This is a genomic window from Magnetospirillum sulfuroxidans (genome assembly GCF_018224925.1).
Classification (GTDB): domain Bacteria; phylum Pseudomonadota; class Alphaproteobacteria; order Rhodospirillales; family Magnetospirillaceae; genus Magnetospirillum; species Magnetospirillum sulfuroxidans.
On sequence record NZ_JAGTUF010000002.1, the window covers coordinates 169,882 to 227,552 of the forward strand.

Here is a 57,671-nt window from a genome sequence, read left to right on the forward strand (position 1 = left end):
CCAACTTCCCCTGGCGCAGCCAAGCCATGTGGTACCTGACCCAGATGCAGCGCTGGGGCCAATTGAGCCACAGCGTCGATCTTCGCCGCATCGCCGAGGAAGTCTATCGCCCCGACCTGTTCCGCCTCGCCGCCCTGGAACTGGGATTGCCGGTGCCGTTGATCGACCACAAAAGCGAAGGCGGCCATGCCCAACCCTGGATTTTGGACAAGGCCACCGCCCCGATCGCCATGGGACCGGACCTGATGTTGGGCGGTGTCCGCTTCGATCCCGCCCCAGGCTCTGAAACTCCGGCGCAGCCCGAGCATGCAGAAGGACTTTCGTGATGAATTCTGTCCCCCGCCAACGTCTGGTCGTCATCGGTAACGGCATGGCCGGCATGCGCACGGTCGAGGAATTGCTGGCCCGCGCCCCGGTCCGCTATGACATCACCGTTTTTGGCGCCGAACCGCACCCCAATTACAACCGCATCATGCTGTCCTCGGTACTGGCCGGGGAAAAGCAGATCGACGACATCATCATCAACCCACGCGCCTGGTACACGCAAAACGCCATCACCTTGCATGCGGGCGATGCCGTCATCGGCATTGACGCCAAGACCAAGACGGTCACCGCCGCCTCGGGCCTTCGCGTCGCCTATGACAAGCTGTTGCTGGCCACCGGCTCCAAGCCGTTGATGCCGCCGCTGCCCGGCCTGGACCTGCCCGGAATCGTCACCTTCCGCGATATCGCCGATATCGACAAGATGTTGGCGGCGGCCGAGGCCAAGCAGCGCGCCGTGGTCATCGGCGGCGGGCTGCTGGGCCTGGAAGCCGCCTGGGGCCTGAAACGGCGCGGCATGCCCGTTGCCCTGGTGCATCTGATGCCGACATTGATGGAACGGCAATTGGACACCGAGGCCGGCACCTTGCTGCAACGTGACCTTGATGAGCGCGGCCTGCATTTCTTCACCTCGGGCCAGACCGAACGGATCATCGGCAGCGAACGGGCCGAGGGCGTCGCCTTGGCCGATGGCCGCACCGTTCCCGGCGATCTGGTGGTCGTCGCCATCGGCATCCGCCCCAATGTCGACATGGGCAAGGCGGCGGATGTGGACATCAATCGCGGCATCTTGGTCGGCGACGACATGGCGACCAGCGATCCCGACATTTATGCGGTGGGCGAATGCGTCGAACATAACGGCCAAGTCTTCGGCCTGGTGGCGCCGATCTGGGAACAGGCCAAGGTCTGCGCCGCTCGATTGGCCGGGGACACCGTCGCCAGCTACGTCACCCCGGCTTTGTCCACCCGTCTCAAGATCACCGGTATCGACGTGTTTTCCGCCGGCAAGCTGGCGGCCGAAGACGATGGTGACGAGGAAGTGGTGTTCCGTGACGCCGCCAAGGGCGTCTACCGCAAGCTGGTGGTGCGCGGCAACCGGCTGGTGGGCGCCGTCCTGTATGGCGATGTCGCCGATGGCGGCTGGTATTTCGACCTGATCAAGGGCAACAAGGACGTCGCCGAGATGCGCGACCGCCTGATCTTCGGCCAAGGCTTCGCCGATCAGGATTGTTGCGGCGGAAGCAAGGCCGGTCTGAATGTCGCCGCCATGACCGATGACACCCAGGTGTGCGGCTGCAACGGCGTCTCCAAGGGGGCCATCGTCAAGGCCATCGGTGAAAAGGGTCTGACCACGCTGGACGAAGTGCGCGCCCACACCAAGGCTTCGGCCAGTTGCGGCATGTGCACGCCGACGGTTCAGGCCATCTTGTCCTTCGTCACCGGGTCCGACGCCGCCGCGCCGGAAGTGATGTGCAAATGCACCGATCACGGCCACGACCATGTTCGCCATGCCATCCTTGACCAGCGGCTCAAGACCATGGCGGATTTGCGCGAGGCCCTGGGCTGGAAAACCGCCGATGGTTGCGCCAAATGCCGGCCGGCGCTGAATTATTACCTGCTGTGCGCCTGGCCGGGCGAATACGTTGACGATTACCGCTCGCGCTTCATCAACGAACGGGTCCACGCCAACATCCAAAAAGACGGCACCTATTCGGTCATTCCGCGCATGTGGGGCGGCGTCACCACCCCGGCCGAATTACGTGCCATCGCCGATGTCGCCGACAAGTTCAACATTCCCACCGTCAAGGTCACCGGCGGTCAGCGCATCGACCTGCTGGGGGTGAAAAAGCAAGATCTGCCGGCCGTCTGGGGCGACCTCAACCAGGCGGGGCTGGTCTCCGGCCACGGCTACGCCAAGGGGCTGCGCACGGTCAAGACCTGCGTGGGGTCGGAATGGTGCCGCTTCGGCACCCAGGATTCCACCGCCCTGGGCATCAAACTGGAAAAGATGATGTGGGGATCGTGGACGCCGCACAAGGTCAAGCTGGCGGTGTCGGGGTGCCCGCGCAATTGCGCCGAGGCCACCATCAAGGATATCGGCATCATCTGCGTCGAGGCCGGCTATGACATGGTCATCGGCGGCAATGGCGGCATCGAGGTGCGGGTGACCGATCCGCTCACCCGGCTGACCACCGAGGCCGAGGTTCTGGAATATTCCGCCGCCTTCATGCAGCTCTACCGCGAGGAAGGTCATTACCTGGAGCGCACCGCCCCTTATCTGGAACGTGTCGGCCTCGCCCATATCAAGGCGCGCATCCTTGAAGACGATGCCGGCCGCAAGGCGCTCTACGCCCGCTTCTTGTTCGCCCAAAGCTTTGCCCAGGACGACCCGTGGGCGGAACGGGCCGGCGGCGGCGTCGATGCCCATGAATTCCAATCCTTAGCGGTGGTGAGCTGACATGACCAACTGGATCGATATCGGCACCATCGCCGACATTCCCCGCCTGGGCGCCCGCACGGTGGAAACCGCGCTCGGGCAAGTGGCGGTGTTCCGCACCGCCGAGGACGAAGTCTTCGCCCTGATCAACAAATGCCCGCACAAGAACGGCCCCTTGTCGGAAGGCATCGTCATGGGCCGCAAGGTCGCCTGTCCGCTGCATAATTGGGTCATCGACCTCAATAGCGGACATGCCGACGCCCCCGATGAAGGCTGCACCACCCCTTTGGCCCTCAAAGACGAAGGCGGCCGCCTGCTGCTGGGCCTGGACGCCGTCGCCGCGGTGGCCCATGGCTGAGCCCATCCGCACCACCTGTCCCTATTGCGGCACCGGCTGTGGAATCATCGCCGAAAAGTCCGCCGCTGGCTGGGCGGTGCGGGGCGACCCGGAACACCCGGCCAATTATGGCCGACTGTGTTCCAAGGGCACCACCCTGGCCGACACCTTGGGCCTGGAAACCCGGCTGTTGCAGCCCGTGGTCGATGGCCGCCCCAGCGATTGGGACACCGCCATCACCGAGACGGCGGGGCGTATCCGCGCCGTCACCGATCTGCACGGCCCCGACGCCTTTGCCTTTTACCTGTCCGGTCAGTTGCTGACCGAGGATTATTACGCCGCCAACAAGCTGGCCAAGGGCTTCATCGGCACCGCCAATGTCGATACCAATTCACGCTTGTGCATGGCGTCCACCGTCGCCGGCCACCGCCGCGCCTTTGGCTCTGACACCGTCCCCGGCTGCTATGAAGACCTTGAACGCGCCGATCTGGTGGTTTTGGTCGGCTCGAATCTGGCGTGGTGCCATCCGGTCTTGTTCCAACGCCTGAAAAAAGCCCGTGACCTGCGCGGCACCAAGGTGGTGGTCATCGACCCCCGCCGCACCGATAGCTGCGACATCGCCGATCTGCATCTGCCATTGGCCCCCGGTTCGGACGTCGCCTTGTTCAATGGGCTGCTGGCCCATTGCGAGGCGGCGGGCGCGTTGGATTTCGCCTTTATCGACGCCCACACCACCGGTTTCAGCGAAACCTTGGCGGCGGCGCGGGCCGGCGATGTCGCCGTCACCGGCCTGGATCGCGGCAACCTGACCCGTTTCTTCGACCTGTTCGCCACCACCCGCAAGGTGGTCACCGTGTTTTCCCAGGGGGTCAACCAATCCTCGGCCGGCACCGACAAGGTCAGCGCCATCCTTAACGTTCATCTCGCCACCGGCCGCATCGGCCATACCGGCATGGGACCGTTCTCGGTCACCGGCCAGCCCAACGCCATGGGGGGGCGCGAAGTCGGCGGACTGGCCAACCAACTGGCCGCCCATATGGGTTTTGACCCGGTCAGCATCGACCGCGTCGGCCGCTTCTGGAAGGCGGCGAAAATGGCGACCTCCGAAGGGTTGAAGGCGGTCGAACTGTTCCGCGCCATTGACGCCGGCAAGGTCAAGGCCGTGTGGATCATGGCCACCAATCCGGCGGTCAGCCTGCCCGAAAGCGATCTGGTCCGCCGCGCCCTGGCCAAATGCCCGGTGGTTATCGTCTCGGATGGCGTCGCCGATACCGACACCTTGCGCTTTGCCCATATCAAACTGCCCGCCCATGCCTGGGGCGAAAAAAGCGGCACGGTGACCAATTCCGACCGCACCATTTCCCGGCAGGCGCCCTTCCTGTCCCCGGCCGGCGAGGCCCGCGCCAATTGGTGGGCGGTTGCGCAAGTGGCCCGCGTTCTTGGCCACGGCCAGGCTTTCGCCTGGCCAGGCCCCCAACAGGTGTTCGACGAATATGCCCGTCTGACCGGCTTCGAAAACGGCGGCAGCCGCGACCTTGATCTGTCCGAGGCCCTGAGCCTTGATTACGACCGCTTCCGTCCATTCCAGTGGGGCGGCAAGCGCATGTTCGGCGACGGCCGCTTTTATACCGCCGACGGCCGTGCCGTCTTGGTCCCGGTCAGCCATCGCCCGCCCAAGGAAAATCTCAGCCTTCGCTATCCGCTGCGCCTGAATACCGGGCGGTATCGCGACCACTGGCACACATTGACCCGAACCGCCCTGGCTCCCCGATTGTCGGGGCACCGGCCCGAGGCGCTGCTTGATATCCATCCCGACGACGCCGCCAAGGCGGGCCTGACCGACGGCGCCCTGGCCGTGATCCGCAGCCGTCTGGGCCAGATGATCGCCCGCGCCCGGCTGACGCAGGAACAACAGCCCGGCCACGTCTTTTTACCCATGCATTGGAACGATTGCTTCGCTGCCCAAGGATTGGTCGGCAGGCTATTGCCCGGTCATACCGATCCGCTATCGGGACAGCCGGAATCCAAGCATGCGGCGGTGCGGGTGACCCCTTTCGCCGCCACCTGGGCTGGGGCGTTGATCTGCGCGGCCCCGCCGCCGCTGACGCCGCCATGGTGGAGCCGCCATCGCCAAGGCCCGGCGCAAGTGGTGGAGATGGCCGGAACCGCGCCCGCGCAGATCGCCGCCCAACTCGACGCCCTGGACCAGCATTTCGGCCCCCATCGGCTGGAAATCGTCGATGCCGCCCGCGGCATCGCCCGCTATGCCTGGATCACCGATGGCAAATTGGTCGCGGCCTTGTTCATTGCCCCCGACCGGCCGGACATGGCCCGCGCTTGGGTCGCCGGACTGATCGGCACCTCCTTGGAGGACGGAAGCGAACGCACCGCCATCCTCGCCGGCAAGGCCCCTGGTGGCCAAGCCGACCAAGGCCCCATTATTTGCGCCTGCTTTTCCGTCGGGCTGCACACCATCCAGCGCCTGATCGCCAGCGGCCAGGTTTCCAGCGTCGCCGCTATCGGCGCGGCGCTGAAAGCCGGGACCGGTTGCGGTTCCTGCGTGGGTGAACTGAAAGGATTATTGGCGCGAAAGGAAACGGCCCTCGCCTGAACCGAAACCGGTCTCATCCCGCCCGGACAATGAACGGATCATGGCAAAGGACGGCCGGTCTCCGTGACGGGTGAACCGGCACAGAAAGTCCCGTCCTGCCATTGGCTGATCCATTGGGCCGCCTGAGCGGTCAAATGATCGGCGAACGCCGCGTCCAAGGGGCAGGAATGACGGATCAGGCGGAAATAGATGGGGCCGTACAAAAGGTCGGCGAGAAAAACCACCTTGTCGCGCTCGCCGCCCAAAATCTCCATCAATTCGCGGCATCGGGATTCGGCATGATTGACCAAGAAGCGCCGGCCGATTTCCGGCTGATATTGGGCTTCGGCCATTAATTGCCCAACCATGCGGCCGGTGGGACCGCTATAGACCTTGATCAGCCGGCGCATCTGGTTGGTGATGATCTCCACCGCCGAATGACCGCTTCGGTCGAAGGTGGCGTCTTGGCGCAATTCCTCGATGCAGGCATCCATCACCAGCTCGGCCTTGTTGTTCCACCAGCGATAGATGGTGGCCTTGGACACGCCGGCTTGCTTGGCAATGGCATCAATGGTCAGGTCGCGCAGATTGGACGTTTCAAACATCCGCCTCGCGGCCGACAAAATGGCTAATCGTGTGGCTTCGCAACGGGGCCGGCCCTGATGGCGAATCGGATCGGGAGCGTTCACGGGCGCAATTCCTTTGGCAATGGCTGATCATACGATAGCCCCAGCCGCGCCGCTACCCCCCTGCCCGAAGGGACCGCCCATCGGGAGGATATGGGCAGCCCCTTCCTGGGGTCAGCGGATAATCACGTGCGGGCCACTGTTGCTTTCATCGTGCAGAACCACAACGGCCGCGGTCGCGGTCGCGGTCGCGGCCGAACCGGTGGTCACCGGCTTGGCGCTTTCCACCTGAACCAGATGCGGGCCGCTATTGCCCTCATCATGCAGAACCAAGACGGTTTCAGAGGCCAGGGCCGGAGCAACGGCAAGGCCAGCCACAAGCGAAAGAGCCAAAGCGGATTGGGAGATGATACGAGCGTTCATGATATTAAGTCCTTGTTGGTGAAGGGAAAGAACGTTTGATGACGCTATATATAAAACGAAACGTTTCGTTTTTAAATAGGTTCATATTCCCATACCCTCCATGGACGCGGCCGTCATCCCCTGGACAAGCGGCGGACAGCGCGTTCTACTGGCTTTGCCGCCATGCCCCTTTCATCCCAAGGATCCGTCATGCGTCTTGCCGATTCCGTTTTGCAGACCTGGCTGGCCGAAGACGCCCCCTTCGGCGATTTGACCACCACCTCTTTGGCCATCGGTTCCGTTGCCGGCCGCATGCGCTTTGCCGCCCGCTCCGCCATGGTATTGGCCCTGGGGGCCGAAGCCGCCCGCCTGCTGGAACTGGCCGGGGCCAAGGTCGAAGTGATCGCCGGCGACGGCTCGCATCTGGCGGCCGGCGACGATATCTTGCTGGCCAAGGGCGATGCCGGCGCCCTGTTGCTGGGCTGGAAGGTGGCGCAAACGTTATTGGAAATGGCCTCGGGCATCGCCAGCGCCGCCGCCGCCCTTGTCGCCGCCGCCCACGCGGTCAATCCCAACATCACCGTCGCCTGTACCCGCAAGTCGTTTCCCGGTACCCGAGCGGTGGCGGTCAAGGCGATCTTGGCCGGCGGCGCCGTGCCGCATCGGCTGGGATTATCGGAAACCGTGCTGGTCTTTGCCGAACATCTGGCCTTTACCGGCCATCGTCCGCTTTCCGGGGTGATCGCCGAACTCAAGCGGCGTTGCCCGGAAAAGAAAGTGGTGATGGAAGTGGCCGATCTGCAAGCGGCGCTGAAAGCGGCCGAAGCCGGAGCAGATGTGTTGCAGCTGGAAAAATTCAGCCCTGAACAGGTGGCCGAAACCGCCCATGCCTTGTCCGATTGGGGCGGGACCCTGGCCGCCGCCGGCGGGGTCAATGCGGGCAACGCCGCGGCTTACGCCCGTGCCGGCGCCGGCGTTCTGGTGACGTCGTCGCCCTATTGGGCAGCGCCCAAGGATGTGGCGGTAACCATCAGCGCCTGATCACGCCACCGGCGAAGCCCGGAAAAATACCCCCCGCCTTGGTTCCCCGCAGGTCGTCCAAGGACAGCTCCATCACCGGATCTCCACCGATTGGATCAGATCACCGGCCATCCGAAAGACGTATTCCAGTTGAAGCGGGCTTCCCGGAAAGTTGCCGCTGACCTTGGTCGCCACCGTCACCCGCTCGTCCTGGGACTGAACCGCCATCGGCGCGACATGGTATTGGTATTTGCGCCGCGCCTCTTGCAACCAGGCCTGGACGGCCTGACATCCTTCATGGCTACGCCCTTCATCATGCGCAACGGCGTCGGCGGCAAGGATGTGCCGCAGGCCGGAAGAATCGCCGCCATTGCTGACATCGAAGAAAATAGAAACAGCACCGGGAAGATGAATACTCATGATCGCAACCTTCGGGCAAGGATTGATGATCATGAAGTTTCAACATAAAATCATTACTCCGCAAGAACGCACAAAAAAGTAAGTTACGCACCCATGCGCAAGCTCTATACCCCCACCACAGCAGCTTCCGACGTCGAAGCCACGATTAGACTTCTTGATGGGCGCTGGAAATTGATCATTTTGTTCCATCTTTTCGATGGAAAGGTGCAACGCTTTTCTGATTTCGAACGGCTGATCCCCGGCATCTCGCAGAAAATGCTGACCCAGCAATTGCGTCAGCTCGAGGCCGACGGCATCGTCGTCCGCAAGCTCTATCCGCAGATCCCCCCCAAGGTGGAATACCGCCTGACCGATTGGGGGCAGGCCCTGTGCCCAGCCTTGGACGCGTTATTGCAGTGGGCGGAACAGCGACACCCTCCCGGCGGCACGCCGTAATGAAAACCACGGCGAAACGCCGTAATGAAAACCACGGCGGCACGCCGTAATGAAAACCACGGCGGCACGCCGTAATGAAAAAGGCCGGGCGACAGCCCGGCCTTCGATCATGCGAAAGACAATCCGTGGATCAGGCGACCTTGAAATCAGCCTCGGTCTTGCTGCGCAATTCCTCGACGGTGACGCCATCAGCCATTTCCAGCAAGGTCATGCCGCCCTGACCATGCTTGTCGATGGCAAACACCGCCAGATCGGTGATGACCATGTCGACGACGGCAGCACCGGTCAGCGGCAGGTTGCAGGCCTTGAGCAGCTTCTTTTCGCCGTCCTTGGCGGTGTGTTCCATCACCACCACCACCTTCTTGACACCGGCGACCAGATCCATGGCGCCGCCCATGCCCTTGACCATCTTCCCCGGAATCATCCAATTGGCCAGATCGCCGTTTTCAGCCACCTGCATGGCCCCCAGGATCGACAGGTCGATATGACCGCCACGGATCATGGCGAAGCTGTCGGCCGAGGAAAAGAACGACGAGATCGGCAATTCGGTAATGGTCTGCTTGCCGGCATTGATCAGATCGGCGTCTTCGTCGCCTTCGAACGGAAACGGTCCCATGCCCAGCATGCCGTTTTCCGATTGAAGCGTGACTTCCATACCATCGGGAATGAAATTGGCAACCAAAGTGGGGATGCCGATGCCCAGGTTGACGTAAAAGCCATCCTGAAGTTCGCGGGCGGCACGAGCCGCCATTTCGTCACGAGTCCAAGCCATCGTTTTTTCCCCTTCAGACCCGCTTGCGCGTGGTGCGCTGTTCAATGCGCTTTTCGTAATTCGTGCCCAAGATGATGCGCTTCACATAGATACCGGGCGTATGGATGTGGTCGGGGTCGATTTCACCCGGCTTCACCAGATGTTCCACTTCCGCCACGGTGATCCTGCCGGCGGTGGCCATCATCGGGTTGAAATTACGCGCGGTCTTGCGATAGACCAGATTGCCTTCGCTATCGCCGGTCCACGCCTTGACGATGGACAGATCGGCGATCAGGCCGGTTTCCATCACATATTTTTCGCCATTGAATTCGCGCACTTCCTTGCCGTCGGCGACGACGGTGCCAACGCCGGTCTTGGTGAAGAAGGCGGGAATGCCGGCGCCGCCGGCCCGGATGCGCTCGGCCAGGGTGCCTTGCGGGTTGAATTCCAGCTCAAGCTGGCCCGACAAATATTGTTGGGCGAACAATTTGTTCTCGCCCACATAGGACGACACCATCTTCTTGATCTGGCCGTTGTCCAACAGACGCCCCAGGCCCCAGCCGTCAACGCCGCAATTGTTGGAGATAACCGTCAGGTCCTTGACCCCGGCTTCCTTGATCGCCTCGATCAGATTTTCGGGAATGCCGCACAGGCCAAAGCCGCCGGCCATGATGGTCATGCCGTCGCGCAACAGCCCGGCAAGGGCGCTCGTAGCGTCTGAATGGACTTTTCGCATGGTTTCCTTTGTCCGTTTTTTGGCGGCCGTGGCCGGCCCGCCTCCCTAAAGCGAACGGCTCACCCGTCCAGCTTGGTTCAGACCTTACCGCGAAGCCGAAGGCCGGAAAAGAGTCTCGGTGGACAAATTGGCAGTTCATGACCGAATTCAACCCGGCCGGCATCCTGCTGACACCACGCTGTCAGCAGGGCTTTGCTATGGTCTTGCTCATGGCGCGCCCCACCCCATGGCAACACAAAAGGAAACCATCATGCAAATCTCCGCCAATGTCTGCGTCTGGTTCGAAATTCCAGCCACCGATCTGGACCGGGCCCAGCATTTCTATCAGGCGATTTTCCCCCAGGCGATACGCCGCATGGCCTGCGACACCGCCGGCGACGTCATCGTCTTTGATGCCGAGGAGGGCGCGGTCAAGGGGGCCATCGTCAAGGCCGGCGATCACCATAAGCCCGGCGCCGCCTCGGTGGTCTATCTGAACGGCGGCGCCGACCTGGCCGAGCCGCTGTCGCGCGTCGAAGCGGCCGGCGGCAAGGTGCTTTTGGCCAAGACCGCCTTGCCGGCGCCGTGGGGCTTCATGGCCCATTTCGAAGATAGCGAAGGCAACACCGTCGGCCTACATTCGCTGGCCTAACCAACGGGAGAAACCGGGCCATGCGCAGGGCCGATCGTCTGTTTCAGATTTTACAAGCCCTGCGCGGCGGGCGGCTGACCACCGCCCGCCATCTCGCCCACCGGCTGGAGGTGTCGGAACGAACCATCTATCGCGACATCGCCCAATTGATCGCTTCGGGGGTGCCCATCGATGGCGCCGCCGGGGCCGGCTATATCCTGCGCGATGGCTTTGATATCCCGCCCTTGATGTTCGACCGCCACGAACTGGAGGCCCTGGTGATCGGCGCCCGCATGGTCCAGGCCTGGGCCGGCACCCAATTGGGCCGCGCCGCCAGCCAGGCCTTGGCTAAAATCGAAGCGGTCATCCCCGAAAACCTGCGCCCCGGCATGGAACAATCACGCCTGTTCGCCCCCGATTTCCGCTCGCCCCGGCAAACCCGCGCCAATCTTGACCATGTCCATGCCGCCACCTCGACCCGTCACCGCCTGAAATTCGACTATGTGCGCGAAGACGGCACCGCTTCAAGCCGGACCGTCCGGCCGTTGGGGCTGTTTTTCTGGGGGCATGTCTGGACCCTGGTGGCATGGTGCGACCTGCGCGATGATTTCCGCGCCTTCCGTCTGGACCGCATGAGCGCGGTCACGGTGACCGCGGATGCCTTCAGCGAAACCGCCGGCCAAAGCCTGAATGATTATCTGCTTCGGGTTCGCGGGCAAAAATGATGGCAAGGGCTCTTGCCTTCGCGCCCGCACAATGAGCTATACTAAGGCATCCGCCGTCACCCTTTCTTACCGCCGAGGAACCATGCCGCTGTATTCGTTTCAGTGCACGGCCTGCAAGGCCGAATTCGAAACCCTGGTGCGATCGTCGGACACGCCCGTCTGCCCCGAATGCGGCAGCGACAGGTTGGAACGCTTGATCGGCTCTCTGGCCCCCGCCGGCAAGGTCGACGGCCTGCTATCGGCGGGCCGGGCCCAGGCCGCGCGCGAAGGTCATTTCAGCAATTATTCCAAATCCGAGCTCAAGCGTCGGAAGAAATAGCCCCGTCCAGGATGGTTTTTTCAAAGCGCAAGGCGGTCATCGGCCGACCATACAGATAGCCCTGGGCCTGATCGCAGCCGTGATCGCGCAGGAAGATTCCGGCGGCCTCGTCCTCGACCCCTTCGGCGATGACCGTCAGGTTCAGGCTATGGGCCATCTGGATGATCGCCCGAGTGATGGCGGCGCTATCATTGTCGGTGTGGACGTCGCGGATAAACGACTGGTCGATCTTCAGCTTATCGACGGCGAAACGCTTGAGATAGGCCATGCTGGAATAACCGGTGCCGAAATCGTCGATGGACAATTGCACGCCCATGCGGCCCAACCGCCGGGCCATGTCCATCACCGCTTCGTGATCTTGGATCATGATCGATTCGGTCAGTTCCAGTTCCAGCGCGGCGGGGTCAAGGCCACTTTCGGCCAAGGCCTCGCCCACCGCCTTTTCCAGATCGCCGCGACGGAATTGCAGGGCCGACAGATTGACCGCCATGGTCAATTTGTGGCCTTGCGCCTGCCACAGCGCCGCTTGCCGACAGGCTTCGCGCAAGACCCAATCGCCCATGGGCACGATCAGGCCGCTATCTTCGGCCACCGGGATGAACTCACCGGGCAGCACCAGACCACGTTCGGGATGATTCCAGCGGATCAACGCCTCGGCGCCGATCAGCGTCCCGCCATTCAACGAGACTTGAGGCTGGTAATGCAGTTCGAACTCGCCGCGTTCCAGCGCCCGATGCAAGCCGCTGCGCAACGCCAGATGAGCCACGGCCTCGACATTCATGCGGGCGGCAAAGAACCGATAGGTTGATCGGCCACTTTGCTTGGCGTGGTACATGGCGGTATCGGCCTTTTTCAACAGCGTGTCGAAATCGTCGCCGTCATCGGGGTAAAGGGCGATCCCCATGGACAGGGATGAATTGATGTCCTGATCGTCGATGAACAGCGGCGCCGTCATCACCTTTTGGATTTTCTCGGCCACCTCGACCACCGCGTCGGCATCGCGCGGATTATTAAGAACAATGATGAATTCATCGCCGCCCAGGCGGGCGATGGTGTCGCTTTCGCGCACGCATTGGCGCAACCGCTTGGCCACATCCTTCAACAGCCGGTCCCCAGCCGCATGACCCAGCGAATCATTGACCGTCTTGAACTGATCAAGATCGATGAACAGCAGGGCCATCCGCCGATTTTCCCGCTCGGCCAGGGTGATGGCCTGCTCCACCCGATCCTGAAGCAGCAAGCGATTGGGCAGTTCGGTCAACGGATCATGATGGGCAAGGAATTCCAGCCGCGCCTGCGCCACCTTGCGTTCCGAGATATCGCGCACCACCACCAGCAAACGGTCCTGACCATCGCTGAGGCTGGCACGGCGGATCGCCACTTCGGCCCAGAACAATTCGCCGTCCCAGCTGCGCGCCAACCATTCGAATTGCTGCGGCATTCCCGCCGTCGCCGCCCGCATCCAGCCCTCGGCCTCGGTCTGACCATAGGGCGGACGCCCTTCGCTGATCCGCTCAAGGGGGATGGATTCCACCGCGACATCCCCGACGCGATACATCTCGCGCATGCGGCGATTGACCATCAGCAGGCGGCCGCTCTCGACCTCGTGAATAAAGATGGCGTCGTTGACATTGTCGAAGATGGTCCGGAACCGTCCCTCGCTTTCCGCCAGTTCATTCATTGCCTGGGTCAGGCTGGCGGTCTTGCGCGCCACCTGCCGGCGCAGCAGCCAGTTCCACCCCAACAGAACCAGCGCCAGCGCCGAACCGCCAAGGACATACATTCCCAAGCTGCGCCAGATTTCGGCCTGCAAACGGCCATTGACGGAAGAGCCGAACCAGCGTTCCTCGATGACCGCGCGCTCACGCGGGCTGATCTGTTCGAACCCCTGACGCACCAGCGCCAGCAGCGCCGGCCGGTCCTTGCTGACCGCCCAATGGAACTGGCCGGAATAGAGCGTCTGCGTCTGCCGCAACACGTCTTGAACACCGGTCTTGTACATCAGGTACAGAGCCGGCGGTCGATCGATGCAGGCAACCAATGTTTCACGCGCCGCCAAGGCCTCGACCACCGCGTCATAGCTGGGATAAGGGCGGATAGAGGTGATCCCCCGCCCTTTCAGCCAATCAATGCAAGCGTCGCCGGCCTTGACGCCGACGGTGAAGCCACGCAGGGAATTGGCATCGACGATTCCCGACAAATCCCGATGAAAGAAGATGGAAACGTCGATGGTGGCGTGTGGCGCCGAGAAAGACAGGGTTTTCTCGCGCGCTTCGGTGCGGAACAAGGTGTCGATGACATCCGCCTTGCCCTCGGCCATCCGCCGTTGCGCCTGCCCCCAATCCATGCCTTGCAGATCCACGGCGATGCCGGTTCGTTCCGACCACAAGGCCCAGACATCCTTGAGGATGCCCTGAAGCTGGCCCGCCTGATCGCGGAAGATGTAAGGCGGATAATTGTCGTCGATGACCACGGTGATGCTTTGCCGCGCGCCATCCTCATCGTTTTGGCTTTGGGCCTGAAGCGGCCCCCAGCCCAGGAAAACCGCCAGCACCGCCGCCGCGCAAGCGCGAACAAACCATCTCAAAGCAAGACCATGGCGTCGTGCCGGCTCTTCCATTGCGTCATGGTGCCGGATTCGCCATACGGTTGACAAGCGGCATGGTCAGGCGAATCCCTGCGTACATATTGAGCATCCCGTTATGCGCCTATTTTTTAGGCCATATCCCAGATCCCTGTGCTAGGGTGTCCCGAACCATTTTAGTCTTCGCCGCGTATCCGAGGGATCATGGGCATTCACGTCAAGCTGCGTCATTCCACCGTTTATCATTACGACCGTCCGGTCGCCCTTTCCCCCCAGATCGTCCGCCTTCGCCCGGCCCCGCATTCGCGCACGCCGGTATTGTCCTATTCGCTGGATGTGCGGCCCAAGGGGCATTTCATCAACTGGCAGCAAGACCCGCAGGGCAACTGGTTGGCCCGGCTGGTGTTTCCGGAAAAGGTGACGGAATTCATCGTCGACGTCGATCTGGTCGCCGATATGTCCATCGTCAATCCGTTCGATTTCTTTTTGGAAGAATCGGCGGAGAACTTTCCCTTCACCTATCCCCCCGAATTGGATCACGAGCTGCGCCCGTTCCTGCTCAAGGAAGACGCTGGACCGCTGCTCAAGGCCTATGTGCAATCCATTCCCACCGCGCCGATGCAGACCACCAACTTTTTGGTGGCGCTGAACCAGCGCCTGCAAAACGACATCAGCTATACCATCCGCATGGAACCCGGCGTACAGACGCCGGAACAAACCTTGGGATTGCGCACCGGCTCGTGCCGCGATTCGGCTTGGCTGCTGGTGCAGATCCTGCGGCATCTGGGCTTGGCCGCCCGCTTCGTTTCCGGCTATCTGGTCCAACTGGTCCCCGACATCAAGTCGCTGGATGGCCCGGCCGGGGCAAAAGAGGATTTCACCGATCTCCACGCCTGGACCGAGGTTTATCTGCCCGGCGCCGGCTGGATCGGCCTGGACCCGACCTCGGGCCTGCTGACCGGCGAGGGCCATATTCCATTGGCCGCCTCGCCCGATCCGACCTCGGCGGCGCCGATTACCGGGGCGGTGGAAAAGTGCACGGTCAGCTTCGAACACATCATGGACGTGACCCGGATTCTTGAAACCCCGCGCGTCACCAAACCCTATTCCGAGGAACAATGGCAGGCGGTGCTGGCTTTGGGCGACAAGGTCGACCTGCGCCTGCAAGCCGGCGACGTGCGCCTGACCCAGGGCGGCGAGCCCACTTTCGTTTCGGCGCTGGATATGGATAGCGACGAATGGAATACCGACGCCGTCGGCCCGACCAAGCGCAGCTATGCCGATTCCCTGATCCGCCGTCTGCGTGACCGCGTCGCCCCCAACGCCATGATCACCCACGGCCAGGGCAAATGGTATCCGGGCGAAAGCTTGCCGCGCTGGGCCTTTGCCCTGACCTGGCGCGAGGATGGCGAACCGGTCTGGCATCGGGCCGAGCTGATCGCCCAGGAAGGCGACAGCGCCAATCCCAGCATCGAGACCTCGGCGGCCTTTACCGCCTTGTTGGCGGAAAAGCTGGATACCGATCCGCAATTCGCCCTGCCGGCCTATGAAGACGCCGCCTATTACCTGATGCGCGAACAAAACCTGCCGGTCAACGTCACCCCCGACGACACCCGGCTGGCCGATCCAGAGGAACGCGCCCGACTGGCCCGCGTCTTCCGCCACGGCCTGGGCAACGCCATCGGCCATGTGCTGCCGCTGCAACCGTGGCAGGCGCGGGACGGACACCGCTGGATCACCGGGCCCTGGCCGACCCGCGACGGCCGTCTGGTCAGCATCCCCGGCGATTCGCCTTTGGGCTTCCGCCTGCCGCTGGAAAGCCTGCCGTTCATCGCCCCCGAGGATTATCCGTTCCACGTCGAACGCGACCCGTTCGAGCAACGCCCGCCCTTGCCTTTGCGGCAACGGGCGATGACCAGCCGGGCGCCGGCCGAGCCGGCCGATGCCCGCGTCATCCCGCAGACCGCCGGCAAACCCCATGCCTTGCGCAAGACCGCCAAGGGCATGGTGTCGGAATCTGTGCGCACCGCCTTGTGCGTGCAGCCGCGCGAAGGCCATTTGTGCGTGTTCCTGCCGCCGCTGGAGACCGCCGAGCAATATCTGGATCTGATCGAAGCCATCGAGGATAGCGCCGCCGCTCTGAACCAGCCGGTGCGCATTGAAGGGTATCCCGCCCCCACCGATCACCGCCTCAAGACCATCAAGGTCACCCCTGACCCCGGCGTCATCGAGGTCAACGTCACCCCGGTGACCCATTGGCGGGAACTGGTGCACGATACAGAAACCCTGTACGAGGAAGCGCATCTGACCCGTCTGGGCACGGAAAAGTTCATGATCGACGGCCGCCATGTCGGCACCGGCGGCGGCAATCACATGGTCTTGGGCGGGGCCACCCCGGCCGACAGCCCGTTCCTGCGCCGCCCCGATCTGCTGGGAAGCCTGATCCGCTTTTGGCAGAACCATCCCAGCCTGTCCTATCTGTTCTCGGGCCTGTTCATCGGCCCGACCAGTCAACATCCGCGCATCGACGAAGCCCGCGACGATTCCCTGTACGAGCTGGAAATCGCCTTGTCGCAATTGCCCGGCCCCGGCGCCTCGTGTCCGCCGTGGCTGGTCGATCGCATCTTGCGCAACGTTCTGGTTGACGCCACCGGCAACACCCACCGCACCGAAATCTGTATCGACAAGCTGTATTCCCCCGACGGCCCCACCGGCCGGCTGGGACTGGTCGAATTCCGCGCCTTCGAAATGCCGCCCCATGCCCGCATGAGCCTGGTGCAGCAATTGCTGCTGCGCGCGCTGATTTCCGCCTTCTGGGACCAGCCTTATACCGCCCCGATCATCCGCTGGGGCAGCGCCTTGCGCGACCGCTTCATGCTGCCGCACTGGATCGCCCACGACCTTGACGACGTGGTCGCCTATCTCGGCGGTCAAGGCATCGCCTTCGACCGCGCCTGGTTCGCCCCCCATCTGGAATTCCGCTTTCCGGTGGTTGGCGAAATCAATCACCAAGGCATCCGCCTGGAAATCCGCAATGCCTTGGAACCCTGGCATGTCATGGGCGAGGAGCCCGGAGCCGGCGGGACCGTGCGCTATGTGGATTCGTCGGTGGAGCGCTTGCAGGTCAAGGCCTCCAACCTGTTGGGCGAACGCTATAAGGTCGCCTGCAACGGCGTTATCGTGCCCTTGGCCGATACCGGCACCTGTGGCCAGGGAATTGCCGGGATACGCTATCGGGCATGGTTGCCGGCCTCGTGCCTGCACCCCACCATCGGCGTGCATTCGCCCCTGGTCTTCGACCTGATCGACACCTGGACCGGTCAGGCGGTGGCCGGCTGCACCCATCATGTGGCCCATGCCGGTGGCCGCAATTACTCGACCTTCCCGGTGAATTCGTACGAGGCCGAGGCCCGTCGACGCGCTCGCTTCTTCCCCTTTGGTCATTCCCATGGCAGGGTGGCCGCCAATCCGGGACGTATTCACCCCGACTATCCCAACACCTTGGACCTTAGGTTGCAGTAGGGGAGGCAAAGATCAAGCGTCGACAAACCGACTGGCAGAACGCCGGGCCGCTTGAGGTCGAGCAAATGTACGCCCCTCCCGATGGCGTGCACGATGAGATGCTCGGCCCTGACGGGCAGGCACGTCCCCATTGGCGTGCCTTTCTCAATTCCTTTGCCGCATTGTCCCCCGATGATCTGGTGCAACGCTGGGAACTGGGCCAAAACCTGCTGCGCGACAATGGCGTCACCTATAACGTTCACGGCGACCCCGAAGGGTTGGAACGGCCGTGGACGCTGGACCCCATGCCGCTGCTGCTGCCGGCGGCGGAATGGGACTGGATCGCCCGCGCCGTCGCCCAGCGCGCCGGGTTGCTGAACGAAGTCATGGCCGATCTTTATGGCAAGCGGACGCTGATCGGCCTGGGGCTGGTGCCGCCGGCCTTGCTGCATGCCAATCCGGCGTTCCTGCGCCCCTGCCATGGCTGGATGCCGGCTGGCGGCCACCATCTGCACATGTACGCCGTCGATCTGGTGCGCGGCGCCGATGGCGCCTGGCGGGTGCTGGCCGACCGGACCGAAAGCCCGGCCGGGGCCGGTTACGCCCTGGAAAACCGCACCATCGTCAATCGCATCCTGCCCGAACAATTCCGCGCCACCCATATCGAGCGGCTGGCGCCCTTCTTCGAGGCGTTGCGGCGGTCGTTACAGGCGCTGTCGCCGCGCCGCACCGAAACCCCCCAGGTGGTGTTGCTGACCCCTGGCCCTTATAACGAAACCTATTTCGAACACGCCTTCCTGGCCCGCCACCTTGGTCTGACCCTGGTCCAGGGCGAGGATCTGACCGTGCGCGACAGCAACGTCTACATGAAGACGCTGACCGGATTGCAACAGGTCGATGTCATCTTGCGCCGAACCACCGGCGAATGGTGCGACCCCCTGGAACTGCGCGGCGATTCAACCTTGGGCGTCGCCGGTTTGCTGCAATCGGCCCGCGCCGGCAATGTCGCCGTGGTCAACGCCTTGGGCTCGGGCCTGCTGGACGGCGGCGCCATTCAAAGCTTCCTGCCCAGCATCGCCCGCCATCTGCTGGGCGAAAGCCTGATGATGACGTCGGTGCCCAGTTGGTGGTGCGGCAACGATAGCGACCGCGCCTTCGTCGCCGCCAATCTGCACCGGCTGGTCCTGCGTCCCGCCTTTCACAACCGCATCAGCCCGCGCCTCGGCGCCGCCCTGTCGGAAACCGAGCACCAAGCCGCCATCGCCGACATCATGGCCCGCCCCACCGATTGGGTGGCCCAACAAGTGGATTCCCTGTCCACCGTGCCGGTGTGGAGCGAGGGAAATTTCGAGCCGCGTTCCATGGTTCTGCGCGTCTTCGCCGTTTCCACCGAAAGCGGCTGGCAGGTCATGCCCGGCGGCTTGGCCCGGGTTTCCACCCAAGGCGATTTGCTGACCGCCCGCTTGCAAACCGGCGGCGGCGGCAGCAAGGATCTGTGGATCATCGCTGAACAATCATCGACCTCGGCCCTGTTGCCGCGCCGCCGTTCAACCCCGGTCAAACTGGTGCGCGGCAACCGCGACCTGCCGTCGCGCGTCGCCGACAACATGTTCTGGTTGGGCCGCTATGTGGAACGCTGCGAGGGCTCGACCCGGCTGTTGCGCGCCGCCCTTTCCCGCATCGAGGAAGCGCTGGACCAAAACGATCCGGCGCGGGCCATCTTCACCGCCCGCATCATGGCCCGGCTGGGTCTGCACATCCCGCCGCAAGCCTTGGAAAAGCCCGAAACCCTGCCCCGCGCCTTGATCGCCCACCATCTGGGCGGCGGCGAGGACGGCTTGAGCGAACAAGTCGATCAGCTGCTCCGGGTGGTCATCAACCTGCGCGACCGTTTGTCGGTGGACACCTGGCGCGCCCTGCAACGGCTGCGCGACGACGTTCGCCGCCTGCATCTGGACGGCCCCCGCAGCGACACCCCGTCACGCCTGAACGATCTGATCCTGACCATCGAAGCGGTCAACGGCCTGTCCATGGAAAACATGACGCGCGGGCCGCTGTGGCTGTTCATGGATTCAGGCCGCCGGGTGGAACGGGCCACCACCATCGTCGATACTCTGGGCGGCGCCCTGACCGATGCCGAGAGCGAAGACGCCGTGCCGATGGAATTGCTGCTGGACCTGTGGGACAGCGCCATGACCTATCGGTCGCGCTATCTGGCGGCGCCGCGTCTGGCTGCCGTGCTGGATCTGTTGCTGTGCGACGAAAGCAATCCGCGGTCGCTTGGCTTTCAATTGGCGGCGCTGTCCGAACATATGGACACCCTGGCCCAAATCGCCGGCAGCAACGGCTTCTTGCGGGCCGAGCAACGCCTGATGACGGTGCTGTGCGGCACCGCCCGAACCACCGACGCCCTGGTGTTGGCCCGTTACGACCGCGACGGCGGTTATCACGACGCCGAGCGCCTGTTGGAAAACTTCCGTTCGCGGCTGTGGGAATTGTCGGAAGTGCTGTCGCGGGAATATTTCAGCCATGCGCAATGGCGTCTGCCGGTGCGCCCGCCGGAGCTGCTGGCATGAGATACCGGGTCCGCCACCTGACCGTTTACGAATACGGCGAGCCGGTGTTGCTGTCGCACCACGCCGCCCATATGCGGCCGCGTCAGGTCTATAACCAGCGCTATGAAAAAGTCCGCCTGACCATTCGCCCCGCTCCGGCGGTGCTGCGTGACGGCCAATTGGATTACTTCGGCAACCCGACAACCTTTTTCACCGTCCAGGATTCCCATTCCAAACTGGAAATCGAAGCGGTGTTCGAGGTGGAAACCAGTCAGTCCTTCGGCCTGCAAAACCTGGACGGTCCAGCCTGGGAACAGGTGCGCGACGATCTGGCCAACAGCGCCGCGCCGCACCTGGAAGAGGCCATGGACTTTCTGTTCCCGTCGCCGCAAATCCCCGCCCTGGACGCCGCCGCCGCCTATGCCGCCGCCAGCTTTCCCCCCGGCCGACCGCTGGCCCAGGCGGTTCTCGACCTCAATGCGCGTATCTTCGCCGATTTCGCCTTTGACCCGGTGGCCACCAGTGTCGGCACCCCGCTCGCCACCGTGTTCGCGCAAAAGCGCGGCGTCTGCCAGGATTTCGCCCATATCGGCATCGCCTGCCTGCGGGCCATGGGCTTGGCCGCGCGCTATGTCAGCGGCTATATCCGCACCGTCGCCCCCCCCGGCAAGGAAAAGCTGGTCGGCGCCGACGCCTCGCACGCCTGGCTGTCCGTCTTCATCCCCGGCTGGGGGTGGCTTGACCTGGACCCCACCAACAACACCACCGCCGGCGAAGACCATGTGGTGGTTGCCTGGGGCCGCGATTACGACGATGTCAGCCCGATCAAAGGCGTGGTCCTGGGCGGCGGCGAACATGCCGTCCACGTCGCCGTGGACGTCACCGCCATCGGGTAACACCAAATCCCGCTGATGCCTCAGCGGGATTTGGTTCGGCCCTTAGGGGCCGACTCGGGTCATGTCACAGGGTGGCCGCGATTATTCCGCCGCCGTCTTCGTCAGGTATTGCTCCACCGCCACCTCGTCGATCTGTTCCGGCAGCAAGAAACGCTCGGCATATTCCTTATAGACCCCCGAGGTCAGGAACAAGTCGAACAGATCGCCGTCAATGTGCTTGTCCTTCTTGAAGAACGACAAGATCTTGATGGATTCCGACAATGTCTTGGCCTTTTTGTACGGCCGATCCGAGGCGGTCAGGGCTTCGAAGATATCGGCGATGGCCATGATCCGCGACGGCACCGACAATTGGCTGGCATCCAGTTTGCGCGGATAACCGGTGCCGATCATGGTTTCGTGATGGGTCCCGGCATATTCGGGCACACGCTGCATGTGCTTGGGGAAGGGCAGACGTTCCAGCATGGCGATGGTCTGCATGATGTGTTCGTTGATCTTGAAGCGCTCTTCCTCGGACAAGGTGCCGCGGCTGACCGACAGATTGTAGACTTCGCCGAAATTATAAAGGTTTTCCGGGATATTGACGGCGAAGTTGAACTCGGCATAGCGTTCCTTGCCGCCCGGACGCGGGATGACGTGCCAGGGCTTGTCGTCCAGCAGCTTTTCCGTCACCGGCAAATCCGGCTTGTCGGCGGGGAAACGCTTCAATTCCTCGTGCGACAAGCCCAGCCGGTCATCGAACGTGCGCACCCAGGTCTGTTCGGCAATCAGCTTTAAGCGCTCGACCTTTTCCGGGGCCATGAACTCGCCGCCGACATTGCATTCGGCGACAAAGGCAAAATCTTCCAGCAATTGGGCGCGGCGCGCCTCCATGCGTTCGCGCAAGACGGTTTCGTCCTCGTCGCCGCCGATCACGCCTTGCATATAAGAAATGACGGCGTCACGCAGCAGCAGCTCGAAGCGGGTGCGGACTTCGTGGATGCGGTTATAGATGGTTTCCAGCTTGGTCGCCTTGTCGACCACGTATTCCGGCGTCACCACTTTGCCGCAATCGTGCAGCCAGGCCCCGATCTTGAATTCGCGCCATTCCTCTTCGGACTTGAAGGCGAAATTCGCCAACGGGCCGGTCGCGACCTTGCCGGCTTCCTCGGCCAGCATCAGCGCCAGTTCGGGCACGCGTTCGCAATGGCCGCCGGTATAGGGGCTTTTGGCGTCGATGGCGCCGGCGATGATCTGGATCATCGAATCCATCAACTTTTCCTGGGCATCCAAAAGCTGGCGATTGTAAAGCGCGGTGGCGGCTTGCGCCGACAAGGCCTCGACAAAGCTTTGAATGGCCGGATCGAAGGGGATGATATCGTTGGTGCCGGGGACGCGGGCATTGATCAGCTGCAAGGCGCCGATGACGTCGCCGCCGCGCGGCTTCAATGGCACGGTCAGGAAGGATTGCGAGCGATAGCCGTTTCGTTCGTCGAACACCTTGGTGCCAGAGAAATCAAACTGGCTGGAATCATAGGCGTCGACGATGTTGATGGTCAGCTCTTCGTGGACGCAATGGCTGACCACATTGCGATGGTTGGCGTTGCCTTCGGCATCTTTCAGCAGCACCGCCGGAATATTGGGCAGCTCGCCCGAGACGCCGCCGACGGCCACGCCCAAGGTGTCGTTGCGCAAAATCTGGAAGCGCAGGGTATCGTCCTCGGTGCGCATATACAATGTGCCGCCATCGGCATTGGTCAGATCCTTGGCCCCCATCAGGATCATTTCCATCAGCTTGTTGGAATCGCGTTCCGACGACATGGCGATGCCCAAGCCCACCAGCTTTTCCAACTTCACCTGGGCGACTTCCAGCGCCAAGGCCTTTTGCGCCAGCGATTCCTTCATCGAGCCGAAGGCTTGGCCAAGAGAATAGAATTCCAAGATAAAGGAATCCTCGGGGCCGCGACCGGAGAAATCGAAATGGCGCACCCGCTCGGCTTCTTCCGCCAAGGCCCGCACGGTCGCCGCAATCCGCGAAGACACCAGCAAGGTCAAGGGCAGAATCACCAGCATGACCATGCCGGCCAGCAACAGCATCTGACCTTGCATATGACGGATATGGCCGGTGAAATCATCAAACGGCGCCAACACGGCAATGGTGATGGGCAAACCGTTATCCGCTCGCCAATCGGATAACCGCGCCAAAAGACGGCCGCCGCCTTCGACTTCGACCAACTGATTCTGATCGCGCTGACCATCGGCCAAAACCCGGCTCAACAACGTGGCCATGGGGGTATGCAGGTCGGACAATTGCGCCAATGGCGGCACGCTGTCGCCAAACATGGCCTTACCCACCGCCAACACCCGCGCCTTGTCGTCAAGCAAGGCAATGCCGCCGTTGGCGGACACCCTTTGGCCGCCGACAAAACCGTTCAAATCGGCCAAAGTGATATCGACGCCGAAAACCCCAGCCTGGCGCGGCAGCCGCCGCGATGCGGTGATGCCGGGCTGTTGCAGGGAATTGAACAGGTAAGGCGCGCTGAGGACGGCCTTGTCGCTGGCCTCTATCGCCGGTTTGTACCAGCCGCGCTGGCGCGGGTCATAGCCCGGCTGGGCGTCGCTGGCCGAGCCGATGACCGAACCGCCTTGGTCCAAAAAGGTCCAGCTCTGGATCCGTTCGTCCCCCTGACCGCTGATGGCGCGAATGATCATCCAGGTCTGTTCCGGCGCCTTGTGGGCGACGGTTATCCGGACATCCTGACGCGCGGCGATGACTTGCAGGAAATCACCGTTATCATAGCCGAAATACAGGGAATACAACGACGTATCATTGGCCAGACTATCGATCAGGAACGGGACGACCGGGTGGGTGACGCCATCGCCTTCCACCGCCGCCAACCCCGCCGGCAAACGCCCGCCCAAGGACGCCAGCGATAGCGTGTCGCCCATCTGACGATCAATCTGGCCTTGCACCCGCGCCGCGATTTCCGAGAACAAGGTCGAGGCCGATTCCTCGGCCGCCCGCGTGCTGGAATAATAGACGTTGGCGATGGCCGCGATGGTCACCGCGACGATCACGGCCAGGATGGCGCTGGTGATGCTGACATGAAAACGCAAGCGTAAGCGCTGTAACTTGACCATCGCCATCCCCATCCATCGGAGTTCCGCCCCTACATAGCAAAAACCCACACCCTAGACTACATTCATATTACCCTTTGGTATTACGCACAGCCGACCGTCTGTGCGCCGCGCGGGCAAAGGCACTAACTTTTGGTATTTCACAATTTTCAAATCGCCACCATTGCCCCCTTATGCCATGAGGATTATTCTTTCGCGCGTTTTGACCTGCTGCCAGAAAGGCAGTGGGGCTGTTTTTGGGGGACCTGGGGGTTATGAATCTCAATATCAAGATCAGCGTCTTGTTCGCTGCCATCGCCGCCGTGCTGATCGCGCTGCTGATGGTCATCAGCTTGTTCGCGTTTCGCAGCTTTTCCATCGCGTCGTCATCCGAGCATATCCGCACCGCCGCCGAGATCGTTCGCGTCCACCTGACCGAATCCATGATCAACGGCGTCATCGACAAACGGGAAAGCTTCTTGAAGCGGTTGATGGAAGTGCAAGGCTTGGCTTCGGCCCGCGTTGTCCGCTCGCCCGCCGTGGTCAAGCAATTCGGCTCGGGCCTGCACGAGGAAGCCCCCAGTGACGAATTGGAAAATCAGGTCCTGCGCGACGGCAAACCCCTTTACGACATCATTGAAACCGAGAGCGACACCCTGATCCGGGGCACCATTCCGTTCATCGCCAGCAATCGCGGCGAACCCAATTGCCTGCAATGCCATGAGGTGCAGGAAGGCATGGTGTTGGGCGCGGTGACCATGAAGGTATCCATCGGCAACCTGAAAACCCAGGCCATGCTGACGGTGGCGGCGCTGATCGGCATCGTCGCCTTGTTCATGGGCATCGCCTTCGTCTTGATCCGTCGCATGATCAACCCGGTATCGGCCACCGCCATCGACGTCGAAAACGCCGTTCAACGGGCCTTGCGCGGCGATTTCAAGGCCAAGGTCGAACAGGTCACCAAGGACGAGATCGGCCAGATCGCCACCGACATGAACCGTCTGCTCGCATTCCTGGACGAAGGCCTGACCCGCATCGGCGCCAATGTGGCGCGGCTGACCAGCCACACGCCATCGCCCGACGAAAACCAATTGTCGGCGACCATCGACATGGTCGAAGGCTTGACGCGCGCGGCCCATTTCAAGCAGGCCATCGAGGAAGACGAAACCAAGTCCGAAATCCACACCCGCCTCGCCCGCGCCCTGGAAGGCGAATTCGGCATCCGTGAATATTCCATCTACGAGATGCAGACCAACAAGAACCACATGACGCCGCTTTACGTCGACGGCATGCCGCAAGCGTCGTGCCGATGGTGCGATCCGCAGATTCTGGTCCGCTCCGAAGGCTGCCGGGCGCGACGGACCGGCCATCTGGTGGACGGCGTGCTTAATCCGGGCATTTGCTATTCCTTCAATCCACCGGAAGAAGCGCGCGAGCGCAAGCATATCTGCCTGCCGATCATCCAATCCGGCGCGGTCGGCAATGTCTTGCAATTGGTGGTCTCCGCCGAAGACGAAGCCCGCATGCAGGAACAGGTCCCCTATGTCAGCGTCTATCTGCGCGAGGCGGCGCCGGTGCTGGAAACCAAAAAGCTGATGGAGACCTTACGCGAATCGGCGTTGCGTGACCCGATGACCGGACTGAACAACCGCCGCTTCCTGGAAGAATACGTCGATACTCTGGTCGCCAACGTCCAGCGCCGTCAATCCCAGGTCGGCATCATGATGCTGGATCTCGATTTCTTCAAAATGGTCAACGATACCTATGGCCACGATGCCGGCGACGCCGTCATCAAGGCCATGGCCAAGGTGCTGCGTCAGGCGGTCCGGGCTTCGGACATGGTCATCCGCTATGGCGGCGAGGAATTCCTCATCGTGCTGTTGGATGCTTCGCCGGAACAGGCCGATCAGATCGCCGAGAAGATCCGCGCCACGGTCGAAGGCCTGGATATCCAGGCCGGCACCACCGTGCTGCGCAAGACCATCTCGATCGGCGTCGCCGATTTCCCCAGCGACAGCGACACCTTCTGGCAGGCTGTCAAATTCGCCGACGTCGCCCTGTATCAGGCCAAGGATACCGGCCGCAACAAGGTGGTCCGCTTCAACACCGCCATGTGGAAAGACAAGAGCTATTGACCGATGGCGGGGCTTTGGCTTTTGGCCAAAGCCCCGTTGCGGCCGCCCCAAAGCCGCTAAAATAAATTAAGAACCGCCTGGTCCGCCTGACCGGCGAGGGACAAGGCCTGAAGTCCCAATTGCGCCCTGGTCTGCAAGGCCACCATGTTGGCGCCTTCTTCGTCAAGATCGGCATTGATCATCTTCCCCGCCCCTTCGGTGGCGATCAGGGCCGCATTGCCGGCGAAACCGTCGCGCACCTGAAGCAGGGCGATGTTATTGCCCATCTCGGCCATGGTCGCGCGCACCGAGCGAAGCGCGCTGTCCAATGTCGCGATATGATGATCGATATTGCCGATGTAGTGGCTCTGACTTTCCCATGGGTAATCGTGCATGGAAACCGTCAGCGCCGGATAATTGGCGGAGGTGAAAGCGCCGTCAACCAAGCCAGAGCCGATATCATAGACTTCGTCGCCGGGGTTGCCGCCACTGCTCATATAGCCTTGAAGCGCCACCACCGCCCGGTATTGCTCGTCGGCGGTCAAGGAATTGAGCGGATCCTCGGCATCCAGGCTCATCATCCCATCGGCATCGGAAAGCAACACCCAGCTGCCCCCAGAGCTCAGCGCCTTGTTCGCGCCGATGCCGCTAAGGATCGTCTCGGTGGCCACCGCCGGCCCCGCACCGGAATTAGTCATGGCAATCATACCGGCCGCCCAATTGTCGAATTTCGCCCGCACCGCCGCATCGCTGGCGTAATTGGCGGTAGAGACATCGACGGTGGCCGGCTCCAGCCCCAAAGTGTCAGCGGTGATGCTGATCCCGCGAATGTCTAAAGTGGCCATGGGCTCGGCCCCGGCCGGGCTGAGCTGAACCGACACATCCGACGCCGGATTGCCGATCAGATTCATGCCGTTGAAATGGCAATCATTGGCGATGGCGTCCAACTGCTTCCGCAGTTCCGTGTATTGCTGATACATCTGGTGACGGATATCCTGGCGCGATTCCGTCTTGGCCGCCAAGGCCAGCCCCTTCATCTGAATGATGACGTCTTCGACACTGGACAATCCATCCATCGCCGCCTTGATCGAGCCGATGCCGTTGGCGATCCCGTCCTTGGTTTGCATAAATCCCTTGGCTCGATCCCCCAAGGCGCGCCCCTGAAAAAAGGCGACAGCGTCGTCAACCACCGAAGAGACCTTCAAGCCGGTTGACAAGCGCCCTTGCGTGCGTCCCACCAGTTTCTCGGTGGCTTGAATCGACGTCAGGTTCTGCCGGGCACCAGCAGTAAGGGTCACTTCGATCGCCATGGTATTCTTCCATAAGCCGATAGCGCTATGCACAACCATTTTTCCGACTATTTTTCCAAGGCGGCAATCTTAATAAGAGTTGCCGATACCATAGGCATAAGCGCGAGACAGCGGAGACCGCCGCTATTGGCTGCAAACATTGGTCGCGACAGCCGGTCGTCCCGCCCTTATGATTTTCCCGTCGCCCGGTCCTTCCGGCGGCAAGCATGATTTTGGACAGTGATCGCGCATGATTCCCATCACCCGCCGCCTCGCCATCGACGAACGCGAAATCGAGGAAAGCTTTTGCCGCGCCAGTGGACCGGGCGGGCAGAACGTCAACAAGGTGGAAACCGCCGTTGAGCTGCGCTTTGACCTGCGAGGCTCTGTCAACCTGCCCGATGACGTCAAGGCGCGGGCGGAAAAGCTGGCCGGACGGCGCCTGACCTTGGACGGCGTCTTGATCGTCACCGCCCAGGAACACCGCAGCCAGGAGCGCAACCGCGCCGAGGCCTTGGCCAAATTGGTGGATCTGCTGCGCGAGGCGGCCAAGCCGCCGCCGCCCAAGCGCCGGCCGACCAAGCCGACCAAGGGCAGTCAACAACGCCGCATGGACAGCAAGACCAAACGCGGCAGCATCAAGGCCTTGCGCGGCGGCAAACCGGGGGCCGACGGCTAGGCCCGCCCTCGCCTCCCCGCATTCTCTTTCCCCTTGTCCGTCGCTTTGGCTATCATCCACTCATGGCGAAGAAAACTCCGGCCACCATGGCCATGGAAAAATCCGGCAAGCCCTTTGCCCTGCTGGAATACGAATACGACCCCAACGCCCCATCCATCGGCTTGCAGGCGGCCGAGGCCATGGGCCTGCCGCCGGCGCAAGTGTTCAAGACCCTGATGGTCCAAGCCGGCGATGAAGCTTTGGTGGCCATCGTGCCGTCTGACCGTGAACTGAACCTCAAGGCCTTGGCGGCGGCGGCGGGCAAGAAAGCGGCGGCGATGATGAAAGGCCCCGATGCCGAACGCGTCACCGGCTACAAGATCGGCGGCATCAGTCCCTTGGGACAGAAAAAGCGCCTGCGCGCCTTCCTTGACGATAGCGCCTTGTCCTTTGCCTTCATCGTCGTCAACGGCGGCCAGCGAGGCTTGCAGATCAAGGCAGAAGCCGCCGACCTGATGGCGGCAAGCGGGGCGATCGCCGCCAAGATCGCCACCGCCCTCTAATCATGCCGAGGCGGCAAGGCTCAGACCACATCCCGGTGATCGCAACCGATCCCCTGCCCCCTCAAGCGGCGGGCGGGTTTCTCCGAAACCCTTGCCTCCCGCGGCATAAGCCGCGCGGCCCCTTGGGCCTAACCAAATCCCGCTGAGTTCCACTCAGCGGGATTTGGTATCAGACGCCGACCGGGATCAGATCAGACCAACCCGCCATTGGCCCGCAACACCTGACCATTGATCCAGCCGCCATCGGCGCCGGCGAGAAAGGCCACGGCGGCGGCGATGTCTTCGGGGGTGGCCAGACGCTCCAACGGCGCCATCTTGGCCAAACGCTCGATCAGTTCCGGCGATTTGCCGTCCAAGAACAAATCCGTCGCGGTCGGGCCGGGGGCTATGGCATTGACGGTGATGCCGCGTCCGCGCATTTCCTTGGCCATGATCGCCGTCATCGCCTCGACCGCCGCCTTGGTGGCGGCATAAATGCCGTAATTTTCCAGCCGCAGCCCCAGCACGCTGGTGGAGAAATTGATGATGCGGCCACCGTCGCGCAAATGATTGGCGGCTTCGCGCAAGGTGTTGAAGGTGCCGCGCATATTGACCGCGATTTGACGGTCGAAGGCGTCATCGCTGCAGGCGCCGATAGCCGCCAGGGCCATGATCCCGGCATTGTTGACCAAAACGTCAACGCCGCCAAAGGCAGCCTCGGCCGCCGAGAACATGTGGCGCACCGCCTGCGCGTCGGCGACATCGGCCTGAATGGCCAGCGCTTGGCCGCCCGAGTCCTTGATCTTATCCGTCAATACCCGTGCCTTGGCTTCGCTGCCGGCATAATTGACGATGATTGCGAAACCGTCGCGGGCCAACCGCTCAGCCACTGCCGCGCCGATCCCCCGCGCAGCCCCGGTCACCAGGGCGACCTTGCCCGCTTGTTCATGCATCATCGTTCTCCGTCTCTGCCATGCCGACGACATTGTCGGGATCAGAAACAGATAAACCTATGTTCAGGCCGGATAATCACCCATTATGCGCCTTCACTGTTCGCTATTTTCGGATAATGCCATGGACCGCTTGGATGCCATGCGGATTTTTACCCGTGTCGTCGAACAACGCAGCTTCACCGCGGCGGCGCAAAGTCTGGGGCTGCCGCGCTCGACGGTGACCGATGCGATCAAGCGATTAGAGGCGCGGCTGGGGGTGCGATTGCTGCATCGAACCACCCGCCAAGTCAGCCCGACCTTAGAGGGCGAGACCTATCATCGCCGCTGCCTGACCATCCTGGCGGATATCGAGGAGGCCGAAGAGGCCTTCGCCGGGGCCAAGCCTCGGGGCGGCCTGAGAGTGGATGTGCACGGCAGTTTGGCCCGTCACTTCCTGATCCCGGCTCTGCCCGCCTTCCTGGCCGAATATCCGGACATCGCCCTGTTCATGGGCGAAGGCGACCGTTTGGTCGATCTGATCCGCGAAGGCGTCGATTGCGTACTGCGTTCGGGCAATATCGCCGACAGCGATATGGTTTCGCGAACTCTGATCCAGCTGCCCCAAGTCACCTGCGCGGCGCCAAGCTATCTCGCCGTTCGGGGAACGCCACAAAGCCCCACCCAGTTGGATGGCCACCACATGGTCGGCTTTCATTCTTCCGCCAGCGGCGCCGTATTGCCGCTGGAATTCAGACGTGGCGACACCGTCCAGACCCTGCGCCTACCGGCGCCGATGACGGTCAACGGGGCGGAAAGTCTGGTGGAATGCGCCCGCCACGGGCTCGGCATCATTCAGGTTCCGCGTTATCGGCTGGAAGCGGATTTCCACCGCGGCAGCTTGGTGCCGATCCTCACCGCCACCCCGCCGCCGCCCTTGTCGGTTTCAGTGCTCTACCCGAAAAACCGGCAATTGGCCCCCCGCGTCCGCGTTTTCATCGACTGGCTGGGCCAATGCTTCACCGACACGACGCTTTCGTCCGCGAGCGCCGCTCATGCCACCTCGTCCACGTCTTCGGAATCGGGATTGCCGGGCTGCGTTTGCCAGCCCAGCGCCGGCACGGCAATGGTGCGGTTGCCATAGGCGTCGATGTCGGAAACGATCAGCCCCTGGCCTTCCATATGTTCCAGCAATCCCAGCGCCCGCCGGGGCGAGCGCGAGCCCCGCGCCCGAGCGATCTGGGCGTTGGACGGACACGCCGCCTGATCATGGGCGGCGCGGGCCAGCAGCAGGAATACCGGCTGAATATCTTCGGACAGGGCGGCGGCCACGGTCAGGGCTTGATCCCATTCCGGCGTGTCGGCGGTTTCAGCATCGACGCCGGCGCGGACCGAGGCCATCTTGCGGCGGAAAGCGCTCATGTCCAGGCTGCGGCCGTGAATGCCGTGCTGACGGCAGCGCACCAGGAAATCCTGATAGACCTGGGCGGGTGAACGATAGACCGCTTCCGGGTCGGCCAGCACCTCGCGCAAGACGTCGTCAATGCTGGCCTTGGGGCCTTCGGCCGGACGCGGCGGCGCGGCGGCGACCTCGCGGGCCAAAGTCTCCCCCGGCGGCGGCGGCGGCGGCCGGGTGGCGGCCAGTTGCGCCAGCAATTGCGCCGTATCCATGGGCGCCGGGCGGCTGGCCGGGCGCAGCACTTCGTTCTCGCCCGCCTTGAAGATCAGATCATGGGCATCCTCGGGCGGTTTTTCCGGCAACGGCAGCAGGCGGGCGTTGCCGGTGCGGCCGTCCGTGGCGACGTCGCCAATGCGGATGGACAGCGGCCGCCGCGACAAAGCCGGCCCCAAGGCGATGAACTGGCCGCGATTGAGGTCGCGGAACATCTCGGCCTGACGGCGTTCCATCCCCAACAGATCAGCGGCGCGGCTCATGTCGATATCAAGGAAGGTGCGGCCCATCAGGAAATTGCTGGCCTCGGCCGCCACGTTCTTGGCCAGCTTGGCCAGACGCTGGGTGGCGATGATGCCGGCCAGCCCGCGCTTGCGGCCACGGCACATCAGATTGGTCATCGCCCCCAGCGACGCCTTGCGCGCTTCGTCCGACACCTCGCCGGCAGCGGCGGGGGCGAACAACTGGGCTTCGTCCACCACCACCAACATGGGGAACCAATAATCGCGATCGACGTCGAACAGCCCGCCCAAAAAGGCGGCGGCATGGCGCATCTGCCGTTCGGTTTCCAGGTTTTCCAGGTTCAGCACCACCGACACCCGGTGCATGCGCACACGGGCGGCAATTTGTTGCAGCGCCGCCTCGGTATGGGCGGCGGCGTCAACCACCACATGGCCGAATTGTTCGGCCAAGGTGACGAAATCGCCTTCGGGGTCGATCAGGGCTTGCTGCACCCATTGCGCGCTTTGCTCCACCAGTCGGCGCAGCAGATGCGACTTTCCCGAGCCGGAATTGCCTTGAACCAGCAGGCGGGTGGCCAGCAATTCCTCGAGATCGAGCGTCGCGGCGATGCCCGCCTGCGTCGTTCCCATCTCGATGGCTACGGTCATATTTGTCTCTCCTTGATCAAGGCCCGACTCTGACCATCAGACGCTCAGAGTCAAGACTCGCATGACCACCTGTTTCGAAAACGGCGCTACAGCCAAAATTTCCACTTTGGCGTCAAAGGCTTGGACGAATTCACAGAAAGCCTTGAACTCGTCCTCGGCCCAGGTCCGGTTGCCGATCAGTTCATCGAAGACGATGATGCTGCCGGCGACCAGGCGCGGCGCCAGGGCGAACAACACTTGGCGGGCCGAGGCATAGATGTCGCTGTCGATATTGACCAGCCGCACGGGGCCGGGATGGGTGGCCAGGAACGGCGCCAAAGTATCGTCGAACCAGCCGGGATGCAGGCTGGCATTGGCGGCCACCACCGGCATTTGCGCCCCGGTCGTCAATATTCCGGCCGGCTCCGCCCCCCAGGCTTGCGGCAATCCCTCGAATGAATCGAAACCGTGGACGTCTTGACCGGCCGTCGCCGCCAGACGGTTGAGCGAGGTCCCGCGCCGAACCCCGAATTCCAGCACCAGACCGGTGATTTCCGCCTGGCCAAGGGCGAAATCCAAGGCAGAGCCACTCAGCCCGAACAGGCGCGGTGGTCCCGGCAAGAACGGCGCCAGCGCCCGTACCCCGTCAACCAGGGACCGACGGGCTGGAAACGGCGCCACCTGATCGGCCTCCAGCGCCGCCACATCCGCCCCGCTCAGCAGGCCATAGGCGACGGGAAAGGCCCAATAGCGGCCGTTCGCCCCCCGGCAGGCGGTCGCCCGCGCCAAGCGCCGCAAGGCCGGTTCCAGGCCGTGCAATTCCAGCGCGGCGGCGTGGCTGGCGAACCACGACACCGCATGATCGGGATCGGTCGCCAAGACGGCGTCGAAACAGTGCAAAGCGGCATCGGCTTGCCCCAGGGCCAGATGGGCCATGCCCCGCTCATAGCCGATCTGCCGGGTCGTGCCGCCCGCCTGGGCCAGGGCGATGGCGTCGTCATAACGGGCGTCGCGGCGATAGGCGCTGACCAGGGCATCGCGCAAGGCCGGAAAATCCGGGGCGAGTTTCGCCACCGCTTCAAAGGCGGCGACGGCGGCAAAAGCATTGTTGGCCTTCAAGGCCCCGGCGCCGCGCCGGAACGCAGCCAGGGCCGGATCATCCCCGGCCAAGCTCGCCAACAGCCGCAAGGCAGCATCGAAACGCCCGTTTTCCGCCAAATGGGCGGCTTTATCCAATGAATCCATGGCGCGGTTGTGCCGCAGCCACGGCGCAAACGCAAGGTTAAGGGTTGCAAAGGCCCGGCAACCGGCCAAAATGGCCGCCAAATAAAAGTGCACATCGAGACCGGAATGCGGCGCGCCCTGCCATTGCTGATGTTGACCTTGCTGCTGCCCGCTTGCGGCAGCGTGAATTCCTATGTGCAATCCACCGCGGCCAAACTGGAACAGGCGACCAACCCGGACAAGCCCCGCCCCGGCCTGGAACCGCTGTACCAACCGACCGCATTGCCGTCGCAGGCCGATTCTATCGCCCAGCCCGAACCAGCCAGCCTCGAAGATCTGCCCTTTCCCCCGCGCCTGATCGGCCAGGATGAAGCCGAGGCGCTGCTGAGCGGCGACCCTGCCGCCTTGCGCTTTCTCGCCATTCGCCGACTGGCCGAAGCCGGCCTGATCCCCGCCGCCGATGCTGGGGAACGTGCCGGGACCAACATGGGGGCGCTGCTGCCGGTGACCACCGCCCAGCCCCCCGCCGCCGGCCTGTTTACCCCGGCCCCGGCCCCGGCCGTGTTGGAAAACGCCATCCGTCGTTTATGGGACCAGCCCGGCACCCAGGCGCAGCGCGACTTTCTGGTCGATAACGTATTGCCCAAAACCCCATCCCGCCGTGAACCGGTGACCATTCCCGACAAACAATCGGCTCGCCGCGCCCTGGATCGCTTGGATCGCTTGCAGGATTCGGGGTTGATCACGCGGGGGCAAAAAGAGGCCGAAGCCGGCGCGGTACAGGCATTGCTGGACGGCAACGCCCTGCCGGAAGCCCTGGTCGCCGCCCCCCCGCCCGAGCCGGTCAAGCCGGTGGCGCCGAAGAAGCCAAGAAGCAGCGGCAGCGGCAGCGGCCGGCCGATGGAGCGCCTGCAAGGCGGCGTTTCCGGCGAATTAAAGATCATTCCATCCCCCAGCGAAATCAACGCGCCGGCTTTGCCCGCCGGTTTCGCCGGTCAGGCCGGCATCCATCTGTTGTCCATGGGCAGCGCCAGCCATGGCGAGCAGGCGTGGAAGGCCTTGACCACCGAACACCCCGATCTGGCCGCCCTGACCTATAAGGTGGTGCGCGCCGATCTGGGCGAATTGGGCGTCACGCACCGGCTGATCGCCGGACCGTTGAGCGCCGCCAAGGCCGCCGAGCTGTGTGCCGCACTCAAACCCAAGGGCCAGACGTGCCAACCGACGCCGTTCCCGCCATGACCCCAGAAGAATTACTGGCTCGCGTCCTCTATCGCGATGCCATGGTCCTGATCCTCGACAAGCCGGCCGGATTGGCTGTTCATGCCGGCGCCCGCGACGGCAGCCATCACCTGATGGACCTGCTGGAGCCGTTGCGCTTTGGCCTGCCGCGCAACCCGGAACTGGCCCATCGGCTGGACCGCGACACCTCGGGCTGTCTGGTCTTGGGCCGACACCGCAAGGCCTTGGCCCGCCTGGGCGAAATCTTTGCCGAGGGCAGCGCCGAAAAGACCTATTGGGCGGTCGTGGTCGGCAAGCCACCGACGGAAACCGGCCTGATCGACAAGCGCCTGAAAAAACTGGAACGCCGCCACGGTTGGCGCATGGTCGTCGATGACAAGGGGCAAGAGGCGCAAACCGAATATCGGGTGCTGGGCAGCAACGGCCGCCTGAGCTGGATCGAAGCCAAACCCAAAACCGGCCGCACCCACCAGATCCGAGTCCATCTGGCCGCCATCGGCTGTCCGATCGTTGGCGATTCGACCTATGGCCGCGGCACCGCCGATCTGGTGTCGCCGCACCTGCACCTGCATGCCCGTTCGATCCGCCTGCCCTTCAATCCGAAGAAGCCGGCCATCATCGCCACCGCCCCGGTCCCGCCACACATGGTCGAAACCTTGCGGCAATGCGGTTGGACGTCCCCAGAGTAGGTGGGATGGAGGTGTTGCACACAATTACCAGCACGGGTATTGTATGCAATCCCATCCATTCAATGACGATATATCATGACCGCCGAAACAAACAGCAAGCGAATTTACCGCGCACGAACGGAGACCGGAGACCCCGATCCCGTTGACACCCATGTGGGGGCTCGGCTGCGATTGCGCCGAACTCTGATGGGGTTAAGCCAGACCGAACTGGCTAAATCGGTGGGTCTGACCTTTCAGCAGGTGCAGAAATACGAAAGTGGCGCCAACCGCATCAGCGCCAGCCGGCTGTACCATATCGCCGAGGCGCTGGACGTCCCGGTCAGTTTTTTCTTCGACGACATGCCCCGCCATGGCGCCATCGGCCTGCACGAGGAACCGACGCCTTTTGCCGCCCCGGAAAGCGGCCGCGAGGGGCTGGAGATGATGCGCAACTATCACCGCATCAGCGACGAGGCCATCCGCCGCAGCGTCTATGACCTGACCAAATCCCTGGCGACCAAACTCAACGCCGAAGAAGGCTGAGCCGCCAGGATGCCGGCGCCATGAAACGACGAAAGGCCCGGTGTTTCCACCGGGCCTTTCGCTTCAATACCCAAGCGCCTTCCGCTCACGCCTTGCGCTGATAATACAGATTCTGCACATGGTTGCCGTGGGCGAAGAACACCCAGCGTTCGGCTAAAAGACCGACATACTGAATGGCGAAGGCCAGCCACAGCAAGGCGGTGGCCCCCATCAGCACCAAGGCCGCCGGAGCGATAAAACCGGCGGCGATGAAAAACACCACCAGCATCCTGACCGTATCGGCCGACGCCCCGTGAAAGAATTCGGTGGTGTTGAACGACTTGCCGCCAAACCCCTGGCTGACTTGGCGGATATTTTGGTGCGGCGCGCCGATGGCCCCTTTCAGGGTTGAAACCGGACGGATGCGGGCGTTGCGCCACAGGCTATAGGCCCGGCCGAACAAGGCGGCAATGATCAAAACCAGCGCCGTGCCGCTGAACAATCCGGTCACCACCGCGCCGCTGCTGGCGGCGAAGGCGGCGGCCAGGATGAAGCCCGAGGCCAACCCCATCAGCGTGTAATTGATCACCGTCCACACACTGGCCCATTCACGGATGAACTTGACGCAGGCATAGATCATGCCGGTGCACAAAAACAAAGCGAAGCAAGCCAATACGGTGACGAACCCCACCGCCATGGTCAGATCCAGACTTTTGCCATTGGCGAAATGCATCAAGGCCATATCCCAGCCCAGCCAGTGCAAGCCGCCATAAAGCACAGCCATCCCCATCACCGCCGGAAGGGCGATGACTTCGCGCGACAGCCACGAGGTCCGCCATTGCGTGGCGGCACGCCAAGCCCGTTGCGGATTGGCCAGATGGAAAAACGAGGCCAACAGCCCCAAGGCCAGCAACACCAGGGCCAGCGCCGAACCGACAGCGTAAAAGCCGCCGGATTCGGTGATGCCGCCGCTGCCGACCACCAAAAACAACTGGCCGGCGACCAGGGCGACCAGCAAACCCTGGCCGGCGCCGATCAAGGTGGTGAGAAAGAGAACGGAAAAAGCAGGACGCATGATGTTATCTCCCTTCCCTTACCACTGAGACGCGTCGTCGATGGTCGGGCCACCGAATTTGGGCGGTTCGGCCTCTCGCGACAGTGGATTGTCGGCACGCGCCAACTGGTCTTCATGCACATTGGCGTTGATCTTGCGCCGCGGCAGATAGTGGTTGGCGGGATTGGTGCCGGCTTCCGGCAACAACTGATAACCGCCATTGTCGCGGATCGCCTTGGACACCTCGGAATCCGGGTCCTTGACGTCGCCGAACAAGCGGGCGCTGGACGGGCACGCCAGCACGCAAGCCGGCTTGCGGCGGTCGGCCGGCAAGGTTTCGTCATAGATGCGATCGACGCACAAGGTGCATTTCTTCATCACCCCGCTGATCTCGTCGAATTCGCGGGCGCCATAGGGGCAATTCCACGAACAATATTTGCAGCCGATGCATTTGTCGTAATCGACCAGAACGATGCCGTCGCTTTCGCGCTTGTACGACGCCCCCGTCGGACAAACCGGCACGCAGGGCGGGTCTTCGCAGTGAAGGCAGGATTTGGGGAAATGCACCGTCTCGGTGTTGGGAAAGGTGCCGCATTCGAACGTCTGCACCCGGTTAAAAAAGACGCCGTTCGGGTCCTTGCCATAGGGATCTTGGTCGGGCATCGGCCCGGCCCAGCCCGAGGTATTCCATTCCTTGCAGCTGGTCACGCAGGCGTGACAGCCGACGCAGACGTTCAAGTCGATGACCAGGGCCAGTTGCTTTTCATTCGCCATGTTCATGCCCCCCGATCAACGCTTTTTGCCGGCAAAGAACGAACGCATCCGCGCGCCAAAGCCGGTTTGCCCCGGCAATTGCCCCAAAGTGGGAAATTGCGGGAAGCTTTCCTCGGGGTCATCGGCGCCAGCCGGGGTAATGCGCACCCGCACGTCATACCAAGCCGCCTGACCGGTCACCGGATCGGAGTTCGAGACATGGCGGCCGCCGACCATATTGGGCAATTCCTCGGAAATCAGGTGATTGAGCAAGAAACCATGCTTGGATTCATTGGCGTTGCCGTCCAACCCCCAAGCGCCCGAAGCCTTGCCGATGGCATTCCAGGTCCACACCGTGCCCGGCTCCACCGCCTCGGTGAAACGGGCCATGCAGCGAACCTTGCCCCAGGGACTTTCCACCCACACCCAGCCGCCATCGGCGAAACCGTTGGCGGTGCCGACGCTGGGATGGACCATGATGTAATTCTCGGTGTGGATCTGCCGCAACCAGGCGTTTTGCGAATCCCACGAATGATACATGGCCATGGGCCGCTGGGTCAGCGCCGACAGCGGATAGCGACCGGTATCGGTCTTGGACCATTCCAGCGGCGCGTAATGGAACGGCAGCGGGTCGAAGAATTGTTCGACTCGGGGGCGCAACTCGTCCGGGGGCTGCTTGCCCTTCCACTTGCCCTGCGCCGCCAAGCGGAATTTCTGCAACACCTCGGAATAGATATGGATGTTGATGGGGTCGTGATAGCGCACCAGCCGGTTGGATTGAGCCCAACTCAGGTAGCCCTTGTTCCAGTTGCGCATGTACTGGAAGCTTTTGGGCAGGTGATAGTGGAAATGGTTGTTGTTGCGGGCATACATGTCCCACTGATTGGGATTGGGTTCGCCGACCAAGGACTTTTCGCCCGATTTGCCGCGCCACCCCGACAAGAAGCCAATGCCCGATCCCGGTTCCGTTTCGAAATTGGTGATCAAATCGGGATAGTCGCGGTACTTCCGCCCGCCATCCTTGGTCATGAAAGCCGGCAATTTAAGGCGGGTGGCCAAATCGATCAGCACGTCTTGGAACGGCCGCGACTGGCCCAAAGGCGGCATGATCGGCACCCGCACCGAATCCACCGGACCTTCGAATTCGGAAATCGGCCGGTCCAGCATGGACATGACATCATGGCGTTCCAGATAGGTGGTATCGGGCAGCACCAGATCGGCGAAGGCCACGGTTTCCGACTGGAAGGCATCGGCGACGACGATGAACGGGATCTTGTATTCGCCATTGGCATCCTTGTCGGTCAGCATCTTGCGGACTTCCGAGGTGTTCATGGTCGAGTTCCAGGCCATGTTGGCCATGAACAAGAACAACGTGTCGATGGGATAAGGGTCGCCGCGCCAGGCATTGGTGATGACGTTATGCATCAACCCGTGCACCGATAGCGGATATTCCCAGGAAAACGCCTTATCCAGACGCATGGGCGCGCCGTCGCCATCCACCGACAGATCGTCGGGATCGGCCGGCCAGCCCAGCGGCATGCCGTCGAGCGGCGTCGACGGCTTGACCGCATGCGGCCCCTTGGGCGGCTTGGGACAAGGCGGGATCGGCCGCGGGAACGGGGCCCGATGGCGGAAACCGCCAGGACGGTCGATGGTCCCCAGCAGACTCATCAAGATGGCCAGGGCGCGGATGGTATGAAAGCCGTTGGAATGCGCCGCCAAGCCACGCATGGAATGGAAAGCCACCGGATTTCCGGTCACCGTCTGATGCTCGTTGCCCCACGAATCGGTCCAGGCGATGGGCAATTCGATCTTTTGGTCGCGGGCGGTGATGCCCATTTCATGGGCCAGCCGACGGATTGTCGCGGCGGGAATGCCGGTAATGCCCTCGGCCCATTCCGGCGTGTAATCCTTGACCCGATCCTTCAACAACTGAAAGGCCGGCTTGACCGGGGTGCCGTCGGGCATGGCGAATTCGCCCATCAGCCGTCCTTCGCTCCCCTTGGTCCGCGACAGCACCGGCTGGTCGGTCGCCTTGTCCCACCAAAAGCGATCGGGTGTCTCGAAGGTATCGGGGCGCACCGCCACCGACGGGTCCCGCACGAACAGGCCGAAATCGTCGCGGCTGGGATCTTGGATCACCAATTCGGCCGAATTCGAGTATTGCATCAGAAAATCGCGGTCGAACAGGCCGGTTTCGATCAGTTCACGGATCAGCGCCAGCAGCAAGGCGCCATCGGTGCCGGTGCGGATCGGCACCCATTCATCGGCGATGGCGGCATAGCCGGTGCGCACCGGATTGATGGCGATGAACCGACCGCCGGCCCGCTTGAACTTGGCCAGCTCGATCTTCATGGGATTGGAATGGTGATCCTCGGCGGTGCCGATCATCACGAACAGCTTGGCCCGCTCAAGGTCGGGACCGCCGAATTCCCAAAATGAACCGCCGATGGTGTAGATCATGCCGGCGGCCATGTTGACCGAGCAGAACCCGCCATGGGCGGCGTAATTGGGGGTGCCGAATTGCTTGGCGAACATGCCGGTCAGCGCTTGCATCTGGTCGCGGCCGGTAAACAAAGCCAGCTTTTTCGGATCGGTCTTGCGAATATGGTCCAGACGGTCGCCCAGCATGGACAACGCCTCGTCCCACTCGATCGGCTCGAACTGGTTGGCGCCGCGCTCGGCGCCTTCTTTGCGCTTAAGCGGCTTGGTCAGCCGGGCGGGGGAATATTGTTTCATGATCCCCGAAGCGCCCTTGGCGCAGATGACCCCCTTGTTCAGGGGATGCTCGGGGTTGCCTTCGATATAACGCACCTCGCCGTCGCGAAGATGGACGCGGATGCCGCAGCGGCAAGCGCACATATAGCAGGTGGTGGTCTTGACCTCGGCCCGGCCAAGCTGGGAATCGCAAGAAGTAACGGGGTCTCGCATGAACTGGCTCCCGTGTGCGGCAATTCCGAAACAGGGTCATGCCCCGCTTCGGAATTGCCGCACAATTCGTTTGGTGCGTGACCTGCTTATCGCGAAAATTCAAAGGATCAATTTTCGCGATAAGCAGGTCACCGGGGGCGGTCGCGATTGAGCCAGTCAGGCAGGCAAACGGACCCAGCCCCCTCGCCGTCAGCGAAGGACCATGCTCTCCTGTCCGTGTTCCCTGTCCACTGGCCTTTGCGGCCTTATTGGTGAGCGATACAGTAATTAAGAACGACCTAATAAAGCAAACATTAGTTCCGCTTCGTCCGATTCAAGCCCCACAAGGCCAACGGCCCCAACGCCGCCACCGCTCCCAGACTAGCGAAAGCGAAGGTCCAGGCAGGGGCTGATTGATGGCCGCCGGCCATGTCCAACACCCAGCCAAAGCCCAGCGGCCCGAGAAAACCGCCAATGAAACCAACCAGCGAATGCACGGCAATCGCGGCGCCCCGCCGTTCGGGGGCGGCCGCCAGCACCGTCCCGGTGGTCAGGGCGGCGGAATCCAACTGAACCACGCCGTTATAGACCAGCATCAGCGCCACCACCGCCAGCCCCCAGCCGCTGCCCCAGCCGGCCGACAGCCCGACCAGCAGCGCCAGGGCCGCCGAGGACAAGGCAAAGACCGAACAGGCCCGGACCCGATCGAAGCGCAGCGCCAATGCGGCGCCGCCGATGCTGGCGGCCATGGCCACCAGCGAAGACACCGCGGCCGCCACCGTCGGCGTCAGCACCGCCTGACCGGCGGCGGCAAAGGCCAAAAAGGCCACCATCCACGAGCGCAGCCCAAACAATTCCCACATATGGGCGAAATAACCGAGCACATAGGCCATCACTTGGCGATTGGCCAGAACGGGACGCAAATCCAGCAATTTCGCCCCCAAGACCACCACCGGAGTCTGAGGACGCAACAGCAGAACCAGACCAGCGGCCAACACCGCCCCGCCCCCCAATACGGCGAAACAGCCCCGCCACCCCAGCCCTTGGGCCAACAGGCCGGCCGCAAGAAAGGAAATGCCGGTCCCCAGGGAAAAACTGGCGGTGTACCAGCTCAGCCATTTCGGCTGCTGTGGTCCGGCGGTGCGGTCCACCATCGCTTTCAGCCCCGGCATATAGGTGCCGGCCAAGCCGATCCCGGCCAGGGCGCGAAACAGCAATGCACTCCAAAAGCCTTGCGCCAGCAGGGCGAACAACAGCGCCGACAGCCCGGCGACCAAGGCTCCGGCGATGTAGACCCGCCGGGCATCCATGCGATCGGTCAAGGCGCTGAGGACCGGTACCGCCGCCGCGTAACCGGCGAAGGTGATCCCGGAAAGCCAGCCCGCCTCGGCACTTGACAACTTAAAAGACAAAATGAAGTCGGGAAGAAGCGCGGGGAGAGCAAAAACAGGTCCCATGGTCAGCACTTCGGCAACGCACAAGACACGAACGACGCTAATCCCCTGGTCGTAATATTCGTAATTTAGGATCTTCTTGATACTTTTTGCCATAGGCTTGAACCTCTGGTGGTCCGATCCGGGGTGAAGATTCGTGACCGCGCGTCGTCAATGTTATGAATAGTACAATTATATCAATAAGTTGCATATGTTTAAGTCAGCTGGCACAGCAGATATCGGCCCAGTTCGGGCCATGAGAATACATATAATCGATCGATAATTTCAGTATCAGGGGAAATGTTGCTATGCGCATGGGGATCGCGGTTCGCTTTGGTCTGGCTTTGGTCGGGGTTTCGCTGGCCTCGGCCCTGGTCATCGGCTTTGCCGTCAACGGCTACTTCACCACTATGATCACGCAAGCGGAAAAGGTCGAGTTGCACAACCATTTCGACCAGATCGTCGAAGCCGTCGATGCCAGTGCGCAGCAGGCCGAGGCGATGGCCTCGGTGATCGCCGCCCTCCCCGGCGTTCCGGAAATGGTCGAAACCGGCGAGCGCGAGCTTTTGAGCGCGCAAATGGTGCCCGTTTTCAGCCAATTGAAAAAGCCTTATGCCGTCGAACAATTCCAGTTCCACCTGCCACCGGCCACATCGTTCTTGCGCGCCCACCAGCCGGCGAAATTCGGCGATGACCTGTCGAAAATTCGCGAAACCATCATCCGCACCAATGCCAGCAAGACACCCACCCGCGGCCTGGAAATCGGCCGCGCCGGCCTGGGCGTGCGCGGTGTCGTCCCGCTGTTCGCAAGCGGGCGCCATATCGGCTCGGTCGAGTTCGGCCTGTCCTTCGGCAAGGCGTTCTTCGAGAATTTCAAGAGCGGCCATAACGTCGATGCCGCCCTTGTGATCCCGGCTGAAAGCGGATTCAAGCTGTTCGCCGGCAGTGTCGAATCGACGCGCCTCAGCCCCGAGGATTTCAGTCAAGCCATGGCCGGAACGCCGGTGCTCCGCACCTTCACCGAAGATGGCCGACGCCTCTCGGTCCTGGGCCAGGCGGTCAAGGATTTTTCGGGGACCGCTTTCGGCGTCATCGAAATCACCATGGACGGTCAGGGCTATGCCCAACAATTGTCGGAAATCCATCGCACCATCGCGCTCTTGGTGGTGGGAACCCTGGTCGTCACCATATTCATCAGCATCTTGCTGGCCCGGACCATCACGGGCCCGATCCGTCATTTGACCGAGGCCATGGACCGCATCAGCCGACATGATTTCACCAGCGATCTGACCGGTACCGAGCGGCACGACGAAATTGGCCAGATGGCCCGCGCCGTCACCGTGGTCCGCGACGAAGCGAAAAAGCTGGCCTGGATGGAAGCCGAACAAAAACGCCTGGTCACCGAGATGAAAGACAGCCAGGACACCTTGCAAAACAGCATGCGGGACCAATTGGCGGGGGTCGTCCAAGCCGCCATCCAAAGCAACGAGGCCGGCGTCGTCCTGGCCAGGATGATGGGCGACGTGCGCAAGGCGGCGCAAGAAAGCCAAGCCATCGCCGCCGCCATCGAGGAAATGGTCGCCTCGGTCAACACCATCGCCCAGAATTCCGAAGTCGCCGCCGCCGAGGCCGGCGATGCCGAAACCGCCGCCCGCGACGGCGTCCGCGACGCCAGCACCGCCCGTCAGGCCACCGAAGGCCTGACCGAGGCGGTCGAGGATGTCGGCGACAAGATCCGTAATCTCGCCACCGCCTCGCAGCAGATCGGCGCCATGGTCGATCAGATCGAGGCCATTGCCAGCCAGACCAACCTGCTGGCGCTGAACGCCACCATCGAAGCCGCCCGCGCCGGCGAAGCCGGCAAGGGCTTCGCCGTGGTCGCGGCCGAGGTCAAGGGGCTGGCCAACCAGACCGGCCGCGCCACCGAGGACATCCGCAACCGCATCGCCACGCTGACCCAGGAAATGGCCGCCGCCTTGAAAGCGATGCGCGAAAGCAGCGTCGCCGCCAGCGAGGGACAGCAGGCGGTGGATCAGGTCACCGGCCGCTTGGGCGCCATCGCCGAGCGGGTTGACGGCGTCACCGGCCATATGCGCGACATCGCCGGCATCCTGACCCAGCAATCGGCGGCGGCGGCGGAAATTTCAGGCGGATCGCTGCGCATCGCCGACTTGTCCAACCGCAATCTGGATGAAATCTCGGAAGTGCTGGAAGCCATGCAAAAGGCCGCCACCGTCCTTGATCAGCGGGTCGAGGATTTCTCGCATAATCCGACGGCGGAAAGCATCATCGAGATCGCCAAGAACGATCACGTCCGCTTCAAGCGCGGCGTCATCGACCGCTTGCTGGAACGCAACAGCCTCAAGGCCGACGGCCTGTCCACACATCATAGCTGCCGTTTGGGCAAATGGTACGACGCGGTCGACAATGACCAAATCAAGAACCATCCGGCTTTCGTCCGTCTGGCCGATCCGCACCAGCGCGTCCATGCCCATGGCAAACGCGCACTGGAATTGAATGATCTGGGCGACCTGGACGCCGCCAACGCTGCGGTTGACCTAATGAACCAGGCATCGCACGAAGTTCTCGAATTACTCGATCAACTGGGCCAGTCCTTGGTCCGCTCGGCTTAAGCCGGTAGGGGGGATTAGCCCCCCGCCTTTCAGGGGAGGATCAGGATCGCCCGGAAATCGTTGACGTTGGTGCGGGTGGGGCCGGTGACCACCAGATCGCCGAGGCCGGCGAAAAAGCCATAGCCATCATTGTCGGCCAGCCGCGCCTTGGCATCCAAGCCCTTGGCGGCGGCGCGGGCCAAGCTGTCCGGCCCCAGCAGAGCGCCGGCATTGTCTTCGGTGCCGTCAATGCCATCGGTATCGCACGCGATGGCCCATACCTTATCATGTCCATCCAGGGCCACGGCCAAGGCCAGCAAGAATTCCGCGTTGCGACCGCCACGTCCGTTGCCGTGCACCGTCACCGTGGTCTCGCCCCCCGACAGCAGCACGCATGGACCGGCCGCCGGCTGACCATGATCGGCCGCTTGTCGAGCCATGGCGGCCATGACGCGGGCCACTTCGCGCGCCTCGCCCTCGATCGAATTACCCAAAATCAACGGTGTCACCCCGGCGGCGCGGGCGGCGGCGGCGGCGGCTTCCAACGAATTCTGCGGCGTGGCGATCAAGACCGCCTGGGCCTTGCCCAGACGGGCATCACCGGGCTTGGGGCTTTCCTCGGCCCCGGCGTCAAGATGACGGCGCACGGCGGCGGGCACGGCGATGCCGTATTTGGCCACCACCGCCCGGGCATCGGCAAAGGTCGATGGATCGGGCACGGTCGGACCAGAGGCGATGATCGACGGATCGTCGCCGGGGACGTCGGAAATCATCAGCGTCGTCGCCGGCGCCGGCCAAGCTGCGCCGGCCAACCGTCCCCCCTTGATGGCCGACAAATGCTTGCGCACGATGTTCATTTCATCAATGGCCGCGCCACAGCGCAACAACTCACGCGTCACCATCTTCTTGTCGTCCAGGGTCAAGCCCGGCGCCGGCAAGGCCATCAATGCCGAACCGCCGCCGGAAATCAGGCACAGCAGCAAATCATCCGCCGTCAATTCCCCGGCCATGGACAAAATACGCTGAGCCGCAGCCTGACTGGCGCCATCGGGATTGGGGTGTCCGGCCTCGATCACCTCGATATTCCGGGTCGGACAGCCATGGCCATAGCGGGTCACCACCAAACCGGAGAGCGGCGCTTGCCAGACGTCCTCGACCGCCTTGGCCATGGCCGCAGCCCCCTTGCCGGCCCCCACCACCAGGGTGCGCCCCTTGGGCGGCGGCGGCAGGAACCGACCGACAACGCCGGCTCCCGGTAAAGCCGCCGTAACGGCGGCATCGAACAAAGCACGCAACAAGGCGCGCGGATCGTCAATTGGACTCATGGCATCTGTCCCGCGATAAATTTCCAAACAGCGGGCGACGCCAAAGGACGCCGCCCGCCAAAGGCAGTGCGTTACAAAACGATGGCCGCGACCACATAGACCGCCACGGCGGCGACCACGCCCTGAAACAGCGTTCCCAGGGTCTGGAGCTTGTAGCCCTGTTCCGGCGTCATGTTCGAGAACTGGGTCACCACCCAAAAGAAGCTGTCATTGGCATGGCTAACCACCATGGCGCCGGCGCCGATGGCCACCACCACCAAGGCGCGGGCCATGGGGGCGTCAAAGCCCAAGGCCGTCATCAGCGGCGCCATCAGACCCGCGGCAGTGATGATCGCCACCGTTGACGACCCTTGCGCCGTCTTGATGCCCGCAGCCACCAGGAACGGCAGAAAAATGCCCAGATTCATCGATGCCAGGGTTTCGCCGACCAGCTTGGCGATGCCGGAATTTTGCAACACCTTGCCGAACGCGCCCCCCGCCCCGGTAATCAGGATGATGATGGCCGAATTGATGATCGCCTGACCAAACCAGCCGGAATTACCCAGCATGTCTTTTTCCAGCTTTTTCGGCAGAAACAAGGCCAGACCAAAGCCCAGCAGCAGCGCCACCACCGGCTGACCGATGAATGACAGCACATATCTGACGTCGCCAGCCCCAAACGGCTTGGACGGCAGATCGCTAAGCGATTTCAAAACGATCAGCACGATCGGCAGAAAGATCGGCAACAGGCTGGCCAAGGGCGACGGTGCCTGATCCAACGACGGAATCTCGGTCGGTTCCTCGCCGTCCTTATAAGGGGCGATATCGACCTTGGCGGCCACCGTCACCGCGAAGATCCAACCGGCGACGCAGGCCAGGGCGGCGATGATTCCGCCCCACAGGATGACCAGACCAAGATCGGCCTGCAAAATGCCGGCGGCGGCAATGGGCCCCGGTGTCGGCGGCACCATGGTGTGGGTGGTGTAAAGGCCCAGCGACAAGGCGATGGCCCCCGCCGCCAGACTGACGCCGGCACGCTTGGCCAAGGCCTTGTTCAAGGATGACAAGATAACGAAACCGGAATCGCAAAATACCGGAATTGACACCACATACCCCATGATCGACATGGTCAGCGGCACGTTCTTCTTGCCGGTGACCTTCAAGATGCCCTCGGCCAGACGCCAAGCGCCCCCCGATTTTTCCAAGAAGGTCCCGATCACCGACCCCAAGATGATGACAATGCCGATGGAACCGATCGTTCCGCCAAAACCGTCATTCACCGATTTCACCACAACATCCAACGGCATGCCGGCCAGGACGCCAAAGGCGAACGCCGTCAACAACAGCGCCAGGAAAGCATGCATTTTCAGCTTTGCCGTCGCGAAAATAATAAAGCCGATGGCAAGCACCAGCAAGGTGATGAGCCACATGATGGCGTTACTCCCCCAATGGCATCCGCCCCGCCCATCCCAAGCCGGCGAATGCCTGATGAGACCGGGATCGATCAAGCTTGCGCGAAAGCTGGAGCCATGTGATGGGATGCTGGCCAGACAAGGCCTTAAGCAGCTCCAGCCTTTTAAAAGTGACGAAAGTATAGCGCCTCTATTTAAAATAAGAAGAACGATGCAGATGAATGGGAGCCATGTTTTTGCCGCATGGATTTTGCTCTACATTCAAAGAACAGCATTATTGCGGCGCAACGAACCGAATGGTTTATTTTTATCTTCCGCTAAATCACCTGATCGAAAAGTTCATTGATTTCACTCGGCCCGATTGATCGAGATCATGGTCCGCCCCCCTTGCGACGATCAATATCGCTCATCCAGATCGGAGGTATCTCCCGTGCGTTACATTCTCTCTCTTGCTCTTACGCTGTTGGCCCTGCCCGCCTTGGCGGCCGAACTGACCATGTACAAGAATCCCAGTTGCGGCTGTTGCCAGGGCTGGGCCGATTACATGCAGGAAAATGGCTGGACCACCAAGGTCATCGCCACCGATGAAATCGACCGGATCAAACGCCAATTCGGCGTTCCCGCCCGCCTGGAATCGTGCCACACCGCCATCATTGACGGCTATGTGGTGGAAGGTCATGTGCCGTTGGCCGCCATCGAGAAACTGCTGAAGGAACGGCCCAAGGCCACCGGCTTGTCCGCTCCGGGCATGCCGCAAGGCTCCCCCGGCATGTCGGGGGACAAAGAACCCTTCATCGTCTATCTGTTCGGCCCCAGCGGCGCCAAACCCTTCATGCAGTTCTGACGGGCGATCCTCAGCCGGTGTTGCGCATCCCCGTCGCCAGCGCGTTGATGGAACGCAGCAGCGGCAATTGCCAGCGCGCACGCTCGGCCGGATCGGCGTCAGAGGCGTCGCGATAGCGGCGCAAGGCGATGATCTGGATGTGGTTGAGCGGGTCAAGATAGGGATTGCGCCGGGCCAGCGACATGGCCAGTTGCGGGTTATCGCTCAGCAATTCGTCGCTTTCGAACACCTCGCGCATTTGGGCGGCACTGTCTTCGTATTCCGCCGCGATGCGGGCGAAGATGGATGCCGCCAATTCGCCATCGCCGCACAGACTGGCATATTCGCGGGCGATGGACAGCTCCGACTTGCTTAAGGACATCTTGCTGTTGGAAAGCAAGGCCCGAAAGAACGGCCAGTCCCGCGCCATCTCCCGCAGTCGGGCCAGCCGGGCCGGATCATCGCCCCGCCACGCCTTAAGCGCCGCGCCGATGCCGTACCACGCGGGAATGATCTGTCGCGATTGCGCCCAGGCGAACACCCAAGGAATGGCGCGCACCGAATATTTCGAGCGATCCCCCTTGGCCCGGTGCGATGGACGCGAGCCGATATTCAACAGGCCGATTTCGGCCACCGGTGTCCCTTCATAGAAATAATCGATGAAACCCGGCGTCTTGTCGGTCAAATCGCGATAGCTGTCCTCGCCCCGCACCGCCAGTTCATCCATCACCGCCATGAAATCCGGCTGATCGGGGACACAGGCCACGCTCATGCACCGGCTGGCCTTCATCAGACCGGAAATCCCCATGGTCAATTCATAGGTGGCGGTATCGGCATTGGAATATTTGGCCGACAGAACCTCGCCCTGTTCGGTGAATTTGATATCCCCGCGTACCGTGCCCGGCGGCTGGGCCATGATGGCGTCATGGGTGGGACCGCCGCCACGGCCGACCGAACCGCCACGGCCATGGAACATGCGACAGGCGACGCCTCGGCTTTGCGCCGTCTGGCTGATCAGTCGCTGGGCCTTGTACAAGCTCCAGCTTGACGCCAGGATGCCGCCATCCTTACAGGAATCGGAATAGCCCAGCATCACTTCCTGCACATTGCCCGACGCCGTGAGCATGGCCCGATAGGCCGGCACATCCAGCAGACGGACCAGGGTCGGCTCGATCTTGGACAGATCCTCGATGGTTTCGAACAGCGGCGCCACCCGGATGTCACAATGCCAGGTCCCATCTTGATGGCGGCCGCACAAGCCCGCGAAACTGGCCAAAAACAGCACCTCCAGCACATGGCTGGCCTGATGCGTCATCGAGATCACATAGGCGCCAAACAAGTGCGGACTGATCTCGCGCCGCAACCCGGCCATGGTATGCATGACGCGCAGGATTTCCCGCGTGTTCTCGGACAGGTCCTGGGCATACAGCAAGGGCGTGCCGGCATGGGACAACAGATCGGCCAGCACGCCGATGCGCGCGCTTTCGTTCAGTTCGTTGTAATCGGGCAGATTGGCGGCCTTGGCGAACAATTCGGCCACCGCCTCGGTATGGCGGGTGGATTCCTGGCGGATGTCCAATTCGGCCAGGAAAAAGCCGAAGCTGCGCACCAGTACGACCAGATCCTGTAATTCGGCATCGGCCACATTGGCATCGCCATGGCTGATCAACGAATCGGCGATGGCCAACAGATCGGCCATGAAATCGTCTTCCGCCGCATAGCCGGCGCCGCGCCCCGGATCGGCCAGGCCATCCAGCAAGGCTTCGATCCGACTGATCTGCACCCCCAGACGGTAATGCATCAGATGCAGCTTGCGGCGATAGGGTTCGAAGGCATAGCGGCCGGGCTTGGCCCCGAACGCCGCCGCGATAATATCGGCATCGGCCTCCAACCGCGCCTCAAAGGCGGCCGAGGGCCGCACCAGCGAGGCCGAATGGGTCAACTGCAATTGCAGCTCTTCGATTCGGCGACGGTAATGCTTGAGCACTTCCCGCGATTGCAGCCGCACCGCCAGCTTGGTGACCGCGTCGGTGACAAAGGGATTGCCGTCGCGATCGCCGCCGATCCACGAGCCGAAGCGCAAGAAGGCGGGAATGCGAAACGCCTTGGCCCCGCCCTCTTCGCCATAGACGTTATCAAGCGCCCGCCCCAGATTGCGATAAACCCGCGGCACGGTGTCGAACAGGGTTTCGCGAAAATAGAACAGGCCGTTCTTGATCTCGTCTTCGACCACCGGCTTTTGAATGCGAACCTCGTCGGTCTTCCACAGCACCTGAACCTGATTGAGGATTTGCCCATTGAGGTCGCGGCGCTGATGTTCCGCCAGATTGGGATTGTTCAGCCGCCGCGCCAGCACATAAAGCCGGCGCTGCGCTTCCAAGACGGCACGGCGCTTGGCCTCGGTCGGATGGGCGGTAAAGACCGGCTGAAAGCGAAGGGCATCCAGCAATTCCTGCAATTGTTCGACGCTCATCCCCTGCGCCTTGAGTTCGCGCAAGGTATCGTCGAACGAGCCGTACCAAAGCCGCTCGCCGCTCAGCACATGGCGGCGACGCTGCTGGTTGGCGAAATCCTCCTCGGCGATGTTGGCGAGCAGGAAATACGTGGCGAAGGCCCGCACCACATGGGACAGGGTATGGGGATCAAGCGCGCCGATCAGCCGCATCAGCGCCCGCCGCTTGGCCGGGTCTTCGTGCTGGCGCAGCTGGATGAAACCCTTGCGCAAGGCCTCGACGGTCTCCAGCACTTGCGGCCGCTCCTGTTCGGACAGCACCGACCCCAGCAGATTGCCGAATAGCTTGACCCGGGCCCGCAAGTTTTTGTCGTCTACGCGCTGCATCGCCATCCCCATCGGTTCGGTCCGACCAATGTAAGCATGGTCGCGGTGGTGACAACAGCAAAACCCCTGCTGGCGCAGGCCTTGCTGTTGGCTTATGCCGGCCGCCCTTTGAAATGATCTGTTCCGACGGCCGGCAAGCCCGAGCGGCACTTGAGCCAAGCCGTCTCGGCATGAACTGATCCAACGGATCAGTTCATTGGCCGGGCGGTATTATGCATCGATCATCTCTTTTTTCAATTCGCTGACGACCTGCTGTGACAGAGCCGCCCCCTTGTGCGGAAAGACGGCGCAGGGCATGGGGCGATTGAAAAAGGGCGCCAGTGTTTCGAAGCCTTCGCCGGCGCAAACGTCAATGACCAGCAGATCGTCAGGGTAATCTTTAAAATATTCCAAGACATTCTTTACGTGTTGGTCATAGACCCACGAAAACCGCTCGGGGACGAAATCATAGCATCCGTATGTGGCTGCGCGGAAAAAGCGACGGATCTGCAAGCGGTGCTCTGGTTCCGGTTCGCCATCCTCGAGGAAGGGGGGGGCATTGAACCAGTGATGCTGGCATGATTGCAGCCAGCTTTCCTTGTCCCGCACGGTCAGGATGAACTTCGACCCCGGATAACGCTTGTGCAACTGGGCAAAATATGGCGCGACGGTGATGTCGGTGATGCCATCATGGTTCTTGAGCAATGTCAGGTCATACTGACCATTGGCGATCTCGTTATAAGTGTCGGGGTCCAAGGGGTAATGAATGGTGTCGAACCCCAGGATCTGCAACGCGTGGGTCAGTGAACGCGTCCCGGTGCGGCTGAGGCCGATGCCAAAGACCTTGGGCTTGGGCGCCTGGGCGCCATAGACCTGACGCTCGTTGTTGCGTTCCAGCCATTCGTTCAGGTGATCCTCGGAGAAGGCGTCCTTTTCGGCGATGCCCAGCCGGGCCATTTCGCTATCGGCGTGCTGGTCCAAGGCCTCGATGAAGGCGTTGACCTGATCGGCGCGACTGTCCTTGGCGACCCAATGGCGGGCATAGGCGATGGCATGGCGGGCGATTTCGAAATCGTCCTGCTCGTCATTGGGCTCTGGCCATCGTTGCATGGCCATGTTGAGGACCGGCAATTGCGTTTCGGTGCGGCTGCGTAATTCGCGCAAGGCGTATTTGGCGAAGATGTGTCGGTAATACTGAAAATGATCGTGCAAGATATCGAAATTGCGAAACTGCTTGCTCATCATCAACGGGGCCATGGCCAGGGTGCGAATCCGCGATTCCGGCCGCAAGACGTATTGCAGATCATCGTTGGGGGGCACCACCTGGGCCATGCGCCGGACCAGGTCATTGCGGGTGATGTGCACGCCGCAATGTAGCCGCCCACGGAAGCGGTCCGAGACATAGGTATCGACATAGGCGGTGTCGCAGCGTTCGATGAAGCCGCGAATATCTTCAAGGATCAGGCAATCCGCATCGACAAAGACCACGTAATCGCCGCGATAGGGGATGCGCAGCATCTGATTGACGCATTCCGAAAACGGCCGGACATGATCGATGACATGAACGCGATCCGGCTGGATATGGCGGATGGCAAGATCCAAGGAAACGTCTTTCGTACGCTCATCGACATGGCGAAAAACAAGATCAATTTTTGTCATCATCAATCCATCGACATCATTTGCTGATTGAATTCACCCGCGATCCGCTCGAACATCCGAATGTTTTCCGCCGTCATTTCTTCATTCCATCGCAGATCCAGCCGAATCGGTTGGGTCTCTGCGTCATAGAATTGGCGCGATTTCGGGTTAAGCGTGACGAACGCCTGTTCCGGATCGGTGAAACGCTGCTTCGCCACCATGTATTGCGGCCCGCTATTGCCGCCCAAGGGGTGATGCTCCGCCGTGTGAAATTGCAGCATGGCCGGCTCGAAGTCGAGCCCCAGAACATCACACGCCTGGCGCACGACCGTATCCGGCTCGGCGGCAAGATGTTCGTAGTGAAGTCGCATCTTGGGGCCATCGAAGCGCGCATAGAGGGCCTGGGAGCGCTGGATCTGCTCTATCCATTGGCGGATCTGCTGCTCTGGGTCGCGATCGGGATATTTGCGCAGCCGAGAATTGACCACGGCGCGACCGTCGCGCAACAACATGAACAGCGTCGGCTGTCCGCCGCTGGCGCGCGTTTCCGCCACCCGCTCGGTGATCCAGTCATCGTTCTTGGTGGAATCGATGATGACGCGCCGTCCGGTCCGTTCGGCGACCTGCTGATAAAGCGCGCGCGGCGGCGTCCACTGGAAATCCTTCCACACCGGGCAATCCTCGCCACAGAGTTTGCAAACCCGCTTGTGTACCGGGGTTTTCGAATTTCCAAGATAGCGGGCTTTCCCCCCCTCTCCCATGTAGAAAGCTTGGGAATGGCTGCCGAGGATCATCCCCAACAAGGTCGATCCGGAATGGCCGGCGCCACATACCAAGGCGGCCTGCAATCGCACGTCTCCCACCACCCACTCCCCATCACAATGATACGACGGCGTTTATCACGGACGCCGGAAATATAAAAAATATAAAGAAATATAAAGGCTGTCGCCGCGATCAAAGGATGCGCCGTCGACAGGCTGGCGATCAACCATCGCAAGCCTTTGTCTTTGTCGCCGGCGCATCTTCCGTCAGGCTCAGTCGTTATCGGTCTGGCCGGCATGATCCTGGTTAGCCGGATCGGTGTCGGTCTGGTTCTCGCGGTCGGACGCATGCGCCGGGGTGGCCAGCATTCCGGCGCCGAACACGGCCGAGGCCACGCCCAGGCCGACACCCATACGGGTTGACGCCAGGAAGGAACGACGGCTCATGTGCCGGGTGGTGGTGATGTCTTCTTCCGAGAGGGTCGGCAGGCCGACATTCTTTTTCTCAGTCATGTGTGCTCCTTGAATTGGCAAAGGGTTGAAAATCGCGTCAAAAAGAAACCCTGGCGGCCAGACGCTCAGGCGATGGTCAGGATTCCTTCCCGGACCAGCCGGCGTGCCAAAACCAGACGACTGGCGTCATCGGCAAGGCCCGGCATGTCACGGACGGTAAAGCTCGGCGTGCCGAGCGAGTAGGTCAAAGCCGCCGCCACCGCCGCCGGAAAGGCGATTTCGGCGGTGTGGACATGCAAGACGATCTGATCCGCCGTCTCTCGCAGATGGCAGACAAGCTCTGGCCGGGGGCCGACCACGGTATCCGCGTTCAGTTCAGGCAACAGCAGGTGATCGCGTGAACGGCCCCAGTTCAGCGGCTGGCGGCTGGTGATGAAGGCATCGCGAAAGCGTTCGAGAATGTCTTCGAACCGAGCTTTGTCGGCGAAACGAGACACCAGCTGCCGAAAGGTCGTTTCCATGGCCGCCAGATCCGGGGCCTCGGCCAAGGCGCCGATGGGCAGGTTGTGGCGGAACTCGACATTTTCATGGCAGACCGCCAGCAATGATTCCAGCATCAACTCGGTCCAGGTCTGCGACAGCATGCCCAAGGTGATATGGATCGACGGCTCCGCCGATGTCACCGCGTCATGAACCAGACCCCGGGGAAAGTAATAGACATCGCCGGCATTGTGATCGAACTCAGCCGACAGGTCGCCGGGCGAGTCCTTGGTCGGATTGAAATCCTGCCGCGCCAACGGCAATTCGCGCGGCGTGCCATAGATGCGCCAGCGCTTTTTGCCGAGCACCTGCAAGGCAAAGATGTCGTGCGTGTCATAGTGGATCTTGAACCCCTGGGCACCGGGAGGGGTGAAATAAACATTGGTCTGGAACTCGCAGGAAAACACCTGCTCCGCCGACCGGCACAACCGGGCAAGGGCGGGAACCGTCCGATGCATGTGGCGCATGACGATGGTGCAGCCCTGGGAATACAGCTCGTACAGACGGGTCTTGTCGATCCGGCCATCGGAAAAAGTAAAAGCCTCTTTGGGGACGCTATCGAGCGCATTGGCGACATTGACGCTGGGATAATTGTGACCGACATGGGTCAAATGATGGTCGATATCGTCCAAGGTCAGCAACGTGCTGAAAAACTGAGGATCGTTGCGCTGAATACGCAGTTCTTTCTTCTCGTAATACGTCGCCATGAACTGATCAAGGCCAAGAGGCGCGATCAGATCTTGAAACGAAAGCGTCTTTTCTTGCCTTCCAAGTCCCAGACCGAACTTGCTATCCGCTATGGAATCCATTCCATCCCCCACCATTCGAAAAAGAGAGCTAGTTTTTCTTCCCGCTCTTCGGCCCCACGAACAGGGCTGTCACCACCGTGTCGATAATCGACTCGTCGGATATGCTGTTTCCGTTGGTCATGAAAACCAAGGCGGTCTTGCGATCCGGGTAATATCGGATTTCAGCCTCGAAACCGTCATCCACGCCGGTATGGCCGTACCACTTGCCCCAGCGATCCTTTCCCAACTCGACGCCCAAGCCATAGCCCTCTTCTTGGGCCGAGGGGGCTGTCATCCGCCGGAGCATGGCCGGGGCCAACAGCTTGCCGTCACGGAACAGGGCAAAGAGAAAATGTTCGAGATCGGCGGCGGTCGTCACCAACGGGCCGTCACCCAATGGAGAGTTCCAGGCGTATTGGCTGACATCTTCTTCGGCGCCGTCATCATTTAAATCGGCATAACCATGTGCCAAGCGATGATCGCCGGACTTCGCCCCGACGGTGGTGTCCGTCATTTCCGCCCGATCCAAGATGCGGCGGCGCAAGGCGGCGTCAAGGGACGTCGCATCGGCCGTGGCGATGATGTCGCCCAACAGCACATAATTGCTGTTGCTGTACTCATGGGCCTGTCCGGGGCGGCCCGTGGCCCGCTCGCCATAGGCGAAAGGAAGGGCAAAAGCCGGCGTCAACGTCTTGGGTTTCGCGTGAAAAGCATCGGAAAAGGTGTCGGTCAAATAGTCCGGGATGCCCGAACTATGATCCAAAAGCTGTTGCAGCCGCGCCTTGCCGGCATTGGGCAATCTGGGGAGATCGGGAACGCCGCCGACCAAGGGAAGGATGGGAGCGTCCAATTTCAACACCCCTTCGTCCACCAATTGCAACGTCGCCGTCGCCACCGCCATCTTGCCCACCGAGGCAACGTAAAAGCGGCTGCCGGGACTGACGCGGGCGCCGGTGGCGCTATCGGCGATCCCCGCCACCACCACTTCGCGGCGGTCTGGCGTTGAAACCAGCAAGATTCCGCCGGCCAGTTCCTCTTGTGCGAGATACGTTTGAAGGATGGATTGCAGGCTATCACCGGCCGAGGCTGTCCCCGCCAATGCGACAGCATGCGCCAGCACCCCCGCCGACATGGTCAACACAGAGCGCCAGAAGGCCATAGCCATAACTCTATTGAAGGGAAATATGGGGCACCACGATGGTGCGCGCTTCATCCGGCGCACCATCGTGGCAGTCCAGACCTAAACGGTCTTACTTGTCGCAGTCGGCAACCACGATCTTGCAGCCCGAGCCGCATTCCTCGAGGGCCTTCTTCTTGGCGACGGCTTCGCTCGAACCCCAGCCGATCCCGGAATAGCCCTTAGAGGCGGCATAGGCGCCACAGGTGTCGTACTTCACCGCAACCTTGCAGTTGCTGTTGCCAGAGGACTTGCACTGCTTCACCGCATCGGCGGCAGCGGCATCGCGAGTCGCCCCCTGGCCAATGCCATAGCCCACTTCGCTGGCCGAAGTGCCCTCTTCGTCGTCAACCGCAATGGCCCCGGCCGCATAAACGGCAGCGGAATTGAACAAAAACGCGGTCATAGCCAAAAGCATCAGTTTCTTCATAGTGCCCTCTTATTTGCTGGAAGTTACGTCTTGAAGTCGACCATCAAGCGATTGCCGCAGGGCGGCCACTTCCGTCCGCAGATTCCGCAGTTCCTGGGCAATACCCTCGGATTCTGCATGAGCTGCGGCCCGGATTTCTTCGTTCACTTCGGCGGATTCTTCTTCATGCAGGGTCTGCATGGCGTTGACGATCACCGCGATGAACAAATTTAGCATGGTAAAGGTAGCGATCAGGATGAACGGTACAAAGAAGACCCAAGCCAGCGGGAATTTCTCCATCACCGGCCGGACGATGCCCATGGACCAGCTTTCCAGCGTCATGACCTGGAACAAGGTGTAGAAAGAATCGCCCAGCGATCCGAACCATTCGGGGAATTCATCCCCGAACACCTTGGTGCTGATGACGCCGGCAACATAAAACAGCAGCGATTGCAGCATCATGATCATGGTCAGTCCCGGCAGGGACGACAGCAAGGCTTCGACGATACGCTTAAGACGCGGCAGCGTGTTGATCAGGCGCAGAACGCGCAAGACACGCAGCGCCCGCAAAACAGCAAGGCCCGGAGTGGTCGGAACCACGGCGATGCCGACGACGGCGAAATCAAACAAGCTCCACGGATCGCGAAAGAACGACAACCGGCGATAACCGATCCGCAGCAGCAATTCGATAATGAAAAC

General features: G+C 62.0%; 47 protein-coding genes (2 of these 47 only partly in view). 22 read left to right on the top strand and 25 right to left on the bottom strand.

What is annotated here, in order from left to right:
- The 4 genes in view from KEC16_RS04745 to KEC16_RS04760 are tightly spaced (at most 1 nt apart) and all read left to right on the top strand, a layout consistent with a single transcriptional unit that may run on beyond the window.
- On the top strand, window positions 1–326 hold the final stretch of the coding sequence (locus tag KEC16_RS04745; protein ID WP_211546525.1) for a CmpA/NrtA family ABC transporter substrate-binding protein. Its footprint begins 853 nt before the window's first position; 326 of the gene's 1,179 nt are visible here — the last part of the coding sequence; its start codon lies beyond the left edge, outside the window; the stop codon is at window positions 324–326.
- Window positions 326–2,779, top strand: coding sequence for a nitrite reductase large subunit NirB (gene nirB / locus KEC16_RS04750; RefSeq protein WP_211546526.1), 2,454 nt, complete (start codon window positions 326–328; stop codon window positions 2,777–2,779). Before KEC16_RS04745 ends, nirB begins: the two co-directional genes overlap by 1 nt.
- Before the next feature lies 1 nt (window position 2,780).
- Window positions 2,781–3,116, top strand: a complete 336-nt coding sequence (nirD, locus tag KEC16_RS04755) for a nitrite reductase small subunit NirD (protein WP_211546527.1) — start codon at window positions 2,781–2,783, stop codon at window positions 3,114–3,116.
- Window positions 3,109–5,706 (top strand): nitrate reductase, encoded by a 2,598-nt coding sequence (locus KEC16_RS04760; protein ID WP_211546528.1) that lies wholly within the window; start codon window positions 3,109–3,111, stop codon window positions 5,704–5,706. Before nirD ends, KEC16_RS04760 begins: the two co-directional genes overlap by 8 nt.
- A gap of 38 nt (window positions 5,707–5,744) precedes the next feature.
- Here the strand turns inward: KEC16_RS04760 and KEC16_RS04765 are convergent, their stop codons facing one another.
- Together KEC16_RS04765 and KEC16_RS04770 are read right to left on the bottom strand one after the other, a co-directional pair.
- Window positions 5,745–6,374 carry a TetR/AcrR family transcriptional regulator gene (locus KEC16_RS04765; protein ID WP_346344025.1) on the bottom strand — a complete coding sequence of 210 codons (630 nt, stop codon included), beginning with the start codon at window positions 6,372–6,374 and terminating at the stop codon, window positions 5,745–5,747.
- Window positions 6,375–6,485: 111 nt separating this feature from the next.
- Window positions 6,486–6,734 carry a hypothetical protein gene (locus KEC16_RS04770; protein ID WP_211546529.1) on the bottom strand — a complete coding sequence of 83 codons (249 nt, stop codon included), beginning with the start codon at window positions 6,732–6,734 and terminating at the stop codon, window positions 6,486–6,488.
- A 189-nt stretch (window positions 6,735–6,923) separates the two neighbouring features.
- Here KEC16_RS04770 and modD point away from each other — a divergent pair, with 189 nt between their 5' ends.
- Window positions 6,924–7,754: a ModD protein gene (gene modD, locus KEC16_RS04775; RefSeq protein WP_249208780.1), complete on the top strand. Its 831-nt coding sequence runs from the start codon at window positions 6,924–6,926 to the stop codon at window positions 7,752–7,754.
- Between the two features lie 72 nt (window positions 7,755–7,826).
- On the opposite strand, the gene KEC16_RS04780 is transcribed toward modD, so the two are convergent.
- A complete protein-coding gene (locus tag KEC16_RS04780) occupies window positions 7,827–8,186 on the bottom strand; it encodes a nuclear transport factor 2 family protein (RefSeq protein ID WP_211546531.1) in 360 nt (119 codons plus the stop codon).
- Window positions 8,187–8,246: 60 nt separating this feature from the next.
- Here KEC16_RS04780 and KEC16_RS04785 point away from each other — a divergent pair, with 60 nt between their 5' ends.
- Window positions 8,247–8,588, top strand: a complete 342-nt coding sequence (locus KEC16_RS04785) for a winged helix-turn-helix transcriptional regulator (protein ID WP_211546532.1) — start codon at window positions 8,247–8,249, stop codon at window positions 8,586–8,588.
- Between the two features lie 130 nt (window positions 8,589–8,718).
- Here KEC16_RS04785 and KEC16_RS04790 read toward each other — a convergent pair whose 3' ends face one another.
- Window positions 8,719–9,360 carry a 3-oxoacid CoA-transferase subunit B gene (locus KEC16_RS04790; RefSeq protein ID WP_211546533.1) on the bottom strand — a complete coding sequence of 214 codons (642 nt, stop codon included), beginning with the start codon at window positions 9,358–9,360 and terminating at the stop codon, window positions 8,719–8,721.
- Between the two features lie 13 nt (window positions 9,361–9,373).
- Entirely contained in the window at window positions 9,374–10,075 is a 702-nt protein-coding gene (locus KEC16_RS04795; RefSeq protein ID WP_211546534.1) for a CoA transferase subunit A, read from the bottom strand.
- A gap of 250 nt (window positions 10,076–10,325) precedes the next feature.
- Between KEC16_RS04795 and KEC16_RS04800 the strand changes: the two genes are divergently transcribed.
- From KEC16_RS04800 to KEC16_RS04810, 3 genes are all read left to right on the top strand, one after another.
- Entirely contained in the window at window positions 10,326–10,706 is a 381-nt protein-coding gene (locus KEC16_RS04800; protein WP_211546535.1) for a VOC family protein, read from the top strand.
- Window positions 10,707–10,726: 20 nt separating this feature from the next.
- Entirely contained in the window at window positions 10,727–11,410 is a 684-nt protein-coding gene (locus KEC16_RS04805; RefSeq protein WP_211546536.1) for a helix-turn-helix transcriptional regulator, read from the top strand.
- 82 nt (window positions 11,411–11,492) lie between these two features.
- Window positions 11,493–11,729, top strand: a complete 237-nt coding sequence (locus KEC16_RS04810; RefSeq protein ID WP_211546537.1) for an FmdB family zinc ribbon protein — start codon at window positions 11,493–11,495, stop codon at window positions 11,727–11,729.
- On the opposite strand, the gene KEC16_RS04815 is transcribed toward KEC16_RS04810, so the two are convergent.
- Window positions 11,710–14,316 carry an EAL domain-containing protein gene (locus tag KEC16_RS04815; protein ID WP_211546538.1) on the bottom strand — a complete coding sequence of 869 codons (2,607 nt, stop codon included), beginning with the start codon at window positions 14,314–14,316 and terminating at the stop codon, window positions 11,710–11,712. The genes KEC16_RS04810 and KEC16_RS04815 overlap by 20 nt on opposite strands.
- Before the next feature lie 201 nt (window positions 14,317–14,517).
- On the opposite strand from KEC16_RS04815, the gene KEC16_RS04820 reads away from it, so the two are divergent.
- The 3 genes from KEC16_RS04820 to KEC16_RS04830 all read left to right on the top strand — a co-directional run bounded on the left by KEC16_RS04820 (window position 14,518) and on the right by KEC16_RS04830 (window position 21,265).
- A complete protein-coding gene (locus KEC16_RS04820) occupies window positions 14,518–17,835 on the top strand; it encodes a transglutaminase family protein (RefSeq protein ID WP_211546539.1) in 3,318 nt (1,105 codons plus the stop codon).
- A gap of 65 nt (window positions 17,836–17,900) precedes the next feature.
- Window positions 17,901–20,390 (top strand): circularly permuted type 2 ATP-grasp protein, encoded by a 2,490-nt coding sequence (locus KEC16_RS04825; RefSeq protein WP_211546540.1) that lies wholly within the window; start codon window positions 17,901–17,903, stop codon window positions 20,388–20,390.
- The gene (locus tag KEC16_RS04830) at window positions 20,387–21,265 is read left to right on the top strand and encodes a transglutaminase family protein (protein ID WP_211546541.1); all 879 of its coding nucleotides are present in this window, start codon (window positions 20,387–20,389) and stop codon (window positions 21,263–21,265) included. The genes KEC16_RS04825 and KEC16_RS04830 overlap by 4 nt, the downstream gene beginning before the upstream one ends.
- 81 nt (window positions 21,266–21,346) lie before the next feature.
- On the opposite strand, the gene KEC16_RS04835 is transcribed toward KEC16_RS04830, so the two are convergent.
- Entirely contained in the window at window positions 21,347–24,382 is a 3,036-nt protein-coding gene (locus tag KEC16_RS04835; protein WP_249208782.1) for an HD domain-containing phosphohydrolase, read from the bottom strand.
- A 251-nt stretch (window positions 24,383–24,633) separates the two neighbouring features.
- Here KEC16_RS04835 and KEC16_RS04840 point away from each other — a divergent pair, with 251 nt between their 5' ends.
- On the top strand, window positions 24,634–26,493 hold the full coding sequence (locus KEC16_RS04840) for a diguanylate cyclase (RefSeq protein WP_211546542.1): 1,860 nt from the start codon (window positions 24,634–24,636) through the stop codon (window positions 26,491–26,493).
- Between the two features lie 56 nt (window positions 26,494–26,549).
- Here the strand turns inward: KEC16_RS04840 and KEC16_RS04845 are convergent, their stop codons facing one another.
- Window positions 26,550–27,782, bottom strand: a complete 1,233-nt coding sequence (locus tag KEC16_RS04845; RefSeq protein ID WP_211546543.1) for a flagellin N-terminal helical domain-containing protein — start codon at window positions 27,780–27,782, stop codon at window positions 26,550–26,552.
- A gap of 229 nt (window positions 27,783–28,011) precedes the next feature.
- Between KEC16_RS04845 and arfB the strand changes: the two genes are divergently transcribed.
- Both arfB and ybaK read left to right on the top strand, forming a co-directional pair.
- On the top strand, window positions 28,012–28,440 hold the full coding sequence (gene arfB, locus KEC16_RS04850; protein ID WP_211546544.1) for an alternative ribosome rescue aminoacyl-tRNA hydrolase ArfB: 429 nt from the start codon (window positions 28,012–28,014) through the stop codon (window positions 28,438–28,440).
- Between the two features lie 62 nt (window positions 28,441–28,502).
- Entirely contained in the window at window positions 28,503–28,982 is a 480-nt protein-coding gene (ybaK, locus tag KEC16_RS04855; RefSeq protein ID WP_211546545.1) for a Cys-tRNA(Pro) deacylase, read from the top strand.
- A gap of 191 nt (window positions 28,983–29,173) precedes the next feature.
- On the opposite strand, the gene KEC16_RS04860 is transcribed toward ybaK, so the two are convergent.
- On the bottom strand, window positions 29,174–29,917 hold the full coding sequence (locus tag KEC16_RS04860; protein WP_211546546.1) for an SDR family oxidoreductase: 744 nt from the start codon (window positions 29,915–29,917) through the stop codon (window positions 29,174–29,176).
- A gap of 118 nt (window positions 29,918–30,035) precedes the next feature.
- Here KEC16_RS04860 and KEC16_RS04865 point away from each other — a divergent pair, with 118 nt between their 5' ends.
- Window positions 30,036–31,034, top strand: coding sequence for a LysR family transcriptional regulator (locus tag KEC16_RS04865; RefSeq protein WP_211546547.1), 999 nt, complete (start codon window positions 30,036–30,038; stop codon window positions 31,032–31,034).
- Here the strand turns inward: KEC16_RS04865 and KEC16_RS04870 are convergent.
- Together KEC16_RS04870 and KEC16_RS04875 are read right to left on the bottom strand one after the other, a co-directional pair.
- Entirely contained in the window at window positions 30,944–32,452 is a 1,509-nt protein-coding gene (locus KEC16_RS04870) for a helicase HerA domain-containing protein (protein WP_211546548.1), read from the bottom strand. The genes KEC16_RS04865 and KEC16_RS04870 overlap by 91 nt on opposite strands.
- A gap of 36 nt (window positions 32,453–32,488) precedes the next feature.
- A complete protein-coding gene (locus KEC16_RS04875) occupies window positions 32,489–33,676 on the bottom strand; it encodes a class I SAM-dependent methyltransferase (RefSeq protein WP_211546549.1) in 1,188 nt (395 codons plus the stop codon).
- 105 nt (window positions 33,677–33,781) lie between these two features.
- Here KEC16_RS04875 and KEC16_RS04880 point away from each other — a divergent pair, with 105 nt between their 5' ends.
- The 3 genes from KEC16_RS04880 (at window position 33,782) to KEC16_RS04890 (ending at window position 36,108) form a co-directional block, all read left to right on the top strand.
- Window positions 33,782–34,897 (top strand): hypothetical protein, encoded by a 1,116-nt coding sequence (locus KEC16_RS04880; RefSeq protein ID WP_211546550.1) that lies wholly within the window; start codon window positions 33,782–33,784, stop codon window positions 34,895–34,897.
- On the top strand, window positions 34,870–35,586 hold the full coding sequence (locus tag KEC16_RS04885) for an RluA family pseudouridine synthase (protein WP_346344026.1): 717 nt from the start codon (window positions 34,870–34,872) through the stop codon (window positions 35,584–35,586). Before KEC16_RS04880 ends, KEC16_RS04885 begins: the two co-directional genes overlap by 28 nt.
- 75 nt (window positions 35,587–35,661) lie before the next feature.
- Window positions 35,662–36,108, top strand: a complete 447-nt coding sequence (locus KEC16_RS04890) for a helix-turn-helix domain-containing protein (RefSeq protein ID WP_211546551.1) — start codon at window positions 35,662–35,664, stop codon at window positions 36,106–36,108.
- Window positions 36,109–36,193: 85 nt separating this feature from the next.
- Here the strand turns inward: KEC16_RS04890 and KEC16_RS04895 are convergent, their stop codons facing one another.
- The 4 genes from KEC16_RS04895 to KEC16_RS04910 all read right to left on the bottom strand — a co-directional run bounded on the left by KEC16_RS04895 (window position 36,194) and on the right by KEC16_RS04910 (window position 42,354).
- Window positions 36,194–37,162, bottom strand: coding sequence for a dimethyl sulfoxide reductase anchor subunit family protein (locus KEC16_RS04895; protein ID WP_211546552.1), 969 nt, complete (start codon window positions 37,160–37,162; stop codon window positions 36,194–36,196).
- A gap of 18 nt (window positions 37,163–37,180) precedes the next feature.
- On the bottom strand, window positions 37,181–37,915 hold the full coding sequence (locus tag KEC16_RS04900; RefSeq protein ID WP_211546553.1) for a 4Fe-4S dicluster domain-containing protein: 735 nt from the start codon (window positions 37,913–37,915) through the stop codon (window positions 37,181–37,183).
- A gap of 15 nt (window positions 37,916–37,930) precedes the next feature.
- Window positions 37,931–40,825: a molybdopterin oxidoreductase family protein gene (locus tag KEC16_RS04905; RefSeq protein ID WP_211546554.1), complete on the bottom strand. Its 2,895-nt coding sequence runs from the start codon at window positions 40,823–40,825 to the stop codon at window positions 37,931–37,933.
- 293 nt (window positions 40,826–41,118) lie between these two features.
- A complete protein-coding gene (locus KEC16_RS04910) occupies window positions 41,119–42,354 on the bottom strand; it encodes an MFS transporter (RefSeq protein ID WP_249208784.1) in 1,236 nt (411 codons plus the stop codon).
- Window positions 42,355–42,545: 191 nt separating this feature from the next.
- On the opposite strand from KEC16_RS04910, the gene KEC16_RS04915 reads away from it, so the two are divergent.
- A complete protein-coding gene (locus tag KEC16_RS04915) occupies window positions 42,546–44,870 on the top strand; it encodes a methyl-accepting chemotaxis protein (RefSeq protein WP_211546555.1) in 2,325 nt (774 codons plus the stop codon).
- A 29-nt stretch (window positions 44,871–44,899) separates the two neighbouring features.
- Here the strand turns inward: KEC16_RS04915 and KEC16_RS04920 are convergent, their stop codons facing one another.
- Window positions 44,900–46,174, bottom strand: coding sequence for a glycerate kinase type-2 family protein (locus KEC16_RS04920; protein ID WP_211546556.1), 1,275 nt, complete (start codon window positions 46,172–46,174; stop codon window positions 44,900–44,902).
- Window positions 46,175–46,245: 71 nt separating this feature from the next.
- On the bottom strand, window positions 46,246–47,583 hold the full coding sequence (locus KEC16_RS04925) for a GntP family permease (protein WP_211546557.1): 1,338 nt from the start codon (window positions 47,581–47,583) through the stop codon (window positions 46,246–46,248).
- Here KEC16_RS04925 and KEC16_RS04930 point away from each other — a divergent pair.
- Both KEC16_RS04930 and KEC16_RS04935 read left to right on the top strand, forming a co-directional pair.
- Entirely contained in the window at window positions 47,582–47,911 is a 330-nt protein-coding gene (locus tag KEC16_RS04930) for a hypothetical protein (RefSeq protein WP_211546558.1), read from the top strand. The two genes, KEC16_RS04925 and KEC16_RS04930, sit on opposite strands and share 2 nt — an antisense overlap.
- A gap of 84 nt (window positions 47,912–47,995) precedes the next feature.
- The gene (locus tag KEC16_RS04935; protein WP_346344027.1) at window positions 47,996–48,409 is read left to right on the top strand and encodes a DUF411 domain-containing protein; all 414 of its coding nucleotides are present in this window, start codon (window positions 47,996–47,998) and stop codon (window positions 48,407–48,409) included.
- Between the two features lie 10 nt (window positions 48,410–48,419).
- Here the strand turns inward: KEC16_RS04935 and ppc are convergent, their stop codons facing one another.
- The 8 genes from ppc to KEC16_RS04975 all read right to left on the bottom strand — a co-directional run.
- Entirely contained in the window at window positions 48,420–51,227 is a 2,808-nt protein-coding gene (ppc, locus tag KEC16_RS04940; RefSeq protein WP_211546560.1) for a phosphoenolpyruvate carboxylase, read from the bottom strand.
- A gap of 210 nt (window positions 51,228–51,437) precedes the next feature.
- A complete protein-coding gene (locus tag KEC16_RS04945) occupies window positions 51,438–52,808 on the bottom strand; it encodes a sulfotransferase family protein (protein WP_211546561.1) in 1,371 nt (456 codons plus the stop codon).
- A gap of 59 nt (window positions 52,809–52,867) precedes the next feature.
- On the bottom strand, window positions 52,868–53,638 hold the full coding sequence (locus tag KEC16_RS04950; protein ID WP_346344032.1) for a sulfotransferase: 771 nt from the start codon (window positions 53,636–53,638) through the stop codon (window positions 52,868–52,870).
- Window positions 53,639–53,878: 240 nt separating this feature from the next.
- Window positions 53,879–54,118, bottom strand: coding sequence for a hypothetical protein (locus KEC16_RS04955; protein ID WP_211546563.1), 240 nt, complete (start codon window positions 54,116–54,118; stop codon window positions 53,879–53,881).
- A 65-nt stretch (window positions 54,119–54,183) separates the two neighbouring features.
- Window positions 54,184–55,407: a cupin domain-containing protein gene (locus KEC16_RS04960; protein WP_211546564.1), complete on the bottom strand. Its 1,224-nt coding sequence runs from the start codon at window positions 55,405–55,407 to the stop codon at window positions 54,184–54,186.
- A 28-nt stretch (window positions 55,408–55,435) separates the two neighbouring features.
- A complete protein-coding gene (locus KEC16_RS04965; RefSeq protein WP_211546565.1) occupies window positions 55,436–56,545 on the bottom strand; it encodes a serine hydrolase domain-containing protein in 1,110 nt (369 codons plus the stop codon).
- Between the two features lie 91 nt (window positions 56,546–56,636).
- On the bottom strand, window positions 56,637–56,981 hold the full coding sequence (locus KEC16_RS04970; RefSeq protein WP_249208786.1) for a DUF4189 domain-containing protein: 345 nt from the start codon (window positions 56,979–56,981) through the stop codon (window positions 56,637–56,639).
- A gap of 21 nt (window positions 56,982–57,002) precedes the next feature.
- Window positions 57,003–57,671 carry the 3' portion of an ion transporter gene (locus KEC16_RS04975; RefSeq protein ID WP_346344028.1) on the bottom strand. 297 nt of this gene lie beyond the right edge of the window, so only the last 669 of its 966 coding nucleotides appear in the window; its start codon lies beyond the right edge, outside the window; the stop codon is at window positions 57,003–57,005.

Excerpts from the sequence above, each read along its gene's own strand:
- nirB (WP_211546526.1), top strand. The coding sequence starts at position 326 with ATGAATTCTGTCCCCCGCCAACGTCTGGTCGTCATCGGTAACGGCATG.
- nirD (WP_211546527.1), top strand. The coding sequence starts at position 2,781 with ATGACCAACTGGATCGATATCGGCACCATCGCCGACATTCCCCGCCTG.
- KEC16_RS04760 (WP_211546528.1), top strand. The coding sequence starts at position 3,109 with ATGGCTGAGCCCATCCGCACCACCTGTCCCTATTGCGGCACCGGCTGT.
- KEC16_RS04770 (WP_211546529.1), bottom strand. The coding sequence starts at position 6,734 with ATGAACGCTCGTATCATCTCCCAATCCGCTTTGGCTCTTTCGCTTGTG.
- modD (WP_249208780.1), top strand. The coding sequence starts at position 6,924 with ATGCGTCTTGCCGATTCCGTTTTGCAGACCTGGCTGGCCGAAGACGCC.
- KEC16_RS04780 (WP_211546531.1), bottom strand. The coding sequence starts at position 8,186 with ATGATCATCAATCCTTGCCCGAAGGTTGCGATCATGAGTATTCATCTT.
- KEC16_RS04785 (WP_211546532.1), top strand. The coding sequence starts at position 8,247 with ATGCGCAAGCTCTATACCCCCACCACAGCAGCTTCCGACGTCGAAGCC.
- KEC16_RS04790 (WP_211546533.1), bottom strand. The coding sequence starts at position 9,360 with ATGGCTTGGACTCGTGACGAAATGGCGGCTCGTGCCGCCCGCGAACTT.
- KEC16_RS04795 (WP_211546534.1), bottom strand. The coding sequence starts at position 10,075 with ATGCGAAAAGTCCATTCAGACGCTACGAGCGCCCTTGCCGGGCTGTTG.
- KEC16_RS04800 (WP_211546535.1), top strand. The coding sequence starts at position 10,326 with ATGCAAATCTCCGCCAATGTCTGCGTCTGGTTCGAAATTCCAGCCACC.
- KEC16_RS04805 (WP_211546536.1), top strand. The coding sequence starts at position 10,727 with ATGCGCAGGGCCGATCGTCTGTTTCAGATTTTACAAGCCCTGCGCGGC.
- KEC16_RS04810 (WP_211546537.1), top strand. The coding sequence starts at position 11,493 with ATGCCGCTGTATTCGTTTCAGTGCACGGCCTGCAAGGCCGAATTCGAA.
- KEC16_RS04820 (WP_211546539.1), top strand. The coding sequence starts at position 14,518 with ATGGGCATTCACGTCAAGCTGCGTCATTCCACCGTTTATCATTACGAC.
- KEC16_RS04825 (WP_211546540.1), top strand. The coding sequence starts at position 17,901 with ATGTACGCCCCTCCCGATGGCGTGCACGATGAGATGCTCGGCCCTGAC.
- KEC16_RS04830 (WP_211546541.1), top strand. The coding sequence starts at position 20,387 with ATGAGATACCGGGTCCGCCACCTGACCGTTTACGAATACGGCGAGCCG.
- KEC16_RS04835 (WP_249208782.1), bottom strand. The coding sequence starts at position 24,382 with ATGGTCAAGTTACAGCGCTTACGCTTGCGTTTTCATGTCAGCATCACC.
- KEC16_RS04840 (WP_211546542.1), top strand. The coding sequence starts at position 24,634 with ATGAATCTCAATATCAAGATCAGCGTCTTGTTCGCTGCCATCGCCGCC.
- KEC16_RS04845 (WP_211546543.1), bottom strand. The coding sequence starts at position 27,782 with ATGGCGATCGAAGTGACCCTTACTGCTGGTGCCCGGCAGAACCTGACG.
- arfB (WP_211546544.1), top strand. The coding sequence starts at position 28,012 with ATGATTCCCATCACCCGCCGCCTCGCCATCGACGAACGCGAAATCGAG.
- ybaK (WP_211546545.1), top strand. The coding sequence starts at position 28,503 with ATGGCGAAGAAAACTCCGGCCACCATGGCCATGGAAAAATCCGGCAAG.
- KEC16_RS04860 (WP_211546546.1), bottom strand. The coding sequence starts at position 29,917 with ATGATGCATGAACAAGCGGGCAAGGTCGCCCTGGTGACCGGGGCTGCG.
- KEC16_RS04865 (WP_211546547.1), top strand. The coding sequence starts at position 30,036 with ATGGACCGCTTGGATGCCATGCGGATTTTTACCCGTGTCGTCGAACAA.
- KEC16_RS04870 (WP_211546548.1), bottom strand. The coding sequence starts at position 32,452 with ATGACCGTAGCCATCGAGATGGGAACGACGCAGGCGGGCATCGCCGCG.
- KEC16_RS04875 (WP_211546549.1), bottom strand. The coding sequence starts at position 33,676 with ATGGATTCATTGGATAAAGCCGCCCATTTGGCGGAAAACGGGCGTTTC.
- KEC16_RS04880 (WP_211546550.1), top strand. The coding sequence starts at position 33,782 with ATGCGGCGCGCCCTGCCATTGCTGATGTTGACCTTGCTGCTGCCCGCT.
- KEC16_RS04890 (WP_211546551.1), top strand. The coding sequence starts at position 35,662 with ATGACCGCCGAAACAAACAGCAAGCGAATTTACCGCGCACGAACGGAG.
- KEC16_RS04895 (WP_211546552.1), bottom strand. The coding sequence starts at position 37,162 with ATGCGTCCTGCTTTTTCCGTTCTCTTTCTCACCACCTTGATCGGCGCC.
- KEC16_RS04900 (WP_211546553.1), bottom strand. The coding sequence starts at position 37,915 with ATGGCGAATGAAAAGCAACTGGCCCTGGTCATCGACTTGAACGTCTGC.
- KEC16_RS04905 (WP_211546554.1), bottom strand. The coding sequence starts at position 40,825 with ATGCGAGACCCCGTTACTTCTTGCGATTCCCAGCTTGGCCGGGCCGAG.
- KEC16_RS04910 (WP_249208784.1), bottom strand. The coding sequence starts at position 42,354 with ATGGCAAAAAGTATCAAGAAGATCCTAAATTACGAATATTACGACCAG.
- KEC16_RS04915 (WP_211546555.1), top strand. The coding sequence starts at position 42,546 with ATGCGCATGGGGATCGCGGTTCGCTTTGGTCTGGCTTTGGTCGGGGTT.
- KEC16_RS04920 (WP_211546556.1), bottom strand. The coding sequence starts at position 46,174 with ATGAGTCCAATTGACGATCCGCGCGCCTTGTTGCGTGCTTTGTTCGAT.
- KEC16_RS04930 (WP_211546558.1), top strand. The coding sequence starts at position 47,582 with ATGATGGCGTTACTCCCCCAATGGCATCCGCCCCGCCCATCCCAAGCC.
- KEC16_RS04925 (WP_211546557.1), bottom strand. The coding sequence starts at position 47,583 with ATGTGGCTCATCACCTTGCTGGTGCTTGCCATCGGCTTTATTATTTTC.
- ppc (WP_211546560.1), bottom strand. The coding sequence starts at position 51,227 with ATGCAGCGCGTAGACGACAAAAACTTGCGGGCCCGGGTCAAGCTATTC.
- KEC16_RS04950 (WP_346344032.1), bottom strand. The coding sequence starts at position 53,638 with ATGATCCTCGGCAGCCATTCCCAAGCTTTCTACATGGGAGAGGGGGGG.
- KEC16_RS04955 (WP_211546563.1), bottom strand. The coding sequence starts at position 54,118 with ATGACTGAGAAAAAGAATGTCGGCCTGCCGACCCTCTCGGAAGAAGAC.
- KEC16_RS04960 (WP_211546564.1), bottom strand. The coding sequence starts at position 55,407 with ATGGATTCCATAGCGGATAGCAAGTTCGGTCTGGGACTTGGAAGGCAA.
- KEC16_RS04965 (WP_211546565.1), bottom strand. The coding sequence starts at position 56,545 with ATGGCCTTCTGGCGCTCTGTGTTGACCATGTCGGCGGGGGTGCTGGCG.
- KEC16_RS04970 (WP_249208786.1), bottom strand. The coding sequence starts at position 56,981 with ATGCTTTTGGCTATGACCGCGTTTTTGTTCAATTCCGCTGCCGTTTAT.